Genomic DNA, 57,671 nt, shown 5'->3' on the forward strand with positions numbered 1-57,671 from the left:
AAAGAGGCACCGGCGATTGAGGGCGCAAGCGTATTCGAGAACAGGTAAGGGCGTGATTTCTGACGCAGGGTGTTGATCACTTCTTTGCGTCCCGCTGTAAAGCCACCCATCGCACCGCCCAATGCTTTGCCCAGCGTGCCAGTGATGATGTCGATGCGCCCGATCACATTGTGATGCTCATGCGTACCGCGACCGGTCTTACCCATGAAACCGGATGCATGGCACTCGTCTATCATCACCAGTGCATCATATTTATCCGCCAGTGCACAGACTTTATCGAGCTGGGCAATCGTACCGTCCATCGAAAATACACCGTCAGTGACGATGATACGATGGCGTTTATCTGCAGCAGCCTGCAGTTGCGTTTCCAGATCAGCCATGTCGTTATGTGCATAGCGATAACGTGCCGCCTTGCATAAACGGATGCCGTCGATAATCGATGCGTGATTCAGTGCGTCGGAAATGATGGCGTCATTTTCATCAAACAGGGGTTCAAACACACCGCCGTTGGCGTCGAACGCGGCAGCATACAAAATGCAATCTTCGGTGCCGAGAAATTCTGAGATCGCTTTTTCCAGTTGCTTGTGTACCGTTTGCGTGCCACAGATGAAACGTACCGATGACAAGCCATAGCCAAATTGTTCTGTCGCGGCAATGGATGCCTGCACCATCGCTTCGTCGCCAGACAGTCCCAGATAGTTATTTGCGCACAGGTTGATTAACTGGCGACCATCGTCGCAAGTGACAACCGCACCCTGACGCGAGGCAATCACGCGTTCTGATTTGTACAAACCTTGCTCGCGTAAATTGTTCAGATTTCCCGCTAAATTGCTGATGAAGTGTTGTCTGGATGTAGTCTGGCTCATGATAGTCTCGGTAATTGCTGTGGCTGACGGGTTTCTGCTGTTAGACTGGAAAAAGGAAATTTTTTAACTTGTTTAGAATAAATTAAAAAATTCAATATCTGGAACATAAATTCGATATATCGAATATTAAGCATTAATTTTTAATGATGCAAGAGCCTTTATGAAAAAAGTTTTATCAAATACGCCGCCAGAAGTTGGCGCAACCTTGCAGAAATTGCGTCTCGACCGCGGCCTGACGCTGGAAGATTTGTCGCGTACCGCGGGTGTTTCCAAATCGATGCTATCGCAAATTGAACGTGAAAAAGCGAATCCCACTATTGCTGTTGCATGGCGACTGGCAAATGCACTGGGTGTGACGATGGCTGAGCTGTTGTCGTCGGAAGTGCCGCAGCAGGATGTGATCCGTTTGCTGGAGTCACACGAAACACCGACACTCTCCGGTGAACACGCTGGCTATGTTTTACGGATTCTTGGCCCTATGGATCTGGCCGGTAAGTATGAATGGTACGAGTTAATGCTGGCACCCGGTGGTGCCTTGGTATCGAATCCGCACGATCCAGGCACGACTGAACATCTGACGGTGCTGCAGGGCAGTGTCGAAATTGAAGTGGACAACACACGCAAGAAAGTTAAAGTCGGTGCCACGGCCCGTTACGAAGCCGACAAAAGTCACGCCATCAGAAACACCGGTAAGACTGAAGCAAAAGCGTTGATGGTGGTGATACATCGTTGAGGTGACACCTTGCCTGTCAATATTGAGAGTGTTGCCAGCAAGAGCGCCGCGTTGCACTGTCGATTTACTGCTGGTTTGCGGACATTGATAACGGGCGCTTTGTAAATTGCCTGATCAGAAATTTTCCTTGTCAGAGCGGTAGCGTAGGTGGTCAAAAAATTAAATTTTAGTAACAAAATGCAATATTGATCTGGATCAAAGCGCTTACTTTGATAAGCTCAGGCCATATTATTGAAAAAGCATTTTTAAACAGGAGTGTTGTATGTCGCAAACGCAACCGGGGTGGTTTGCTAAAGAGCGCACGATCGCAGGCGAGGGTTTTAACCGCTGGTTGGTCCCGCCGGCCGCATTAGCGATACATTTGTGTATAGGCATGGCGTATGGCTTTTCGGTGTTCTGGTTGCCTTTGTCGCGTGCCATCGGGATTAAGAATCCGGTCGCCTGCCCGCAGGATATGAGTTTGCTGGCTGAGTTGTTCGCCAGCGATTGCGACTGGCGTATTTCTACTCTGGCGTGGATGTACACCTTGTTTTTTGTGTTTCTCGGCAGTTCGGCCGCTTTATTCGGTAAGTGGCTCGAGCATGCCGGGCCACGCAAGGCAGGCATTGTGTCTGCACTCTGCTGGTGTGGTGGGCTGGTCATTTCTGCTTTTGGTATTTATATCCATCAAATGTGGCTGATGTGGCTGGGTGCCGGTGTGATCGGCGGTATCGGGCTGGGTCTTGGCTACATTTCGCCGGTCTCTACTTTGATTAAATGGTTTCCTGATCGTCGCGGTATGGCAACGGGTATGGCGATTATGGGTTTTGGTGGCGGCGCGATGGTGGGGGCTCCGTTGGCCGATTGGCTGATGCGTTTCTATGCGACGCCGGTGTCCGTCGGTGTATGGGAAACCTTCCTGACGATGGCGGCGATTTACTTTGTCTTTATGCTTGCCGGTGCTTTTGCTTATCGTGTACCAGCTTCCGGTTGGGCACCGGCAGGCTGGGCGCCAGCGGCGACCCAGATCAGCAATGTCATGATTACCAGCCGCCATGTTCATCTGGAAAAAGCGTGGAAGACGCCACAGTTCTGGCTGATATGGAGTGTGCTGTGCCTCAATGTTTCTGCGGGGATTGGCATTCTGGGCATGGCATCGCCATTGCTGCAGGAGGTGTTTGGCGGTAAGTTGATTGGTGTTGACGTTGCTTTCAATGATCTGACCGCGACACAAAAAACGCAGATCGCAACCATTGCGGCAGGCTTTACCGGTTTGCTGTCCTTATTCAATATCGGTGGGCGGTTTTTCTGGGCTTCGTGTTCCGATTACCTGGGCCGTAAGGCAACCTATTTCATTTTCTTTGTTCTTGGGTTCGTTTTGTATGCGTCCATCCCCAGTGCAGGTAAGGCTGGCAGCATGGCGCTGTTCGTGCTGGCGTTCTGCATAATTTTATCGATGTACGGCGGCGGATTTGCCACGGTACCTGCATATCTTGCAGATATGTTTGGCTCGCAAATGGTGGGGGCAATTCATGGCCGCTTGCTGACGGCATGGGCGACGGCTGGCGTGCTGGGGCCTTTGCTGATTACGTATATCCGAGAATACCAGATTGCGCAGGGAGTACCAAAAGCACATGCTTACGACGTCACGATGTATATCCTCGCCGGATTGTTGGTGCTTGGTTTTGTCTGTAATTCAATGATAAACCCCGTGGAGCCGGAGAATTTCATGAGCGACGAAGAGCTGGCATTGGAACGTAAGCTCGCACATGATCGCAGCGTTACCGTTACTGATAACGGAGTTGCCCCGGTTGCCAGCGTATCCAGCCATCCTGTCTTGCTGATTGCGGGGTGGACGGCGGTCGGCATTCCTATGCTGGCAGGAATCTGGATCACCTTTCAGAAAGCCGTTGTGCTGTTTAAGTAACGGATAGTCACAGAGGTTCTGATGGATAAAAAGGTCATACAAGTCTATACCCAGCCTGCCGGTGGATGGGGCGCTCTGAAAAGCGTGGCGCAACAAATTCTTGAGCAAGGAAATCCTGCCAAGGGCGCACGCACGCTGTTGTCCGCGAATCAGCCTGATGGATTTGATTGTCCCGGCTGCGCCTGGCCGGATGCCGATCACACATCAACCTTTGAATTTTGTGAAAACGGCGCTAAGGCGGTTGCTGCGGAGTCAACCGCGCGACGAGCCACGCCAGACTTGTTTGCTGACTACACCGTGACCCAGCTTGCTGAAAAAACAGATTACTGGCTGGAAGCGCAGGGGCGTCTGACACATCCACTGGCTTATGACAGGGTTAGCGATAAGTATCTGCCGGTGTCGTGGGATACCGCGTTTGAATTAATTGCCATGCATTTGCGTGCTCTGCCGACGCCAGACGATGCGATTTTTTATACCTCTGGTCGTACCAGTAATGAGGCCGCATTTTTGTATCAGCTGTTTGTGCGTGAATTCGGTACAAATAATTTTCCTGATTGTTCAAACATGTGTCACGAACCTTCCGGATATGCGATGCGTGAGGCCATCGGAACTGGCAAGGGTACGGTGTTGTTAGCTGATTTCCAGAAAGCGGATGCCATTCTGATTTTTGGACAGAATCCAGGTACGAATCATCCGCGTATGCTTGGTGAGTTACGCGCAGCAGCAAAGCGTGGCGCCGCGATCATGTCATTCAATCCTTTGCGTGAACGTGGTCTGGAAAAATTTCAGAATCCGCAAGATATGTCTGAGATGCTGGGCGGCAAAGTGACGGCAATTTCCTCGGATTATTTTCAGCTCAACATTGGTGGTGACCTCTCCGCCGTTAAAGGCATGATTAAGTGTGTGCTGGAGGCTGATATCGTCGCGCAGGCCAATGCTCAACCGCGTGTGATCGATGTCGCGTTTATTGCTGAGCATACGGCGAATTTTGAAGTTTTTGCGGCGGATGTGCTGGCGGAATCCTGGAGCGTGATCGTCAATGAGTCCGGTCTGGATCGTGCGCAGATACAGCGTGCTGCCGATAGTTATATGGCGGCAGACAAGGTGATCGCTTGTTGGGGAATGGGAATCACGCAGCATAAGCATTCGGTGGCGACGATACAGATGATATTGAATCTGCTGCTGTTGCGCGGCAATATCGGCAGGCCGGGTGCCGGCCCATGTCCTGTACGCGGGCACAGCAATGTCCAGGGCGATCGCACAATGGGCATCAATGAAAGACCGAAGCGGGCTTTTCTTGAACGTCTTGGTAAAGCGTTTGATTTCGCTCCGCCGCTTGAAGATGGTTACGACACTGTCAGCGCAATTCAGGCGATGCTGGATAGCCCCGATAAAGTGTTCTTTGCCATGGGCGGTAACTTTGCCACGGCGACGCCGGATACGCCATTGACCCATCGCGCTTTGCAAAACTGCGCGCTGACCGTCCATGTCACAACCAAGCTCAATCGCAGTCATCTGGTTTGCGGTCGCGAGGCATTGATTTTGCCTTGTCTCGGGCGCACTGAAATCGACATTCAGGCCAGCGGGCCGCAAGCGGTGACGGTGGAAGATTCGATGAGCATGGTGCATTTATCTTCAGGCATCAACCCACCGGCATCGGCTGATTTGTTATCTGAACCCATGATCGTAGCGCGGCTGGCGATGGCAACTTTAGGTGAAAAAAGTAACACCGATTGGATGGGGCTGGTTGCTGATTACGACCGCATCCGCGACAAAATCGCGCTGGTATTTGATGAGTTTGCCGACTTTAATGCGTGCGTTAAAACGCCGGGTGGATTTCATTTGCGGAATTCTGCTGGTGAGCGGGAATGGCTGACCACATCGGGAAAAGCCAATTTCTATGCGCATCCGGTACCGACTGATCTGCCAATTCATCAGGCGCGCGAGCAGCGTGATTCGCCGGTATTTAACCTCGCAACGATGCGCTCTCACGATCAGTACAACACGACCATTTATGGTTTGAATGATCGCTATCGTGGCGTGTTCGGCGAACGTCGCGTTTTATTTATTCATGCGGAAGATATCGCTGCCATCGGCATGCAGGCGGGTGACTGGGTGGATATCGAAAGCCTGTCTGACGATGGCATCCGGCGTCAGGTAAAGCGGTTTATGCTGGTTGAATACAATATTCCACGCGGTTGTCTGGCGGCTTATTTTCCTGAAACGAATGGACTTGTCGCACTCTCCAGTTTTGCAGATTACGCCCGCACGCCGACCTCTAAATCGATTCCTGTGATCTTGCATCCACATCAGGCTGGTCATGAATAATGAAGCGGTATTGATGAATCCGGCATCGTCAACCTTGGCTGATGCTTTACTGGATGAATTGGCATTGAGCAGTGTCCCTGTTTCTGTTTTGCGTCTGACCAAGCGCTTGCGTGTGCGCCTGAGCAGTTTGCTGCGTTGCGTCGCTTATCTGGGGGAGGACATTATCGCTGGCAACCCCGGCCCCGGTTGGGTGCAGTTACATCAGGATGGCGACAGAACTTTGTTGAGCCTGACACAAAAAGGTCGTGATAAATGGCAACAGGAAAAATGTCATCAGAGAGTCTGAACCTGTCGGATCATTTTTCGCGCGGCAGTCGTGAAATGACCGTTGATCAGTATAAGTTTGCAGATGGATTTCACTTGCAAACCAGCGATAGTATTGCTGAGGAAGTGCCGGTTGCGCTGGTCTTTAATGGCATTTCACATGCGGTGATGATGGCGACGCCGCTGGACCTGGAGGATTTTGCAATCGGCTTCAGTCTGGCAGAGCGTATTGTCGATCAGGCTTCGCAGATTTACGATATTGTGGTGGTCAGCAATACCGCGATACTCGGCATTGAATTGCAGATACAGATCGCTTCTGAATGTTTTGTCAGACTCAAAAATAAACGTCGTAGCCTGTCGGGTAAAACCGGGTGCGGCCTGTGTGGTCTTGAAAGTTTGCAGTCATTGGATCTTGCCACGCCGCGTCTGAATGCTGATCATCGTGTGAGTAAAGCAGCACTGGCCAAAGCGTTCGGGCAACTCAGCAGCAAGCAGGTGCTCAATGCGGCTACAGGCTCTATGCATGCGGCCGCATGGGCTGATCTGGACGGCGACATCCTTTGCGTGCGGGAAGATGTCGGTCGCCACAATGCGCTGGATAAACTGATCGGTGGATTGCGTTGCGAGCGCGGTGAGGTTACCGATATTCGTGATTCTGTCGCGGGAAATCCATGGGCAGCCGGTTTCGCGATCATGAGCAGCCGCGCCAGTTACGAGTTGCTGCAGAAATCGGCGCGTGCAGGCATCAGCATACTGGCGACGATTTCTGCCCCGACCAGCTTAGCCATCAGCATGGCGGAATCAGCCGGCATCTGTCTGATCGGTTTTGTCCGCGAACATGGCTTTGTTGTGTACACCCATCCGCAACGCCTGCAAGCTGGAAGTACATGAGGCTGTTGCATTGTAAAACTGTGCTTAGCTGTCACAGCAGTTCATCGTCTGATTCGTGTTACTGACTGCCGCACCGTAACAACGCCAGACTTACTTTCATTCGTTTTGCCTGGGTTTTGAGGGGGTAAGGGCGATATAATAGATGGAAAATTCATCTAACCTCTTAATATACTTCAGTCATCTTATGCAATACGCTTCAACCCGCGGACATGCCGCCGCACAAAATTTCTCGGAAATTCTCTTAGGTGGTTTGGCGCCGGATGGCGGATTATATTTACCCACCAGTTACCCTCAAGTCAGCGATGCTGAACTGGATGCGTGGCGCGGTTTGTCATACGCAGGTCTGGCGTTTGAAGTGTTGAAAAAATTTGCGACCGATATTCCGGCAGACGACCTGAAAGAGATTGTTGAAAAAACTTATACCGCCAATGTCTATCGCAATGCGCGTCAGGGTGAAGACGCAGCGCAAATCACACCACTGCGCGTGCTCGAAGACAAAGACGGCCGCAAGCTGATCCTGCAAGCCTTGTCGAATGGGCCAACGCTGGCGTTCAAGGATATGGCGATGCAATTGCTCGGCAATCTGTTTGAATATGCGCTGGCGAAAAAACAGGCGGAACTGAATATTTTTGGTGCCACCTCTGGCGATACCGGCAGCGCAGCTGAATATGCGATGCGCGGCAAAAAAGGCATACGCGTTTTCATGCTGTCGCCGCATAAAAAAATGAGCGCATTCCAGACCGCACAAATGTTCAGTCTACAAGACCCGAATATTTTTAATATCGCGGTCGAAGGCGTATTTGATGATTGTCAGGATATGGTGAAGGCAGTTTCGAATGATCTGGCGTATAAAGAACGCCAGAAAATCGGCACAGTCAATTCGATTAACTGGGCGCGTGTGGTCGCACAAGTGGTGTACTACTTCCGTGGTTACCTGAGCGCGACGACCAGCAATACGCAAAAGGTGTCGTTCACCGTGCCTTCGGGTAATTTCGGCAATATCTGTGCCGGACACATCGCACGCATGATGGGTTTGCCTATTGATAAGCTGGTCGTGGCAACCAATGAAAATGATGTGCTTGATGAGTTTTTCCGCACAGGTGTGTATCGCGTACGTAAATCGGCAGAAACCTGGCATACCACCAGCCCGTCGATGGATATTTCCAAAGCCTCGAACTTTGAACGCTTTATTTTTGATCTGCTCGATGGCGATGCAGACCGGGTGAAAGCCTTGTTTGGCAAAGTAGAAACGGCAGGCGGTTTTGATTTGTCCGGTCAGCCTGGTAGCGACGGCGACGAATTCAAAAAGGTGGCTCGCTTCGGTTTTCAATCAGGCAAATCGGTACATGCAGATCGCTTGAATACCATACGTCAGGTTGAAAAAAACTATGGCATCACTATCGATACGCATACCGCCGATGGTATCAAGGTCGCGCTGGAGCATATAGAAAACGGCGTGCCTATGATCGTGCTGGAAACTGCCTTGCCAGCGAAATTCAATGAAACCATCCGTGAAGCGCTGGGGCGCGATGCGGAACGTCCAGCCGGTTTTGAAAACATTGAAGCGCTGCCGCAGCGCTTTGACGTGATGGCGGCCGACGTGGAAAAAATGAAAGCGTATATCGCGGCGAACACCGGTTTGTAATTGCTTTCTATTAGGTTTGTAACTTCTGCTGATTGCCTGTTTATTGATGCGCCTTTTCGCAGGTTTTTGCCTGCTGAGGCGCATTTTTATTGAGAGTGTATTTTTTTCGACTGCAATTTTATTTTTAGGATCGCCTTTGATGGCCTTCTCAGCGGGGATGGAAAATGTCCCGCAAGTGGTTCAGTAACCGCGACCCGAACACATTGATCAGCAAACCTCCCATCACGATCAGTGCACCGGTAATCTGCAACGCGCTGAGCGCCTCGCCGAGTAATACCCAGGCGGCAGTCAGGCCGATGACCGGCACCATCAGCGTCAGCGGCGCGACCATGTGCGTGGGCAAACTAGCCAGTAATCGTCCCCACAAAGTGTAGCCCGTCAGGGTGGCGGCGAACGCCAGATAAACGATGGTCAGCGCCGATGGCAGGCTCATATTCATCAGGCTGTGGCTGATCTGTTCACGGCCTTCAAACCAGAGCGACAGCAGGAAAAAGGGAATCACCGGCACCAGCGCGCTCCATGAGACCAGGCTCAGCACGGCTGTCGGGCCGATTTTCTTACTGATCACATTGCCGCTTGCCCACGAAATGGCGGCGCAAATGGTCAGTGCAAAACCCGCTAAGGTGACCTGACTGGCTGAGCTGGTGATGCTGGCGCTGCCGAGTAAGACCAGCCCTGTGCTGGCAATCAGCATGCCCAGCAGGTTGCTGGGGCGTAGTTTGTCACCAAAAACAAGCGCCGATAAACCCACCGTAAAAAAAGCTTGTGCCTGCAGCACCAGCGACGCCAGACCCGCCGGCATACCGATGGCCATGGCGGAAAAAAGAAAAGCGAATTGCCCGAGGCTGATCGTCATCGCATACGCCACCAACAGTTTCAGCGATACCTTTGGGCGCGGCAAAAACAGGATTGCCGGAAACGCGACCAGCATGAAACGCAGAGTTCCCATCAGAAACGGTGGAATCCCGCGCAGCCCGATTTTGATGACGACGAAATTCATCCCCCACAAAAACACCACGATCAATGCCATCAGAAGGTGGCGGGGGCTAAGGCTGTTGTGCGACATATCGTCCGTCAAAAAAGGTGGGGAAGGTGGAGGGCTGCTTTCAGATTGCTCTGATTCTGATTATTTGAAAATCAGCGTGTCAGCGTTGATCCGCAGCGCGTCCTTGCAAACGTTGCAGCAACTCCTGATGCGCAGCCAGATCAACTGGACGGTATTTTCTGCTGGTGCTGGCCGGATAATTTGTCAGATCATTGCCGCCTTTCCAGTTCTGCGCAGGACGCACCGGGCGCGGGCTGAAACCACCGCCACAATTCGGGCAAACGTTATGCAAAATCGTTTCAGCACAGTCGGCACAAAAAGTACATTCAAAACTGCAAATCCGCGCATTGCTCGCGGCAGGCGGTAAATCGGTATCGCAATGCTCACAGCCGGGACGAAGTTCTAACATGGTAATAAAATTGGTCGTGGAGAAAGTATGCCATCAGCATAACAGCCTCTGTCAGCGATCAAAACATTTTTGCTTGTCTTTTACGGTTACCTTGAGTGTATGTGTATTTTTTGTCGATGTGCCCGGGGCTTACTTGATTGGAGTTATGCCTGATCCATGATTCTTATTTTTGTATCTGGACGACCAGATCGTATGTGGCGTGCAACTTCGCTCAGGACGTAGTTAAAACAACAGATAAATAGAGATATCATCAAATTACGAAAAGCTTCGTATATAATTACGATGAATTTCGTACTTAATATTTTGGAATGTGACTATATGAATCCTCCCACCCCTGCTGAACTAGAAATTCTTGCCATTTTGTGGCGATTAGGTGAAAGTAAAATCCAGGCGGTAAATGATGAACTTTGCCAAATACGCCCTGTTGGTTACACAACTACTCTCAAGACCATGCAGATCATGGAGCAAAAAGGTTTGCTTGGGCGGAGGAGGGATGGTAGGAGTCATATTTACTACCCGCTCGAAAATCAACAATCGACCCAAGTGTCTTTGCTCGAGCGGCTATTGAATAGTGCATTTGCCGGATCGAAGACAGCGCTAGTGATGAGCCTCTTTGGAAATCAAGCTGTGAGTAAAGGTGAAGTTCTGGAGTTAAAAAACTTCCTGGATCAGCTTGAATCCTCCTCTCCAACAGATACTCAGCCTCGGAGCTCATTGAGTGCCCGTTTAATTGAAGACAAGGGAGGAAAATTATGAGTGTCGATGCCGAAACGATTTCTTCCATTGTTTTTGCATTGGGATGGACCGTCATTCATTCAATATGGCAGTGTAGTCTGATTGCTCTATTTGCGCTGGCAATTTCACAATTGACGGCGCTAAATAATTCCAGCCTGCGTTGTAATCTATACAGTCTTAGTATGGTGATTTGCGGAGCATGGAGCACACTCACTTTTTCTCAGTTGTATAAATCACGCGTTACACAAGACATAATCGCTCCAACGACAGGTCGTTTGACCGAAACAATGGCTGCATGGTCAGCAAGTGAGTTGCCAGTTGAAATGCACTTTCTGGTTTGGATAGCATTATTCTGGGTCATCGGCATTCTATTTTTTCTGGTGAAATTAGTCGCTGAAGTAATGCATAGCTGGCTATTGAAGCGACATAGTACAGAGATACGCAACGCCGAATGGCAGATTGCATTGACACGATTAAAAAAGAATGTCGGTGTAAGTAGAAATGTTGCTATTCGCTTGTCTCAGAAATTATCTATTCCATGTGTTGTCGGTTACTTTAAGCCCGTCATACTGTTGCCAAGCAGTGTATTTCTCGGTTTGAGTTCGTTGCAAATTGAGATGATCATCCTTCATGAATTGGCACATATCAGACGCAACGACGTCCTGATTAATTATGTGCAGATTGTGTTGAAAATCGTGTTCTTTTTTAATCCAGCAGTGCTTTATCTTTCACGCTGCATCGATCTGGAGCGTGAGCATGCTTGCGATGATTTGGCGGTTCAGGCTTGCGGCGATGCATTTTCATATGCGCGGACCTTGCAAGCGTGCGCGGAAATGAATTTATCGGTGTCGCATCAAATAGCTTTTGGGAATCAACTTTTTAAAAGGAACACGATGTTAAAGCAGCGCGTATTTCGTTTGTTTATGAAGGAAGCCAAATCGCAGCATGGCTTCAAAAAAACAGCCAGTGTTTTTGGTTTGCTTGTCTTATCTCTGACAATTGCTAGTTGCAGCTTGTTGAAGTTGAATGAAGCTGATCTTGATATTCGTGGTAAAGGAGTGCGTTTTGAGATATCCATCAAGAGAAATGGTGAAATTCTGGCGCAACCCGTACTGTTGTCTGAATTTGGTCAAAAAGCCAGTGTCGAAGTAGATAATCAGATAAAGGTAGTCAGCATAGCGCAAAAACCTCAAGGTCAGCGTTCATATGTGGAATCGCTTATTTATCAAAACGGAGACAAGGGTTGGATTCTCATTCAGCAACTAGATATGTCTGCTGCTATTGCACAAACCCCCTCATTTGAATACACAACCCCAGACAAGCAATATCGCATCGTTATTAAACCGAGACTTGCAGATATTCCGCGCTAAGCAATTCATTTGGTTGCATCATGCGCGAAGCATTACGACGATTTGCTGCCGACTTTGTGAGGTTGAAAATTGCTCCTTGCCTGTCGATTTTTTCGTGCCGATAAAATCAGTTCGACATGAAAAAATCTGACTCATCAATAAAGATATGCGGTTATTTAATATTGCATATTGAATTCTCAGGAAGAGTGCGCTCGTATGCGGTGGGTACGGGTGTTTGCTCAAAAACATACTCCCGGGAGTATGTTTTAAGCGCCTTATTTTATGCTGACAATAAGGCGAAAATTGCACATACTCCCTTCTTTTCTTGTTTTTTGAAGTTTCCTGAGACGAGTGCAACATGCTTTGCGCTGGTCAGATGCGAGACCACTCCAATCAATCATAGTCGTATGTAATAAGGTCAGGACTGACGCAAAGTTGCCCCAGCAAGGCATGGCGACGAAGACAGTACGAATAGTACGGCTAGGAGCCATAACGCCGCTGGGGCGGTTTTGCGCCAGTCCTAAAGGTGAATGATGATGCGTAGCTACCCCTACCGAATCCTGAATGTGTTTGCTGAATCTGACTTTGGTGGTAACCCTTTGTGCGTGTTTGAACATGCCGAAGGCTTGTCGGATGCTGAAATGCAGGCGCTGGCTTTGCAGTTTAATTTATCTGAAACCACGTTTATTCTGCCTTCCGACACGGCAACAGCCCGCATGCGGATTTTTACGCCGGGCACAGAAATGGCGTTTGCAGGTCATCCCAGCATCGGTACTGCGCATGTTGTGTCTGCGCTTCGTCATGTGGGAGATGCGGCAGGAGATGCGCTGACACTGGAATGTAAAGCGGGAATAGTGCCGCTGAACCTGCGCGATCAGGTCTGGACGTTTGCCGCACCGCAGGCGGTGCAGACGCGCGAGTGTGAGGCGAGTCCGGCAGAAATTGCTCGTCTGCTTGGTTTGCAGGAGAGCGATTTGCTGTCAGCACCGCTTTGGGTAAGTACCGGATCCGATCAATTGTTAGTCGCGCTGAAAACGCCAGAAGCAGTACGTAGTGCGCGACCGGATGCTGCCTTGCTGCATACCTGGCCTGTAAGCAGTCTGGGGCGGCGCACTGCGTATGTGTTTGCGTTTGGCGCTGCTGCCGGTGTGGATGCGGCAGGCCGCCAGCCGGTGACTGCACGCTATTTCTTTGTCCGTCCTGAAGGTGGCGTTGGCGAAGACCCCGCGACCGGCTCAGCCTGCGCCAATCTGGGCGGCTGGTGGTTGACCTCAGGTCGTGATTTGCCCGCCAGTCTCGTGGTGGAGCAGGGTGAGCAAATGCGACGCTCATGCCAGTTGTATCTGGACGTGGCGCTTGATAAAACTATCAGGGTTGGCGGCAAAGTCATTGAAATCGGTCGCGGCATGATTCAAATCAGCTAAAAAGACGCTGGAATCCGCAGAAAGCACGGGAAGTGTTTCGGGAAATCCTTTAAAATAGCGACTTCATTCAAATGCAGTCAGTGGAGCACCGCCTCAAGCGCCGGTGCTGAGCCCACTACAGGATATTCCCCTATGAGTATGTCAAATACATTAGAAATCGTCGCAGAACTGCGCGCTGGACGCATGGTGATTCTGGTTGACGAAGAAGACCGCGAAAATGAAGGCGATCTGGTGATGGCAGCGGAATTCGTTACGCCGGAAGCGATTAATTTCATGGCGAAATATGGCCGTGGTCTGATCTGCCTGACATTGACAGAAGAACGTTGCGATGAACTGAATCTGGCGATGATGACCAGCCGTAACGGCACCTCGTTTGGCACTAATTTCACAGTTTCCATTGAAGCTGCAGAAGGTGTGACTACGGGTATTTCCGCCGCAGACCGCGCCCGTACTGTGCAAGTGGCGGTGGATAAGAAGTCGACCGCACATGACATCGTGCAGCCAGGTCATGTGTTCCCGTTGAAAGCGCAAAAGGGCGGCGTGCTGATGCGTGCCGGCCATACGGAAGCGGGTTGTGATCTGACTGAAATGGCGGGGCTGACACCGGCTTCTGTCATTTGCGAGATCATGAAGGACGACGGTACGATGGCACGTCTGCCGGATCTGATCGAATTCGCTAAAGAGCATCAACTGAAAATCGGTACGATTGCTGATCTGATTCATTACCGCAGTCAGACTGAAAGCATCGTCGATCGCGTTGCCGAACGTAAGATGGATACGGTGCATGGCAGTTTTCAGGTGGTGGTGTATCGCGACAAACCAAGCGGATCAGCGCATCTGGCTTTGATCCACGGTGATATTTCGGCAGAAAAAGAAACGCTGGTGCGTGTCCATCAGCCGGTATCGATACTTGATCTGCTGGAAAGCAAGGCGACCACGCACTCATGGAATATCGCAGCGGCGATGCAGACGGTGCAAGCGGCGGATTCCGGCGTCATTGTGTTGTTAAATTGCGAAGAAACTGCCGAGCAAATGTTTGATCAGTTTAAAGCGCTGCAAACACCAGATAGCCGCCCTGCGACTGGTCGCGCTGCCCGCATGGATTTGCGTAACTATGGTATCGGCGCACAAATTTTGAAAGATGTTGGTGTACGTAAGATGAAGCTGTTGGCCAGTCCGCGTAAAATGCCTTCAATGACAGGGTTTAATCTGGAAGTAGTCGGTTACATGGATAAGCCGGAAGCAGCGCAATAATATTGTCGTCGTGCTTAGTTGTTTCTGGTTTCTAGTTTTTGTTAACCATCCCATTCAGGCGCGTAAGCGCGAGAGAGAATATTATGACAGTAGGACATTACGAATCAAATCTGGACGGCGCGGGTGTACGCGTCGGTATCGTGCAGGCACGTTTTAACGAAGTCGTCGGCAATGGCTTGCTGACAGCTTGTCTTGCTGAACTCGCACGTCTTGGTGTGATGAACGAAGATATTTTGCATGTCACTGTACCGGGCGCACTGGAAGTGCCACTGGCATTGCAAAAACTGGCTGAAACCAATCAATTCGATGCGTTGATCGCGTTAGGTGCTGTGATTCGTGGTGAGACTTACCACTTTGAGTTGGTATCGAATGAATCCGGTGCCGGGATCACCCGTGTTGGTCTGGATTCCGGCATTCCTATCGCGAATGCGATTCTGACGACGGAAAACGATGAGCAGGCAGAAGTCCGCATGTTTGAAAAAGGTACAGATGCAGCGCGGGTCGCAGTTGAAATGGCGAATCTGACCCTGGCGCTTGAAGAATTGGCAGAAGCCACAGAAGAAGTCGATTACGACGCTTAAGTTGTGTTCAGGCCGGCTTGCATCTGTATTGATGCAGGTTCGACGCTGGCATCGCAGTTGAAGAACAAGTAAGATCAAGCAAGAATTTAGCAAGAGAAAATATGAATAATAATTCCATACACGCCAATCCAAGTAAAAGCCGTTCACCACGTCACCGCGCACGCGAATTTGCGTTGCAGGGTCTGTATCAATGGTTGTTGAATAATGAAGATTCCGGCGTGATTGATGCGCATATTCGTCAGGCACATGGCTTTGATAAAGCGGATCGTGAGCATTTTGATGCCTTGTTGCATGGCGCGATCAATAATTCCATCGCCTTGCGCGAAGATTTTGCACCGTTGATCGACCGCACGATTGCTGAATTGTCACCGATAGAACATGCAGTTTTATTGATTGGTGCGTATGAACTCAAAAATCATATAGAAATTCCTTACCGTGTCGTGATTAATGAAGCGGTAGAGTTGACCAAATCTTTTGGTGGCCTCGATGGTCATAAATACGTCAATGGTGTTTTGGATAAGCTGGCCGCTAAATTGCGTCCGAACGAGGTCACTGCGAAGTAATTCTTTGTATTCCGGTAACACAGATCACACCGCCTCTTTTCTACGAAAGAAAACAGGCGGTTTTTTTTCAGGGTTTCATTTGTATGCATAATAATCTCGCCTCCCGTCTCGATCATATCGCCCCGTTTCATGTCATGGAACTGATGAAGATGGCTTCGACGCTGGAAGAGCAGGGGCGTCATCTGATTCATATGGGGATAGGCGAGCCGGATTTCACGGCGCCGCAGACGGTAATTGATGCTGCAGCTAAAGCGATGGCAGATGGACGTTTGCAATATACGTCCGCTCTCGGCCTGCCTGCTTTGCGCGAAGCCATTGCGACGTATTACTTGCAGCAATATGGTCTGACGATTCCGGCTTCGCGCATTATTGTGACTGCCGGAGCCTCGGCTGCGCTGTTGCTGGCATGTGCGGCGTTGGTTGAACCTGGCAAAGAAGTCTTGATGCCAGATCCTTGTTATCCATGTAATCGCCATTTTGTTGCCGCGTTTAATGGTCAGGCGAAACTGGTGGCGAGCGGCGCCGAGGATCGATTTCAGCTTTCCGATCAGATGGTGCGTCAGAATTGGGGTGACAATACCAGCGGCGTCTTACTGGCGTCGCCATCGAATCCAACCGGCACCTCGATCAGCACTTCCGAGTTGAAGGCGATCATTGCCAGCGTAAAGCAGCGCGGCGGCTTTACGATTGTTGATGAGATATATCAGGGCTTAACCTATGATGCCGCGCCATTTTCTGCGTTGTCACTGGATGAGGATGTGGTTGTCATTAACAGCTTCAGCAAGTATTTCAATATGACGGGCTGGCGTCTGGGCTGGATCGTTGTGCCGGAACGCATCGTCCCGCAAATCGAAAAACTGGCACAAAATCTGTTCATCTGCGCGTCGTCTGTCGCCCAGCATGCCGCACTTGCCTGTTTTACGCCTGAAACAATGGCGATTTACGAAAACCGTAAAGCAGAGTTTAAGCGCCGTCGTGATTACATCGTGCCTGCTTTGCGGGAGCTGGGTTTTGGGATTCCTGTGATGCCTGACGGCGCGTTTTATGTCTATGCCGATTGTTCGCGTTTTACCAACGATGCCGATGCTTTTGCAAAGGAAGTCCTGACGCAAGCGGGTGTCGTGATAGTTCCTGGTCTTGACTTTGGTCCGGCGACAGCCAATACCTATGTGCGTCTTTCGTATGCGAATTCATTTGAGAATCTGCAAGAAGCCGTGGCGCGGCTCAGTCAGTTTTTGCAATCAAGACCCGCATACAAATAAAAAAAGCAGCCTGATGTAACGTCAGGCTGCTTTTTTTAGCGGAACAGCTTACAGCGCAGCAACCTGTTCGGTATGCGTTGTTTTTGCTTTTGCTTCTGTTGGTTCGGTTTTTATTGCCGGTGCTGCTTCCAGTGGGCGCGGCAACGGTGCTGCGGTCGCTGGTGCGGCAAATGTTGTCGGTACTTTCTTACCGGCAGAAACGTCTTTCAGGCGTTTATATTCGGTCAGAACCCTTGAACCGTAGCCGGAATCAGAGTCAAAGGCACCGGCACCAACGTACATTTTCAGGCCAGCTTCGACAGAGCCTGTGCGGGAAACATAGTCTTTCAGAATCAAGGCGCCGACTTTGATATTGGCGACCGGATTCAATGCTGCTTTGACGCCGCCCATGTCCTCAAATTTTTCATGATGGACTTTGGACATGACCTGCATCAGGCCTTGTGCGCCGACAGGGCTTTCCGCGAACGGATTCAGGCCAGATTCAATCGCCATCACTGACAGGATCAGTAAAGGGTCAAGCTTGATTTCTTTGGCTGTCAGATACGCCGCTGACACCAGCATATTGGTTGCATCACTGGCGACGCGATAACGTTTTGATAACCAGTTGGTAACCCATTCCTGCTGGCGTTGATTGCCCAGCATTTTGGCATCTTCTTCAGAGTATCCAGCCGCATGTACGTTGGCACTGGTATTGGCCTTGCCTGGTGTTTGCATCAGCATCGCAAGACTTGGTGGGGGTACTTCTGCTTCGACAGTGGTTTCTGCCTCAGCGAAGGGAGACAGATTTTTAAATTTGTCAGCCAGTTCAGGTTTGATAAACATCATCGCCAGCATAGCGATGGAGGTGATACCGAAAGCCATGAACAGGTGGCGCATGGAAGTGATAAAACCGCTGGTCGTATCACGTGCTACTGATTGCAGCGCGGCGCGCTTCTCTTGTTTAGTTAAATTACTTTGTTGTACAGCTAAAATAAAACGTTGAAACATATTACCTCCTGAATATACGCGTCGCAAAAAAGCCGAACGACAAGCCGTTTGCAAATTTATACTTTCGCGAATCAGAAACATCGTCCTCGTCGCAAGTCGCGATCGGAAGACGCCGGAGCTGTTTATCAAATTAAGTCCGTCAGACTTGGTACTGGAGTGTCCAGTGATAAACAACTATTTTCGGGGGAAGGCAGACGCCTTTTGAAAACAATCCTTACAATGTTGTGTGGGGCCCGATCCCCGTGAATGATGTTACCGATATTGGCGAAACTTTCCTTGTATCGAAAGTGGCGGAAGTTTTGACTTCTGCATCAAGTTGGGCGAATTGTAGGGGCGGTTTTATATCGAGTCAATACTATCAAACTTGTTTTATATAACTTATAGGTATAATAAAATCTACCGCAATGCAGCAAAAATCAATAAAATCAAGCACTTGGCGAATTAAGCTTGATCATCTGATTCAGACATGTAAAAAAGCGAAAAATGATTAAATATTCTGATTTGAGAGATTTTATTTCTCAATTGCAACGAATCGACGAGTTAAAGCAGGTCGATATCGAAGTTTCACCTCATCTGGAGATGACTGAAGTCTGTGACCGCACCTTGCGTGCTGAAGGCCCTGCGCTTTTATTCAATAAACCAACCGGCCATCGCATCCCTGTGTTGGCAAATTTATTCGGCACGCCGCGTCGCGTTGCGCTTGGCATGGGTGCGGATGATGTCAGTGAATTGCGCCAGATCGGCCATGTGTTATCGGCTCTCAAAGAACCGGAGCCGCCAAAAGGTCTCAAAGATCTGATGGGTATGGGGTCTTTGGTGAAAGCAGTGTGGGATATGGCACCGAAAGAAGTTCGCGGTGCTAAATGTCAGGAGATCGTATGGGAGGGAAATGATGTTGATCTTTCCCGTCTGCCGATACAGCACTGCTGGCCGGGTGATGTCGCGCCGCTGATTACATGGGGATTGGTGATTACCAAAGGGCCGAATAAGAAGCGCCAGAATCTGGGTATCTATCGCCAGCAGGTGCTGGGGCGGAATAAGGTGATTATGCGCTGGCTTGCTCACCGCGGTGGCGCGCTGGATTTTCGTGAGCACTGTATCGTCAATAAAGGAAAGCCATATCCAATTGCCGTGGCGCTGGGCGCTGATCCGGCGACCATTTTAGGTGCTGTGACGCCTGTGCCGGATAGTCTGTCGGAATATCAGTTTGCCGGTTTGCTGCGCGGCAGCCGCACTGAGCTGGTGAAGGCGATCGGCAGTGAATTGCGCGTGCCGGCATCGGCAGAAATTGTGCTGGAAGGGCATATCTATCCTGATGAGAACCATGCATCTGGCTATGAGCACGCATTGGAAGGGCCGTATGGCGACCATACCGGCTATTACAATGAGCAGGATTGGTTTCCGGTATTTACGATAGACAGAATCACCATGCGTCGTGATCCTATATATCACTCGACTTATACCGGCAAACCACCGGATGAGCCGGCGATACTTGGCGTTGCTTTAAATGAAGTGTTTATCCCGTTGCTGCAAAAGCAGTTCAGCGAGATTACTGATTTTTATCTGCCGCCGGAAGGTTGCAGCTACCGCATGGCAGTGGTACAGATGAAAAAATCATATGCAGGCCATGCCAAGCGTGTCATGTTCGGCGTCTGGAGTTTTTTGCGTCAGTTCATGTATACCAAGTTCATCGTGGTAGTGGATGAGGACGTGAATATTCGTGATTGGAAAGAGGTGATCTGGGCCATTACCACCCGCGTTGATCCGGTGCGGGATACCACGCTGGTCGATAACACACCTATCGATTATCTGGATTTCGCCTCGCCAGTCAGCGGGCTTGGCGGGAAGATGGGGATAGATGCGACCAATAAATGGCCAGGTGAAACTGATCGCGAATGGGGAACGACAATCACGATGGCTCCCGAAGTTAAAGCCAGGGTCGATCAGATCTGGCAACAGCTCGGGCTCTGACGTATATTTAGTTTGCAGGTTCATCCTCTGCACCGTTCACATACTCGGGGGGGTATGGGTCTATATAGCTAGAAGGTCGTTTGTTATTAACGGCAAGGAGCTATATTTCCTACATACTCCCTTGATTGTGTGCTGTTACATATATATGAGCAACATTGTTTATCGGTATGTCGGTTCTTTAGTGTTGCTGGCAGCGTTATCGTTTGTCTGAGCAGAGTATTCTCTGGGGCAGGGTGTCACTCTAAGCTGAGTCAGTGCGACAAAATATTCTGTCGAGCGTTGGCATCATCCGTCCCGTTAATTTGAAGTAGCATTTCTCGCTCGGAAACTTGTGCATATCTATGCAGGATTGCGCTATAATGCGCACTGGCGGGCCCCTGCGCATTGCGGCATGGCCAATCTGGTCAGGTCGGGAACGAAGCAGCCACAGTCATTTACCGCAAGTGCCGCAGATCAGGCTCGCCAACCTTCCTCCGTTTCCCATCCGTCTGTTTTTCACTCTCCCACCTTTATTTTCGCCAGTATTGTTGCGTTCAGCATCGTTCATTTTGGAATCGTTTTGATTTTAATTGCACACCAGAATGAAAGCTGAAATCATGGCTGTTTGCATCTATTGTTTTTTCCGCAGAATTACCAATCGCTGTCTTTTCCTTCTGAAATGTATATTTGAAATGAGTCGTACTCTCTATCCGATGACGCAAAGGTTTATTGCGTGGTTTTCTCATCCCATTTTGCTGTGCGGCTTGTTGTTGTCTATCCCCGCCTTTTATTTGTTGCTGGCTGGTGAGACCGATGTGTACCGGAAAATCGGGCACGGTACATACATTTTTTCCGCGCTCATTATCGCTGTCGATGTTTATCTGCAGTGGGCAAAAAACCGTCATCGTCGTCGCCGTCGCCACGGCAAACTGATTATGGACGCTATCATTATTATTGGTTGTGTGCTGAGTGGTTGGCCGACCAGTGGTGAGTGGGGGGTGATTGAGTGGTTGCTGCGACTCTCTCTCTGTACGGTGATACTGCTGAGAATGGCAACGCTGCTCTTGCAGAAATTAAAACCCAGTCATCTGATGCAGGTGATAGGTTTGGCTTTGTTAATGCTGAGCACCGCCGGTGCTGGTTTTTACTGGCTGGAGCCGAACGTGAATAGTTACGCCAATGGTGTCTGGCTTGCGTTTACGACGGTGGCAACTGTTGGTTACGGGGATATTGTGCCATCGACCCCGGCGTCAAAAATTTTTGCGGTGTTTATTGTGCTGCTCGGTTACGCGATGTTTTCTATAGTCACTGCAAATATCGCAGCGCTTTTTGTTGGTGAAGAGGAAAAACTGTTCGAGCGGGAATTTCATGCTGATATCCGGGTGCTGACGCGCGAAGTTCAGGCCTTACGTGAAGAGTTGCGTCAGCGGGATAAGATCATGTTGCATTTGCAGGAGCAATTGGATAGGCATGAAGGGCGGGAATGATGGCGATCAGTTATTTAAATTTCCTTTGCTGCAGGCACTATGTCGCGCAACGAATAGGGTAAAATCGCAGGATGTCCTATCAAGTTCTCGCCCGAAAATATCGTCCCAAAAGCTTTGACACGCTGGTGGGGCAAGAGCACGTGGTCCGTGCTTTAACGCATGCGCTGGAGCAGCAGCGGCTGCATCACGCTTATTTGTTTACCGGAACACGCGGTGTCGGTAAGACTACCTTGTCTCGTATTCTTGCTAAATCCTTTAATTGCGAAACCGGTATTACCGCCAACCCTTGTGGTGTCTGTGATGCTTGTGTCGCCATAGATGCTGGCCGCTTTGTCGATTATATAGAGATGGATGCGGCGTCTAACCGTGGTGTCGATGAAATGGCATCATTGTTGGAACAGGCAATTTATGCGCCGTCGAATGCACGATTTAAAGTGTATATGATCGACGAGGTGCATATGCTGACCAACCACGCTTTCAATGCCATGTTGAAAACGCTGGAAGAACCGCCTGAACACGTCAAATTCATTCTGGCAACGACAGATCCGCAAAAAATTCCGGTCACAGTCTTGTCGCGTTGCCTGCAATTTAATCTCAAACAAATGCCCCCGGGCCATATTGTTGGTCACCTGGAAAATATTCTTGGGCAGGAGCACATTGAATTCGAGCAGCCAGCGCTGCGTTTGCTGGCGCAAGGCGCGCATGGTTCCATGCGCGATGCCTTATCTCTGACAGATCAGGCGATTGCTTATGCTGCCGGTAAAGTGAGTCTCGATGCGGTGCAAGGGATGCTCGGTGCGCTCGATCAGTCGTATCTGATCCGTTTGCTGGATGCGCTGGCTGAGAATGACGGCAAAGCCCTGCTGGATGTGGCAGATGAAATGGCCGCACGCAGTTTGTCGTATAAATCCGCGTTGCAGGATCTCGGTACTTTGCTGCATCAGCTGGCGATTGCGCAGATGGTGCCGGCAGCAGTTGCTGATGATTTGCCTGAGCGTGAACAGGTGTTGCGCCTGGCGAACGTATTTAACAAAGAAGAAGTGCAGTTGTTTTACCAGATCGCTGTGCATGGCCGGAATGAACTGGCGCTGGCCCCCGATGAATATGCCGGTTTCAGCATGACGCTGTTGCGTATGCTGGCTTTCCGCCCGGTGGATGGCGGCGTGCTGACGCAGTCGGGCGGCACGGGTATATCGCCAGCTCCTCGGCCGGGTAATGGGATGCCTTCTGCTCCGGTAAGGGGAACTGCTCCGTCAACACCGGCGGCACCTGCAATACCTGTTAAAACGGTGGCGGCAAATTCTGCTTCTGCTCAGACTCAGCAGAGTGTCTCTACTCAGCCAACGGCGAACGTCGCCACGGTTGCAGGTGCAGATGCGGCGACGGTTACAACTGCTGTTCCGGCGGCAAAACCGATGAGCCCTGCAATGGCCGCGCTTGCTGCTGCCCGAGCAGCCAGCGCAAAAGCTGGATCGACGACAAAGCCTGCGGCATCGAAGCAAGAAAATGATGTCGCGCCGATTGTGACGCCAGTTGTTCCTGTTTCTCCTGTCGCCTCTGCAATGCCTGCCCCGGTTGCTGTTGCTAAGATTGCGCCTGCTGTTGCTCCCTTGGTTGCTCCAGTAGTTGCTCCCGCCGCTGAACCTGCACCGGTACCTACGCCTGCGGTTGCCAGAGCACCGCAGGAAATGGAGCCCGTCGGCATGGATGACATGCCACCGCCATGGGATGATGACGTCTGGCAGGCATCAGCATTCGGATCTGCGCCCGCATCTGCGCCCGCATCTGCACCGATCGTGAGTCCTGCGGTGACACGAAATCTTCAGCAAAATACAGTCGCTGAGTCTTTGGCGCCAGTGGCTGTATCAGAAACGCCTGCTGTGGCAACTGCCACAGTTACGCCGGTGGCAAACGTCGAGCCAGTGGCTATGGATCGCACTTTGTGGTCGGGTCCGGTTCCAGCGTTGGAATGGGATGGCAACTGGCCAGTCCTGGCTGCGAGTTTGCCTGTGCGCGGTGTGGCGCAACAACTGGCGCAACAAAGCGAACTGATTCATTGCAAGCAAGATGGGAATGCTTTTGTGTTTGAATTGCGCGTTCCGCTATCGACCTTATTGTCTGCGGGGAGTATCGATAAGTTAGCTGCCGCTTTATCCGAACGTTTCGGTAAAAACATTCGGGTGGAAAGCAAAATCGGTGCGGTTGAATTGACGGCCAACGCAAAAGCAGTCGCGGACCGCGAGGTGCGGCAGCAACAGGCTGAGCTGGCAATACAAAACGACTCTTTCGTGCAAACCCTGATGCGGGAATTTGGCGCTGCGATTGTGACTGGCAGCGTGCGTCCGATCTGATCTGGTTTGTTCATTCCTTCCTAATTTATTTATTTCCTTACTTTTCAGGAGCAACTCTTATGATGAAAAATCAACTCGCTGGCTTGATGAAACAAGCGCAGGCTATGCAAGACAATATGAAAAAAGCGCAGGATCAACTCGCTCTGATCGAAGTTGAAGGGCAGGCGGGAGCAGGCATGGTGAAGGTGGTTATGACATGTAAAAACGATGTGAAGCGCGTGACCATTGACCCATCCCTGTTTGGCGATGATAAAGATATGCTGGAAGATCTGGTCGCTGCGGCGTTCAATGACGCTGTGCGTAAGGCAGAAGCAACATCGGCTGAAAAAATGTCAGGTCTGACGGCAGGCATGCCTTTGCCTCCTGGCTTCAAAATGCCATTCTGAGCGTGAAAAAAAACGGCAGCCTCGAACATCTGGCAGAAGCCCTGCGCCGCTTGCCCGGCATAGGGCCAAAGTCGGCGCAGCGCATGGCATATCATCTGCTGCAGCATGACCGTGAAGCCGCATCCGGGCTCGGCCATGCCTTGCTGAATGCGGTTGATCGTATTCATCACTGCGCTTCCTGTAACACCTTTACTGAGATCGACATTTGCGAAACATGTCAGGATGCAGAGCGTGATGACAGCATGCTGTGCGTCGTCGAGACGCCATCAGATCAGATGATGATAGAGCAGACCCTGACGTTCAAAGGTATGTACTTTGTGCTGATGGGGCGTTTGTCGCCACTGGATGGCATAGGTCCGAAAGACATCTATCTGGAAAAGTTGATTGCACGCGCGACCAATGGCATTGTGAAAGAAGTGGTCTTAGCGACGAACTTCACCAACGAAGGTGAGGCAACAGCGCACTACATCAGCGAAACTCTGAAAGCACGTGGTCTGAAAGTCAGCCGCCTGGCGCGTGGCGTTCCTGTTGGCGGCGAGCTTGAATACGTTGATGCTGGAACGATTGCGCGCGCAATGTTGGATCGGCGTACGACCTGAAGCAATCACAATGTCTGTGCTGATGCCACCGCCTTGTTCTGCTCGTGCGAGTGCACTGCATTGTTTCAGTGATTGTTTTTCTATCGATGTTGATGAATCTGTGAGGCGCAATCCGGACCCGGAAATCCATCAACTTTCTTTCTTCCCCTGACTTCCTTTTACTTTCTTCCACCTCATGACACAAAATCGCAAGGGCCCTTTGGCAGGCATCAAAGTTCTTGAACTGGGTACCCTGATTGCAGGGCCTTTTTGTGCGCGTATGCTGGCAGAATTTGGCGCAGAAGTGATTAAGGTCGAGTCGCCGGATGGCGGTGATCCTTTGCGTCAGTGGCGTGTATTAAAAGACGGGACTTCACTTTGGTGGAGTGTGCAGGCGCGCAATAAAAAAAGTATCACTCTGAATATGAAAAGCGAGGAGGGGCAGGAGATCGCCCGTCGGCTTGCGCTGGATGCCGATATCATCATCGAAAATTATCGTCCCGGTGTGCTGGAAAAATGGCAGTTGGGTTATGAACAGTTGAAGGCGCTGAATCCGGCGACGATCATGGTGCGTTTGTCTGGTTATGGCCAGACTGGGCCAATGAAAGATCAACCTGGCTTTGGTGCTATCGGTGAATCTATGGGCGGCTTGCGTTATGTCTCCGGTCACGCTGACAGGCCGCCGGTGCGGGTGGGTATTTCTATCGGCGACTCAGTTGCTGCTCTGCATGGCGTGATAGGTGCGATGATGGCGTTGCGCCATCGTGATGTCACAGGAGGTCGCTGGAATGGAAAAAGCGGTGAACACAGTGTTGGCGGGCAGGGGCAGATGGTCGATGTTGCCTTGTATGAGTCTGTCTTTAACCTGATGGAGTCGCTGGTACCTGAATTTGATGTTGCAGGTGTCGTTCGTGAACGCACTGGTGGTGCGTTGCCCGGCATTGTGCCATCGAACACCTATACCACTGGCGACGGCGAAAATATTGTGATCGCCGGCAATGGCGATGCGATTTTCCATCGACTGATGAAGGCAATACAACGCCAAGATCTTGCTGATGATCCTGCACTTGTACGTAACGATGGCCGCGTGCCGCGCACGGCGGAAATTGATGCAGCGATACAGGATTGGTGCGCGACACAGAATATCGATAGTGCCTTACAAATACTGAAAGCGGCGGATGTGCCAGTCGGCAAAATATACTCGGTGCGCGATATGATGAATGATCCGCAATTTCAGGCGCGGCAGATGTTTGAGCAGCATCATTTCGCGGATGGCGAGGGGATTAAGTTGCCTGCGATTTCGCCTAAGTTATCAGAAACACCGGGACAAACCGCCTGGCTGGGTCCTGAGCTTGGTGAGCACAACTACGAGGTATTATCTGCGCTCGGTTACTCAGAGGCAGACATCGCAGAATTACAAAATAAAAAAATTATTTAAATGGAGATCGCAATGAATCGTCAGTTCTGGAAGCAGTTCCTGATTGCCCTGGTATTATTTTTATTGGGCTACTTCACGTTTAACAGCAAGTTGTTTGCGGCAGTGTTGCCGCCAGTTGCGAATATTGCTGTTGTCGGCTGAAATCTGAGAGAGTCAGAGCAAGAATCAACCAGAAAAAATCAGCCTGAATTTTAATCAATTAAAAACTCAGGCTGATTGCGCTGTCTTCTTTCTGTCTCTGACTTAGAGGATGTTTCGTCAGCTCAGCGTTTTGATATATTCGCGGAAGCCGGCCAGCAGCATTTCTATCGACATCGCGGCAAGTATCAAGCCCATCAGGCGTTCAAATGCCGTCATCACGTGAGCACCCAGCACTCGTTGCATACGTTCGGCGCTCAGTAAGACGATCAGCCAGACCACCGCCACGGCGGTCAGCGCGCCCAGATGCACCAGCATTTCCTGATTATTGTCAGATGAAAACAGCAACACCGTCGCCAGTGCAGACGGGCCCGCCAGCGCTGGGATGGCGAGCGGCACGATGAAGGGTTCGTGATTATCCTCAGTGTCGCCAAAAATCCCGCCTTCTTGCGGAAATACCATGCGCAATGCGATCAGGAACAGAATCACGCCGCCACCGATGCGGATGGAAATTTCTGATAATTGCAAGGCTGTCAGAAAATTTTTGCCGAAAAACATAAACAGCAGCAGCAAAATAAAGGCAATGCCGCATTCGCGTACGATCACGCGCCAACGCCGTTCTGGTGAAACGTGTGAGAGTGCGCTGACGAAAATCGGCACGTTGCCGAACGGGTCGGTAACGATGACCAGAAGGATCAGGGTTTGAAAAAAATCTTGTGCCATGAATTACATTTTCTATTGAATGGTGAAACCAGAATATTCTGATGGTTGCGACCTGTGTCGCTGCGGTAGTGATGACAGGAACTGGTGCTACAGATGGTCAGTGTTGATCAGTTTGCAGTGCCTTTTATGTTGAGTCGCAAGCTGAAGAGGCTCAATTTTCCTGTGCTTTGACTGTGGCTGTCAATCAAAGCAGCGGCTAGTCGGCGGTTTTGCCGGAAATAGAACTTTCGCACCAGAGCGATACAGCATAATTAGCGTTACTATTACTCCCCGGATAGGTGCATGCCTGTCTTTTATTTTTTGAATGTGCCTGCTTCGTCTTTTACGGTAAAGACAAGCAGAGCTGCGCTGGATGGTATGAATCATGAGTGAAACAAAAGAACGTCCGGATACGCCTTGTGTGGCGGTGTGTTCCACGACCTTCGATGAAATTTGTCGCGGCTGCGGCCGCACTGTCACCGAAGTGGCGGACTGGGTGTTTATGAATGCAGAACAAAAAGAAGTCGTCTGGCAACGTATTTTGTCGCAAGGATATCCACGAAGGAATAGCTGAGACGGCAACCGAGGCAAATTTATTGATCCTTGATCACTCTTAATTTTAAAAATAAAAAATACTGAAAACGGAGACCAGGTAATGTCAGACATCAAGAAAACAGGGCGTCGCCGCTTTATTTTAGGCGCAGCCGGTGCTGCTGGTGCTTTGCTTGTTGGCTGGGGGCTGATGCCGCCGCGCCAGCGCTTGAATGCGGCGCATTCTTTGCCTGTGGTGAATGATGAAGTCGCACTCAATGGCTGGATAAAAATCGCCAAAGACGGTAGCGTCACCGTTGCCATGCATCGCAGTGAAATGGGGCAGGGCATACATACCGCACTGCAAATACTGGTGGCGGAAGAGCTCGATGTCGCGATGGCGCAAGTCAAAACCATGCCAGCGCCCATCGATAAAATCTACGGCAATCTTTCTATGCTGGCAGATGGCCTGCCTTTTCACCCCGATGATCATGGCGTGATCAAACAATTCTCGCAATGGATGACATTGAAAACCGCGCGCGAACTGGGGCTGCAGGTAACGGGTGGGTCTTCCAGCGTCAAAGATGCGTGGTTGCCTATGCGTGAGGCCGGTGCGGCAGCGCGCGCGATGCTGATTGCAGCGGCGGCGAAAGAGTGGAACGTGCCTGCAGATCAATGCATGACCGCGAATGGTATGGTGATGCACGCATCCGGCAAGCAAAAGTCTTACGGTGAGCTGGCGGCCAGCGCTGCTGAGACTAAGCCTGCCCGGATACGGCTGAAAGCGCCTGAAGAATTTAAACTGATCGGTCATCCTGAACCGCGTACCGATGCCAAAGTCAAAGTAGATGGCAGCGCGCAGTTCGGGATCGATGCGCATCCGGCTGGAATGCTGTTCGCGGCACTGAAATTAAGCCCGGTCATCGGCGGCAAGATTAAGCGCGTGGATCAGGCCCCGGTACTCGCGATGCCTGGCGTCACGCATGTCGTTGATTTTTCGGCAGCCGTTGGCGAGGCCGGTGTTGCCGGTGTTGCGGTCGTCGCGAAAAGCTACTGGACGGCGAAAACGGCCTTAGCAGCATTGCCGGTGGAGTGGGATGCCGGTGCGCACGCGCAGTTATCGACGGAGTCTGTATTCAAAGAGCTGGCAGAAAAACTCGATAGCGAATCTGGCTTCACCTACTACAAGCAAGGCGACGTTGCCGCGATGCTGGCCGCTCCTGCTGCTGCAAAAACCATCAAGGCCGAATATCGCGCCCCGTTTCTTGCACACGCCACGATGGAGCCGATGAATTGCACAGCGCAACTGAAAGACGGCAAGTTGGATTTATGGGTATCCACCCAGGTGCCAAGCATTGCCGTGGCGGTGGCCGCCAAAGCTGCGGGTATCGGTGCTGAACAGGTGCAGTTGCACATGTGCTTTCTGGGCGGTGGCTTTGGTCGCCGCTTAGAGGTTGATATGGTGGTGCAGGCGGTGGCGATTGCAAAACAGACGCAGGGCTTGCCGGTCAAGCTGATCTGGAGTCGCGAAGAAGATATGGCGCATGATATGTATCGTCCGGCAGCGCTGGCGCGGTTTACGGCGGCGCTTGACGATAAGGGTAAGGTACTGGCCTACGATAATAAATCGGCGTCTGAATCTATCATGCATCAGGTGCTGAAACGGACTTTTGGTTTGCCGGGGGCGGGGCCGGATAAGACGACGGCGGAAGGTGAATTCGATATGCCGTATCAAATTGCACATCAGAAAATCGCCCATGTGATTGTGCCCACGCCTGTGCCTGTTGGCTTCTGGCGTTCTGTCGGGCACTCGCATAATGCCTTTTTTAAAGAGAGTTTTATCGATGAGCTGGCGCATGCTGCGGGCGCTGATCCTGTCGATTTCCGGCGTGGTTTGCTGGCGAACCGGAAACGTCATCTGACGGTGCTCGATGCCGCGATGAATAAAGCGGGAAAGCCAGCCGAAGGTCGTGCGCATGGCGTCGCTTTGCATCAGTCATTCGGTACGGTCGTGGCGGAAGTGGCCGAAGTCTCGGTGCAGAACGGGCAAATCCGCGTACACCGGGTGGTCTGTGCAGTCGATTGCGGCATTGCCGTCAATCCCAATATCATTACGCAGCAGATGGAATCGGCAGTTATTTTCGGTCTGAGTGCGGCATTGTATGGCGAAGTGACGATCAAAGACGGCAAGGTCGTGCAGAGTAATTTTCATGATTACCCGGTGTTGCGTATCAACGAAGCGCCGCAGATTGAGGTCGTGATTATTCCGAGTGCAGAGCCGCCTGAGGGCATCGGTGAGCCGGGCGTGCCGCCAATCGCGCCAGCGGTGGCGAATGCGGTATTTAAGCTGACAGGCCAGCGATTACGCAGTTTGCCGCTGAAACTGGCCTGAATGGCCTAAATATACTGGGGGGAGTATTTATTCAGCCCCTTTGTTTATGCAGACATTAAGGTGGTTTTCAGAAAAACAGGGGGGAGTATAGTAAAAGTTCACTTTTTTTGTTATTTTTAAGTAACAAATAATCATGTTGTCATGTTCCCGCTTTATACTGCTTCGCTCCGGATGAGATGGGTAATCGCAACGCAGATAATCAAGCTAATTCAGGGTGCCAGAGTTTTGGTGTTCAGGATTCCTTGGTTGTGCAGAGACCCTCTCAGAGCGGATTTACAGAATTAACCGAATTAATAGATAGGCTTATGTTTACTTCTCAATCGATTTCAGTTTTGCCAGCGGCATCTCGTCAATCCCGTCGTTCGCGTGGTTTTACGCTGATCGAAATTATGGTCGTCGTTGTGATTATGGGGATATTGGCCGCACTGGTCGTGCCTAAGCTGATGGGTCGTACCGATGATGCGCGTATCTCGGCGGCGAAGCAGGATATTTCTACCCTGATGTCGGCACTCAAGTTATATCGCCTCGACAATCAGCGCTATCCCACCACTGAACAAGGTTTGCAGGCCTTAATTACCAAGCCGACTTCCGGTCCTGCAGCAAACGGCTGGAAAACTGGTGGTTACATCGATAAATTACCTAAAGACCCATGGGGTAGTCCGTATCAGTATCTGTCACCTGGCATTAAAGGTGAAGTCGATGTTTTCTCTCTCGGTGCGGATGGTCAGCCGGGTGGTGTTGAAAAAGATGCCGATATCGGCTCCTGGGATTTGTAAACTCTGCATCGTTTCCCACTCATGACACTGCGAAGCAGGCAGCACGGCTTTACACTACTCGAATTGCTGGTAGTGATGGTGATCGCCGGTCTGATGCTGGGCGCGGTCGCGTTTAACGCGATGCCGAGTCCACGTCAGCGCGTCGAACAAGACGCGAATCGGATTGCCTTGCTGTTGCAGCTGGCGCGTGACGAGGCCATTCTGCGCAATTTGCCAGTCGCATTTGAAGCGGATCAGTTTGGTTACCGTTTTCAGGTGCGCGAAGACCGGGTCTGGTTGCCGCTGCGCGATGACATGTTGCGTGATCGCGCATTTGAAATTTCTCCGGTAGAACTGAGTATGGAGCCGCCAAGCAATCAGGCGGCAGCGGTGCGGGTTGTGTTTGGCCGCGAGCCTGTCGATAAGCCTTTCATTATCACTTTACGTGTGCCGGATGGCAGTGTGCGTATCCGCGCCGATGGCGTCGGACATTTTTCCGTGGAATGAGATGCGTCTGAAACTCCCTCGTCACGCTGGATTTACCTTGCTGGAAGTGCTGGTGGCGCTGGTCATCGTCGGTACCGCGCTGGGCGCGAGCCTGCGTGCGGTCGGCAGCCTGACGCAAAACAGCAATGATCTGCGCATTTCGCTGATGGCGACATGGTCGGCGGAAAACCGCTTGTCGCAAATCCGTCTGGCGCGCGAATGGCCTTCACTGGGGGAACGTACGTTTGAATGTCCGCAGGCTGATTTAAAACTTACCTGCGAAGAGCATGTGATCGCGACACCGAATCCTTCGTTTCGGCGCGTCGAAGTCTTCGTGTATGAAACAGATAAACCCGCGCGACGCATTATCAAGCTGACTCAGGTGGTGCCGAATGCACTGTAATCACCGGTCCGCCGCAATGCGCGGTTTTACCCTGATTGAATTGCTGGTGGCGATCACGATACTCGCCATTGTCGCCGTGCTTGGTTGGCGCGGTCTGGACGGTATTGTGCGTGCGCGCGTCGCCTTGAATGCGGAAATGGCTCAGACACGTGGTATTCAACTGGCGTTTGCTCAGATAGAAAATGACTGCGCGCATCTGATGGATGCCAACTTGCTGCAAGGGCGTAGCGTATTGCGTGCGGCAGGAAGCAAGCTGATGTTGATCCGTTCGGTGTTGGAAGATAACCAGCCGCTGCGTTTTCAGGTGATCGTGTACAGCGTGGTCGATGGCAAACTGGGGCGGCGTGAGCTGATACCGACCCGCGAAATTGCGGCATTGGAAAACGATTGGCAAAGTGCCGCCGCTGATACCGATGTAACGCCGGTCATACAGTTGCAGACAGATGTGACATCGCTGGCGATGCGCACCTGGACGCAGGGCGAAACTGGCTGGCGGATCGATGGCACTGATATACAAAACGCTGCGACGGATGGTGCAGCAAAGAACCCCGCGATCAAGAGTGCGAAACTGGCCGGACTGGAAGTGTCCATGCAAGTGCACGGGCGCGAAGCACCGATGACAAAAGTATTTTTGCTGGGGGCGAGCTGATGCATACAGCATTTCATTATTCCCGGCAACGTGGCGTCGCTGTTGTGACCGCGCTGTTGCTGACGACACTGGCGATCACGATTGTTGCCAGTCTGTTCTGGCAGCAACAGGTGCAGGTGCGTTCGATAGAAAATCAACGCATGCAGTTGCAAAAGAAATGGATATTGCGTGGCGCGATCGACTGGGCAAGGCTGATCCTGCGCGAAGATAAAAAGCAGAGCAATGTCGATCATCTGGGGGAGCCATGGGCGGTCAGACTCGAAGACACGCGTCTGGATCAGTATGTTGAAAATGGTCGGGCCGACACCGATGCCAGCGATGCGAGTTTGTCCGGGCAAGTGATCGATGCGCAGTCTTTATATAACTTAAATAATCTGGCGACGGACGGCGTCGTTGATGGCCGTGAAACTGCCGTCTTTGCGCGCTTGCTGACGAATTTGCGTTTCTCCGGTGATCTGGCGCAGCGCACTGCCAGCGCGATTGCGCAAAGCCAGCCAAAAGCGGTGGTACCGAAAGGCGCACCGGACAGCGCCCCCGCCAGTGCGCCTGCGAATTCTGGTGGTAATGTAAAAACCACATCGGAAGACGCGCAAGCTGCAGTACAATTCCTGCGGTTTACACAGGTCGATGATTTGTTGTCCATCCCGGGATATACGCCAGAGATGGTGAATAAATTGCGTTCGTATGTGATCGCCTTGCCCCGCAAATCCGTTATCACAACGATTAATCTGAACACGGCTCCCGCCGAGGTGTTGGCGGCGCGGATCGAGGGCATGAGTTTATCGGATGCGGCAATGGTGGTTGCCAGCCGCGAGCGTGCTTATATCACCGGCTTCGCCGATTTTGAGACGCGTTTTCCGGATAAGGCAAAAATGACTTCTAAAAAAGAGGTCGATACCTCAACCAATTATTTTGTGGTGAACGGTAAGGTTAAAATGAACCGCTCGCTGATGGATGTCAGCGCATTGATAGAGCGGGCAGAGGACGCATCGACGACGGTGCTTTGGGTAAGAGACAACTAAATTACATGGCAAGTACACTCACTATTTCTTTACCCTCGCGGGTGGCTGCTCAGAGCAGCCCGGACTGGTCTTCGCAGACATTTCCGTTCGCCTTATTTTCGGCAGAAGGCAATATATTGCAGCAGGGTCTGCAAACGCTGACAGAGTTACGCGCCTTGTCGGTTGGTGCCCGCCAGCTCCATTTACTGCTGGCTGCCAGTGATGTCAGTTTACTCACGATTAAAGTGCCGCCCATGTCGGCAGCGAAATTTAAAACCGCGTTGCCGAATCTGCTCGAGGAACAACTGACTTCCGACCCTGCCGATGTGGCGCTGGTGGCGACACCGGTGGTGAATGGTGAGGCAACGGTTGCCGTCGCAGACAGGGCTTGGCTGGAGACTATTGCAGCAAAGGTCAAAGACTGGCCGGTAAAGAAAATCGCCGCATTTCCATCACAACTCGCACTGACGTTGCCGGGTCAGGAAAGTCACGCGGCAGCGTTGATTGAAAACCGGGATGGCTTGCTGGCGCTGACGATCAGGCAATCTGAATTGCAAGGCATGGGGCTCAATCTTGCTGAGGCAGAGCGGGATAGCGCAATCGCGATGCTGAATTTGCTGGCACCGGAAACCAATGTCGAATTGTATGTTGGTGTTAATGAAGTCGAGCAATATCAGGCACTGTTGCAGACACTTGCGTTGAACGAGCGTTTTCAGGTGCGGGCAATCAGCTGGCAAAACAGAGTTGGCGGCATCAGTCTGAAAACACTGGATCTGATGTCAGATGTCGGCGCGATTCATAAACCATCAATCGACTGGTCATTGTGGCGCTGGCCTTTGCGTTTGCTGGCAGTGATGGTGATACTGAATATCGCTGCCTTAAACATGGAATGGTTCAGTCTCAAACGCGAAGCCAGAAATTTAAGCGCCGCTTTGATGCAGACGTATAAAAACAGCTTTCCTAAAGAGACGACAATTCCCGATCCTTTAGCGCAGATGCGGCAGAAAGTGGATTTGGCAAAACGCTTGTCCGGTCAGTTTGCACCGAATGATTTTGCTGTGATGGCAGCGCAGTTTACGCAAGTATGGGAGCGCGTGATGCTTGGCAAACCAGCCGACGTGGTGTCGGTGGAATATAAAGATCGCGGCTTGAATGTCAAAGTGAAATCGCCGGGACAGATCCCGCTGGATCAGCTGCGCGGCGCACTGGCGGAACAGTCTATGCGTATGGAAGCCACACCCGATGGGATATTGCATATCACCATGGGAGGAAAAAACTGATGAAGAAGCAATTGACGCAAGAGTTTGCGCTGTTCTGGGAACAACGCGATGCGCGCGAGCGCCGTATGCTGAGCATAGCCGCGGCGGTGATTTTGCTGGCGCTGGTGTATCAGATTTTTCTTGACCCGGCGTTAACGGGGCGGACTAAATTGTTGAAACAGATTCCTGTTTTGCGCCAGCAAGTTGCCGAGATCAGCGCGCTCAGCGCGCAGCAATCCAAACTGGCGGCGGGTTTGTCGCAGATGATAGAGCCGATTACCCGTGAAAGTGTAGAGGCATCGCTGGCGACACGCGGCATTAAGGCGCAAACACTCAGCGTGACGGATGATATCGTGCGCCTACAAATTCAGACGGTCGCCTACGCGAATATCATGGAGTGGCTGATGGAAACGCAAAAATCTTCGCGTTTGACCGTTGAGGAAGCGCGTTTTACCGCCTTGCCAGAACCGGCGCAGGTGAACGTCAGCCTGACATTGAAACAGCAACGCGGTGGACTTTGAATTATGGCGGTAAAGTCAGCAGCGGGATCTTGGGTTTGGATTTTGACCGGCATCGTCAGTATCACGTTATCCGTCTTGTTTTTTTTGCCTGCCAGTTGGCTTGGTGCTTTACTGGAAAAGCAAACGCAGGGGCGACTCAGTCTCGGTGACGTGCAGGGTTCGTTCTGGCGTGGATCGGCGTTTGTCGGCGTTGCTTCCGGTGTCAGCGGCCCGGTGACGCCTTTGTTTGCAGGGCGCTTTGCGTGGAAAATTTCACCGCTGATTTTGCTGGCACAAGTCGAAGCTGAACTGGATAATCCTGAATCGCTGTCGGCCATCGTCAAGATACAGGGTAATTTTTCGGAGTTGCAGGTGAGTCCGGCAAGTTTGCTGTTGCCGACAGAGCGGTTAGAAGGGCTGGGGGCTCCGCTGAATACGATAGGGCCTACCGGGAAATTGCGGATGTCGTGGAATAATTTACGCTTTGCCCGGGATGCTGGCAGACTGAACGGATATGGGCAGTTGCAGCTGGAATTGTCGGAAATGGCATCGCGTCTGTCGCCGGTCAAACCTTTGGGCAGCTACAACATGGCGTTTGATTTACACGGCGCAAATGCTGATCTGCATCTGAATACCTTAAAAGGGCCGATGATGTTGGCCGGCAGCGGTACATTAAACGGCGGCCATTTCCAGTTTTCGGGTAAGGCCTGGGCAGAAGAAGGGCAGCAGGCAAGATTAGCAAATTTATTGAATTTGCTGGGGCAGCGCCGTAAGGACGGCGATCAGGATGTCATCGCTTTAGAGTTTAAATAGTTCAAATGAAAAAATATCCATTAAAAAACAAGGCAGCTATGATCAGCAATTCCTTACGCAAACCGATGCGTCACTTGTCCGTCATGACAGGGGCAGCAGTATTGAGTGCCGGTTGTCTCATCAGCTCTTCTGTGTTGGCACAAACACCAGCTCAAAATACGGCGGATTTAAATTTTGTCGGAGCCGATATTGAATCTGTTGTTAAAGCGATTGGTCATTACACAGGATCGACTTTCATCATCGATCCACGGGTGAAAGGTCAGGTCACGTTAGTCTCGGAAAAACCGCTGACCAAAGAACAGGCATTCAAGCTGCTGACGTCGACATTGCGTCTGCAAGGGTATGCGGTTGTGTATGCGGATGGCTATTACAAAGTGGTGCCGGAATCTGACGCTAAACTGCAACCAGGTCCGACTCAGTCTGTGCAGAATGAGAAAGGCGAATCGGTCAGAGGCGATCAGGTGGCAACGCAGATTTACCGACTGAATTATGAATCAGCGACCAATGTTGTGACGATTTTGCGGCCATTGATTTCGCCTAATAATACGATTAATGCGAATCCGGGTAATAACTCGGTGGTGATTACCGATTACGCCGATAACTTAAAACGTCTGAATAAAATTATTGCGTCTTTAGACGTTCCCGCGACGGTGGATATGGATGTGATTCCTATCAAACACGCGATGGCGAGTGATATCGCTGCATTGGTGAGCAAGCTCAGCGATAACGGTGCAGCGACGGAAGGTGGACGTGCAGTCTTGCTGGCTGATCCGCGCACCAATTCCGTTTTGTTGCGCGCGCCTTCGGCAGCGCGTGCAAATCTGGTTAAAGAGCTGATTGCCAAACTGGATCAGCCAACGGCATTGCCTGGTAATGTGCATGTGGTTTATCTCAAGAATGCGGAGGCGGTGAAGCTGGCGCAGACTTTACGCTCCATTATTTCCGGCGATACCAGCGCCTTACCCGCCAGTACCGGTTTGTCGAATACAGGCAGCTCCGCGAATGGAACGAATAGCCCGCTGACCTCCAATTCCAATACAGGTACAAGTAATACCGGTGTCACCGGCGGTTTGCCACAATCGTCCGGCAGCAGTTCTGCATCAGGCAATTCCGGTGGCGCAGCAGGCTTCATTCAGGCCGATGCGGCAACGAATACATTGATTATTACGGCGAGCGAAGCGGTGTATAAAAATCTGCGTTCCGTGATTGATCAGTTAGATGCACGACGTGCGCAGGTGTATGTCGAGGCGCTGATCGTTGAAATCAGTGCAGATAAAGCGAATGAATTCGGCGTGCAATGGCTGGGGTTGTCTGGCGATAGTAATAGCAATTATCGTGTTGGTGGTGGCACTGCATTTACGACAACTGGAAATAACATACTCAGTCTTGCCACAGCAGCGACGCCGACACCAGGCAATGGTTTGTCTATCGGTGTGTTCAAGCAGATCAACGGTAAACTGGGTCTGGGGGCTGTGGCGCATATCCTCAATAGCAGTGGCAATGCAAATATCTTGTCGATGCCGAATCTGGTTACTCTGGACAATGAAGAAGCAAAAATTGTAGTTGGAAAAAACGTGCCTTTCATTACCGGCCAGTTCACCACTTCTGCATCCACCGGCACGGCTGGTGTGAATCCTTTTCAGACCATAGAACGTAAGGAAGTTGGTCTGAAACTGACTGTCAAACCGCAAATTTCCGAAGGCGGTACGGTGAAGCTGGCGATCTATCAGGAAAGCTCAAGTATTGACGAATCTGCGACGGTGACCTCGTCAGGCCTGATTACCAAACAACGTTCCATTTCCACCAATGTGCTGGTTGAAGATGGGCAGATTCTGGCGCTGGGTGGCCTGATGGAAGACAGTACTTCTGACTCCGTTGAAAAGGTGACGGGTCTGGCGGATATTCCTGTTATCGGTAATTTGTTTAAGTATCAGACGGCCAAGCGCGGCAAAACTAATCTGATGGTATTTTTGCGCCCGACTGTGATACGTAATGCAGATCAGAGCAACAGTGTTTCTGTTGATCGCTACGACTATATGCGTACGCAAATCGCACCAAATAAGGATGGGGTACCGGCTGCGCAGTTGCCTGAGATGGAAAAAGGCAAGCTGATGTCGACGTCGACTTCGCTACCGTCAGATAAGCCGAAGTCCGGCGGTCAGGAAAGCAAGTAAGCCATGATGGAGAATCGCTTATTGCCATACGGGTTTGCGCGAGATTTTTCTGTGTTGGCCAGCCGCGACAATGCTGTCGCAGGGGCACCGGTAGAGTTGTCCGTATCGAATAAAACCAGTCCTGCTGCGATCGCCGAGGTCGGGCGTAAATTTGGCACGATCAAGCTGAATATGCTCAGCCACGATGCGCTGAGTGACCTGATTGCCAAAGCGTATGCAGGCTCCGGCGGCGATGCCGCTGATGTTGTCGGTGAGGTGGAGTCCGATCTGGATCTGGCGAAGCTGATGCTGGATATGCCAGCGATAGAAGACTTACTGGAATCGGCTGACGATGCACCTGTCATTCGTATGATTAATGCGCTGCTGACGCAGGCATTACGTGATGGCGCCTCCGATATTCACATAGAACCGTTCGAGCAGATTTCAGTCGTGCGTTTTCGTATCGATGGATCGTTACGGGACGTCGTTCGGCCGCGTAAAGCAATTCATGCTTCCCTGATCTCACGTATTAAGATCATGGCGCAACTGGATATCGCCGAAAAGCGTTTGCCTCAGGATGGGCGCATCACATTACGGATTGGCGGTAAGCCCGTTGATGTGCGTGTATCGACTTTGCCGACCGGTCATGGTGAGCGTGCTGTTTTACGTTTGCTGGATAAGGAAGCCGGGCGTCTCGATCTGAGTAATCTTGGTATGAGTCCGGATGTTCTTGAAAATTTTGATAAGCTGATCGCGCAGCCGCACGGCATCGTTCTGGTTACCGGGCCGACTGGTTCGGGTAAAACGACGACGCTGTATGCGGCGCTATCTCGCGTCAATGCCGGCACAACCAATATTCTGACAGTCGAAGATCCTATTGAATATGAATTGGCGGGGGTCGGGCAAACGCAGGTCAATGCGAAGATAGACATGACGTTTGCCAAAGCCTTGCGCGCTATTTTGCGCCAGGATCCGGATGTGATCATGATCGGTGAGATCCGTGATCTGGAAACAGCGCAGATTGCCGTGCAAGCTTCACTGACCGGCCACCTGGTTCTGGCGACTTTACATACGAATGATTCATCTGCTGCAGTGACCCGTTTGCTGGATATGGGGATAGAACCTTTCTTGTTGTCTTCTTCACTGTTGGGTGTTGTGGCGCAGCGTCTGGTACGCAAACTTTGTACGCATTGCCGTCGTGAAGAAGGTGGGCAATGGCATGCGACTGGCTGTGAACACTGCGGCCATACTGGTTATCAGGGACGTGTTGGCGTGTATGAATTGTTGCAGACGACGGAAGATATCCGTGCGCAGATTCACCATCAGGCATCGGAGGCAGAAATCCGGCTCGCCGCCCAGCATAATGGTATGAAAACCATGCGCGAAGATGGCGATCGTTGGGTGAAGAGTGGCGTGACTACGCCTGAAGAATTATTGCGCGTCACTAAGGAATAATTACCGTGCCGGCATTTCGATATGAAGCGATAGATAGTCATGGCAGTAGCAGTACCGGTGTGTTAAACGCCGATAGTGCGAGAGCGGCGCGCGGTGATTTACGAGCACAGGGTCTTGTTCCTGTGTCGGTTGAGGCTATCAATAACAATGCTGACGGCGGTGCCCGTCAGCGACGCTCTTTTTTCTCCGAGCGCTTATCCAGCGTGGAGCTGGCTTTATTTACCCGCCAGCTTGCAAGTTTGCTGGAAGCGGGATTGCCGCTGGAGCAGTCATTAACAGCGTTGCTGGAACAATCTGAGCGTACCTTTATCCGCGACATCATTGCGTCTGTGCGATCCGAGGTGATGGCTGGAGCCGCCTTATCTGATGCGCTGAAACAGCATCCGGATGATTTTGCCGACATCTATTGCGCTCTGGTGGCGTCAGGCGAACAAATTGGTCATCTGGCACGTGTTTTGTCGCGTCTGGCCGATTACATAGAACGTCGTAACGCGCTGGTGCAGAAGGTGAAGCTGGCTTTTACTTATCCGGCGATTGTGACGGTCGTGGCATTTGCGATTGTGATTTTCTTGCTGACGTATGTGGTGCCGCAAATTGTTTCTGTGTTTGCGAACACCAAACAAAAACTGCCGCTGCTGACCGTGTTGATGTTGGCCGTCTCAGATTTTGTGCGGGTGTATGGTTGGCTGGTTGCTTTGCTTGGTGTTGTGGCTTTTTCAGTCTGGCGTCTTGCCTTGAAAAATCCCGAAATAAAAATGCGCTGGCATCAGTGGTTGTTGACAGCCCCTGTTTATGGCAAGTTTGAGCGCAGTTTAAACACGTCCAGGTTTGCCAGCACGCTGGCGATTACGACAGGTTCGGGAGTGCCGATTTTACGTGCCCTGCAAACGAGCCGGGAGACCTTATCGAATGTCGCAATGCGCGCTCAGGTCGAGGATGCGACGGCAAGTGTCCGTGAGGGCGTCAGTCTGGCACGGGCATTGTCTGCGCATAAATATTTCCCACCTATGCTGATTCATATGATACGCGCAGGCGAAGTCACGGGTGAGCTGCCTGCTATGCTGGAACGTGCATCGAGTGCGCAGGAGCAGGATCTGGAACGCAGGGCGCTGACGATCGCCGGTTTGCTGGAGCCTGTACTCATACTCGCAATGGGCGCGGTGGTTTTGCTGATCGTGTTGGCAGTCCTGATGCCTATTATTGAAATTAATCAGCTGGTACGCTGACAAGGATAGAAATGAAGCGTTTACCTCTTTTGTGTAGTGTGATTGCATTTGCATTATTGTGCGTGACTGTCAGTTTCTGGGGCTTGCGTATTTTTAATCCACAGAACCGTAGCGTTGCGGCGCCAACTCAGCAAAATAGCATCGAGCCCGGTTCTGGGCAGTGGGGCAGCTTGTTCGGTGCTGCGCCTGCAAGTCAGATGGCAGCCAGCAATTATCAATTGAAAGGTGTGATCATCGCAAAGCGATCGGCAGAAAGTCTGGCGATTGTCAGTGCTAATGGCAAACCTGCGCAGTCAGTCGCGATTGAGATGCAGATTGCGCCCGGTGTTGTATTGAAGGAAGTGTACGAGCAGTATGTGCTGATTTCAGATAACGGCGTGATTCGTCGAGTCGATCTGCCACAAAATGCGGTCGTGAATATCGCAGCAAATCCGGTTCGTCCTCCGCCAACCGAAATTATCGGCATCAATCCTGTGGCACCGGTGGCATTTCCTGCGCATCAGGCGCAGCCTGTTCCGCCAGGCGGTCCTGCACCTGTTCCGAGTCCGGTTGTCACTCCGGGGCTTTCTACCGCATCATTACCTGCAGTGATGCCTGGCACACCGGGTGCTGCACAATGACTGTGCGCAGTCTCGACAATTTGCCAGCGCAGATTACTGATTGCATACAACTCGCCCATCCATCCTGGCATCCTGCGATACTGAACGGTTTACATGCGATGCATGCTGCAGATGCCACTTATTTTTCGCGCTTATGCTCGACTGAATTTTTACCGACGGAAGGGCGTTTGTTTGCTGCGTTTCAACAACCGTTAAATGAAGTTCGCTATGTGTTGATCGGTGAGGGACCTTATCCGCGCGCTGATAGTGCGACTGGTGTTTGTTTTATGGATGGTGCTGTTGACAGTCTGTGGGCTGAGGATGGTTCCGGCTTATCTAAAAAAGTCAATCGTGCGACGTCGCTACGAAACTTTATGAAAATGCTGCTGGTCGCTTCCGGCGATCTCAATCAGGAGCATACGAGTGGCGATGTGATGACAGCTGTTGCCACCTCTGCTTTGAATGACGAGACAAGGTTTATCCGGAAACTCTCTGATTTGCAACAAAATATGCACAAGCATGGTTTTCTGCTACTGAATGCGACGCTGGTTTTTCGTGATAACGTGGCACCGGTCAAGGATGGCAAATCCTGGCAGCCGTTTTTACAAGCCATTTTTGCCAGTTTACTGGGGCAGAAGTCTTCGGCATCTCTGCCATCCCTTGTTTTGTGGGGGAAAATTGCGGAACAGTTGAAGCGGATTCCGGAAACGGCGCACTTTCCGCAAATTCTTGCAGAACACCCGTATAACCTGAGTTTTATCAAAAACCAGGAGATGCAGGATTTTTTTCGTCCTATGCAATTACTACATAATTGCTCAAAGGAAAATTTTTGTTAGAAGCATGCGCTTATTGTGGCGTAGTTCCTGCCTTTGTAGAATAATCTAAGCTTGGGTTTGTACAGGCTTCACGTCGTCAGTTATCGCTTCCACTCGCTTCTTTATGCTAAAAAAAATTAAAACATCCGAATTGAGAGTGGGTATGTTTGTCACTGAGTTATGCGGCTCATGGATAGATACACCATTCTGGAAAAAATCGTTTCTTCTCTCGGATTCCGCTGAATTGCTGGAGATCCAGAAATCAAAGATACAGGAAGCGTGGATAGACACAAGCAAAGGCCTTGATGTTCTTCAAGCCGAGCCTGAAGCAAAGCAAGAACCGGAACCCGTCGTCCAAACCGTTGTCGTAAAACAGCCAGTTCCAAGGCAGACAGCACCGGTTTCTATGGCAGAGGAGATCGACAGAGCATCCTTGATTGTGAATAAATCGCGTGCGGCAGTTTTTTCTATGTTCAGTGAAGCGCGGATGGGAAAAGCCGTTGATGTCGGTAATGCGCAGGAAATGGTAGAGGAAATTGCAGACTCGGTGATGCGTAATCCGGGTGCTCTGATTGGTCTTGCGAGACTGAAAACCAAGGATGATTACACTTACATGCATTCGGTTGCGGTCTGTGCGTTGATGGTCGCGTTGGGCAAGCAATTAGGCTTAAGTGATGCGGACACCCGTGAGGCAGGGCTGGCAGGTTTGCTGCATGACATTGGTAAGATGGGCATTGACCCTGACATCCTGAATAAGCCAGGTAAGTTGACTGATGCGGAATTTGTCTCCGTCAAAGAGCATCCGGCGGCTGGATACAAAATGCTGCTGGAGGCAAATGGCGTCAGTCAGGTCGCGCTCGATGTGTGTTTGCATCATCACGAAAAAATGGATGGCAGCGGTTACCCGGATCGTCTGAAAGGTGAAGAAATCAGCCTGTTTGCGCGGATGGGAGCGGTGTGTGATGTGTATGATGCGATCACCTCAGACCGTCCATATAAACAAGGTTGGTGTCCTGCAGAATCTTTACGGAAAATGGCCGAGTGGAGTAAGGGCCATTTCGATGAAAAAGTATTCCAGGCATTTGTAAAGAGTATAGGCATCTATCCTGTTGGTACTCTGGTGCGGATGGAGTCTGGGCGACTCGGCGTTGTTGTTGAGCAACAGGTTGGCAAGTCTTTGTTATCGCCCAAAGTCAGGGTGTTTTTTTCTGTCAAATCTATGGGTTATATCGTTCCTGAGTTGCTTGATCTGGCTGGTCCGGGCTTGCAAGATAAAATTGTCGCAAGAGAAGATGCATCAAAGTGGGGGTTAAAGGACATCAATCGCTATTGGCTTGGTGATGCTGCTCCACATTGACTTGTACTGTTTCATTTGATTCAATATAAAAAAACTCCACGGCATAGCGTGGAGTTTTTTTCAATAACGCTTGATGCATTATCTTTCAGGTTGTATCACTACTTTACCGGTCACTTTGCGGGCTGCGATATCGTTCAATGCGTTGGCCGTTTCGTTCAATGCATATCGGGCAGAAATATGGGGCTTGATTTTTCCCTCCCTCAGCCAGCCTATCATTTCGCTCATTGCCGCCATATTGGCTTTGGGTTCGCGCTTGGCAAATTCCCCCCAAAACACACCGACCAGAGATGCACCTTTTAACAGTGCGAGATTCAGTGGTAATTTCGGAATCTCACCATTTGCAAAACCGACGACCAGATAACGTCCACGCCAAGCGATAGAGCGGAATGCAGGTTCAGCGTAGATGCCGCCAACCGGATCGTATATGACGTCCGGCCCTTTGCCTCCGGTCGCGCTTTTGATTGCTTCACGTAAATCAGTGTTGCTGTAATTAATCGTCATATCGGCGCCATGTTGGCGGCAGATGTCGAGTTTCTCATCTGTTGACGCTGCCGCAATGACTTTGGCACCGATCGCTTTTCCGATCTCAATCGCAGCCAGCCCGACACCACCTGCAGCACCCAGTACCAACATGGTTTCACCCGCTTTCAGTTGCGCTCTGTCAACAACCGCATGATGTGATGTGCCATAAGTCAGCGTGATTGCAGCAGCTGTATCAAAATCCATTCCTTCCGGCATAGGAATAACGGCGTTGGCGGGCGCTAAAACTTGTTGGGCAAACGCCCCTTGACCGATAAAGGCAATTACCTTGTCACCAGTTTTGATATGTTTTACACCCTCACCGACAGCGTAAACAATTCCGGACAACTCGCTGCCCGGCGTAAACGGTAGTTCAGGTTTGAACTGATATTTGTTTTGTATGATGAGGAAGTCGGGGAAGTTAACACCAGCGGCCTTGACGGCAATCGCCACCTCTCCGGCTCCGGGTGTCAGGTCCGGTAGTTCGATTACTTCCAAGGTGTCCGGGGTGCCCCAGGTTTTACATACAACGGCTTTCATATGAAGTCTCCAGTTTTAAAATAGTACGACCGTTTAATTTTTTTTGATTATGCCGTAAAAATTGATGACAGGAGGAATTTGTTTTTCCGCATCAGGTAGAATGTGGCTTATGAAAATCTTAATTAGTAATGATGATGGTTATCTTGCCCCTGGCATCGTTGCTCTGGCGGAAGCGCTGATGCCTTTTGCCGAGATTACGGTTGTTGCGCCAGACAGCAACCGCTCCGGTACTTCGAATGCCTTAACGCTGGACAGACCGTTGTCGGTACAACGGGCAGCAAACGGCTTTTATTTTGTGAACGGCACTCCCTCCGACTGCGTGCATATCGCATTAACGGCGATTATGACTGAACGACCTGATTTGATTGTTTCAGGCGTCAATCAGGGACAAAACATGGGCGACGATACTTTGTATTCCGGTACAGTGGCCGCGGCTACTGAGGGATACTTATTTGGAATTCCCGCAATCGCCTTTTCTCAGGTGCATAAGGGGTGGCAGCATCTGGATGCGGCGGCGGCAGTGGCTGCTGAATTGGTTCTGCGCGGGTTTCCTGAGTTGCCTTCACCTTATTTGCTGAACGTGAATATTCCTAATCTACCCAGGAGTGACATAAAAGGAATACGCCGGGCGCGCCTTGGGAAGCGACACAGTTCTGAGCCCGTTATTCCGATGAGAGATCCGCACGGACGTGATATTTACTGGATAGGACCACCGGGAGGTGTTCTTGACGGCGGTGAAGGGACTGATTTTGACGTGACATCGAAAAATTACGTGTCCGTCACACCTTTACAAGTTGATTTGACCAATACACGACAATTGGACATGCTGGCCATGAACATTCAATGACAACGAAAGAAAAGCGTTTCCCTCTCTCCTTATCGTCGGTTGTTGATCAACGCGAGGCAGGGCGTGGCGATCGTTCAGGTCGCAGTGCATCGACGCAGACGGCAACGCAAAATGCAAGGCAGGGTGCCAATCTGGCTGCTCGCATAAGCGCTGCGGAAAACGGTGGAAAAAAACCACCTGAACAAGCTGTGCCATTCGCCAGTCCTTTGGTTTCTGATGGCGTCCGACGTGCAATGGTTGCAAGGGTAGCGCAGCAGGGAGTCAGTGATACTCTGGTTTTAGCAGCATTACAAGCGATTCCCCGGCACATGTTTCTGGACTCCGGTCTCGCCAGTCAGGCGTATGTTGATGCTTCGCTTCCTATTGGTCATCATCAGACTATATCGCAGCCATACATTGTTGGCCGGATGTTGGAGATTTTGCGGAACGGAGCAGCTCTTGATAAAGTGCTGGAAATAGGAACCGGATGTGGTTATCAGGCCGCAGTGTTGTCGCTAATAGCGAAAGATGTTTATTCTGTTGAGCGTATCAAGGCCTTGCACGAATTGGCGAAAAATAATCTGCGGCCAATGCGCATTGCGAATATCCGTTTGCATTATGGTGATGGCATGTTAGGTATGCCTCAGGTTGCCCCGTTTGACGGTATCATATTGGCTGCTGCCGGCTTGGAAGTGCCTCACGCCTTACTGACGCAACTGAAAATCGGTGGGCGCTTGATTGCGCCAGTCGGTGATCGGCATCAGGTTTTACAGCTAATCGAGCGTATTTCAGTAAATGACTGGAACAGTACTATGGTAGAAAATTGTCACTTCGTTCCTTTGCGCTCCGGAGTCATTTGAGGTCGTGGCACAAGATCGTAATTCACCTGTAAATTTGTAATGAGAATGAACAAAATAAAAAGCCTGAAAAATTTAATGGCGTTGGGATGCGTCGCTTCGCTTCTGGCAGCGTGTAGCTCGACGCCGAATAAAGCGCCGGTGGTTGAGCGCGGTATGTCCTCGTCCAACGAGGTTTATGTGCCTCCACCAGCGCCTAAACAGGTGGTTAAACCAGTTGAATCCGCGCGGGGGAATTATGTGGTCAAACGCGGTGATACTTTGTACCGAATCGCTTTAGATCATGGACAGAGTTACAGTGATCTGGTCGTCTGGAATAATCTGAAAAATCCAAATGACATCAAGGTGGATCAGGTGTTGCGGGTTGCGCCTCCTGAAATCAATGGGGCGCAGCCGGTGGCAATCGCATCCTCGTCCTCAATTGAAGTGAAGCCGCTGTCTTCAGGTTCGAGTGGAACCAAGGTGACACCTAAGGGAGATAAGCGTCCATATTCAGAAAGCAATCTTGCGGAGCTTCAGAAGCCGGAAGGTAGTGGGGGCGCACCCGTCAAAACTGAAGTTGCAGTAGTAAAGCCGCAAGAAAGATCTGCAGAGAGTGCTGCAGATGTTGATGCGGTTGACTGGATGTGGCCAGTTGATGGCAAGCTATTAGCCGGGTTTGACGATAAGAATAAAGGCTTCGATATTGCTGGACGTATGGGGCAGGATATTTTCGCAGCTGGCGCTGGTAAAGTGATGTATGCCGGTAGCGGTATCCGTGGCTATGGAAATTTAGTGATTGTGAAGCATAACAACAGCCTGTTATCAGCGTATGCACATAACAAGACAATCCTCGTCAAAGAGGGACAGTCGATTACTAAAGGGCAAAAAATAGCTGAGATGGGGAACTCGGATAGCGATGGCGTTAAGTTGCACTTTGAAATACGCTTGCAGGGAAAGCCGGTTGATCCATCGCGTTATTTGCCTGCGCGCTAGATTTATTTTGTCTGGTTTTATTGGTGATTTGTTTAAAGAGTGTTGTTGGTAATGTTTTTTTGTTGAGGTTGGTCATTTCTTAAAGTTGTCTGTTTCGTATACATATTTTATTCAGATGGAAATCTATGCAAAAAAATACGATCGACCGCAAGTTAAATGTCGCCGCACACGAAGACGCTGAAATCACTCCTGAAGATTATCTGGATAATGCTGAGACAGGTATTGTTTTGGATGTCGAAGTAAGTGACGATGTTGATGAGCCCAATGGGCGCGAAGTCGATCCCATTTCTTTAATTGTCGCGCCTATCGATGAGCTCAAGACTGTATTAGCGAGTGAATTATCTACTGACACTACCCAGTATTACCTGAATCAAATCGGCACTCGCCCCTTATTTAACTCCACGGAGGAGTTGCATTTTGCGACGCTGGCAAAACAAGGAGATTTCGACGCCAGACAGAAAATGATAGAGCACAATCTCAGGCTGGTTGTCTCGATTGCCAAGCATTATATTAATCGCGGTGTTGCTCTGCTCGATATGATAGAGGAGGGAAATCTCGGTTTAATGCATGCAATTGACAAATTCGAACCTGAGCGTGGTTTTCGTTTCTCTACCTATGCAACCTGGTGGATACGTCAAAGTATAGAGCGGGCAATTATGAATCAGGCGCGGACCATCCGCTTACCAGTTCATGTTGTTCGTGAGCTGAATCAGATTCTCCGGGCAAAGTATCACCTCGAGTCACGTCAGAGTGATGGCCGCGAGGCAAAAGCTGAGGATATCGGATTACTGGTTGATCGGCCAGCGGATGAGGTGCAGGATATTCTTGCGTTGTCCGAACATGCAACTTCTCTTGACATGCCTTTGGATAATGACCCGCAATCTAGCTTGATGGATTTGTTGCCAGGCGATAGTGATACGGCGCCTGATGCTCTGGCTGAGCATCATGAAATGACCATCCTTGTCAGAGACTGGCTTTCGCGGTTGTCCGATAAGCAGCGTATAGTCGTTATCCGGCGTTTTGGGCTGGATAATGATGATCCGGCTACTCTGGAAGCTCTGGCTGATGAAATGGGTATCACAAGAGAACGTGTTCGTCAGATTCAGCAGGAAGCATTGATTAAGTTGAAGCGCTCATTTGCATCGCGCGGACTGGGTCGGGATTCTTTGCTGTGACGGGTATTCGTTCTGGATATTCTGCACTTTAGTTGTTTATTGCTAGGGTAGAGTCTCTCACTTCTTTTATAATTCCGCTTTTGAAATCGATCATTGATATGGCGCTGCTGTTTTTCGCGCCGACATTCCCATGAATAAAATTGAAATACGTGCTTTTGATATGGACGCGCGTGGCGTCGGGCATTTGCAAAACGAAGATGGTACGCAAGGTAAAGTAATTTTTGTCGAGGGTGCGTTGCCAGGTGAGACGGTTACTTTTAGTAGCTATAAAAAGAAACCAAGCTGGGAGGTGGCGACGCTGACGGATGTCGTTCACGCGTCTTCTCAACGTATTCAGCCTAAGTGCGAATTTTTTGGCACTTGCGGCGGATGCTCGATGCAGCATCTGGAGCCGGATGCGCAGGTAGCGATGAAACAACGCATTCTGGAAGATAATCTCTGGCATATCGGAAAAGTAGAAGCTGAGACAATGCTGCGCCCGATTTATGGACCCACCTGGGGATATAGGTACCGTGCCAGATTATCGGTTCGTCATGTCATCAAAAAAAATAAGGTGTTGGTTGGTTTTCACGAAAAAAAATCCCGCTATGTGGCGGATATGGAAACCTGTCAGATATTGCCACCACATGTTTCTGCAATGTTGGTGCCGTTGCGCTCACTGATTGCCTCGTTGTCTATTATTGAATCCTTGCCGCAAATTGAATTGGCGATAGGCGAGGGTGTGACCGCAATGGTGCTGCGCATCATGGAATCGCTGACTCCGGACGACGAAGTGAAGTTAAAAGCGTTTGCAGATGAGCATAGTGTTCAATGGTGGTTGCAGACGAAAGGGCCCGATACTGCTGTGCCTTACTACCCGGCGGAAAGTGATTTGCATTATTTGCTGCCAGAATTCGGCGTTAAGATGCCATTCAAGCCGACTGATTTTACGCAGGTGAATCATCATATTAATCGCGTATTGGTGGCGCGCGCCTTGCGTTTATTGGATGTGCAGAAGGACGAGCGTATTGCGGATCTTTTTTGTGGATTAGGTAATTTCACGCTGCCGATAGCAACGATGGCAAGAGAGGTGGTTGGCATTGAAGGTAGTACTGCTCTGACAGAACGAGCAATGGAAAATGCTGTGCATAATGATCTGGCGGCTAAAACCTCCTTCAGCACGCGGAATTTGTTTGAGGTGACTGCGGACGATTTGATTGCCTTGGGCAAGTTTGATCGCTTCCTGATTGATCCGCCGCGTGATGGTGCCATGGCTCTTTGTCAGGCCTTGATTGATTTGACTGAGAAAAAACCTGAATTAAAACCGAAACGACTTGTCTACGTCTCATGTAGTCCATCCACGCTGGCCCGGGATGCAGGTATGCTGGTAGGGAATGCAGGGTACAAGCTGAGTTATGCTGGTGTGGTGAACATGTTTCCGCATACTTCGCATGTCGAATCAATGGCAGTATTTGATCTGATTAACTAAGTCAGATTGCGCTGATGTGAAGCATTTGGCTTTGGCTTACTCTAAAGACATGTTCTGCCAAGTGTTTCATGCTAAAATCGAAGGTTAGATGAATTCTTGAGTTTTTGTCTTAACCCTTTCTTTTTATTGGAGTTTTTGATGGCTATCGAACGTACATTGTCTATTATTAAACCTGACGCAGTTGCGAAAAACGTAATTGGTCAAATTGTCAGCCGTTTTGAAAATGCAGGTCTGAAAGTTGTTGCTGCTCGCCTGACTCAATTGTCCCGCGCTGAAGCAGAAGGCTTTTACGCTGTTCATGCAGCACGTCCATTCTTCAAAGATCTGGTTGACTTCATGATCTCCGGCCCTGTATTCGTGCAAGTTTTGGAAGGCGAAGGCGCGATTCTGAAAAACCGTGATCTGATGGGTGCAACTGATCCTAAGAAAGCAGAAAAAGGTACTATTCGTGCTGATTTCGCTGAGTCTATCGATGCAAATGCAGTGCACGGTTCTGATGCTGCTGAAACAGCTGCAGTTGAAATCGCTTACTTCTTCCCAGCATTAAACGTGTATTCGCGTTAATTTGAAGTAGATTGATTAGTAATTAGAAATTATCTCCCTGCGCCACAAAATATTGTGGTGCGGGGTGTAAGAAAGAAAAACGCATGACGGCACTCATTAATTTATTGGATTTAGATCCTGCGCAGCTCACTGCATATTGCGGCGAGTTGGGTGAGAAGCCATTCCGTGCAAAGCAGTTGCAACGCTGGATTCATCAGTTTGGCGCGAGTACGTTTGATGAGATGACTGATCTTGCGAAGTCTTTGCGAGAAAAGTTGGCAACCAGAGCGGTTATTGCTGCTCCCTCAGTAATTAGTGATCACACTTCTTCTGATGGTACCCGTAAGTGGTTGGTTGATGTAGGGCAGGGTAATGCTGTTGAAACAGTGTTTATTCCTGAAGAGAATCGTGGGACCTTGTGTATCTCGACGCAAGCGGGATGTGCGGTGAATTGCCGCTTTTGTTCCACTGGTAAGCAAGGATTTAATCGTAATCTGACCGTTGGAGAAATCATCGGTCAGTTATGGATGGCAGAGTTTGAGTTAAGAAAAACTAAAGGTGTAATTCCTGGTCCAAAAGGTGAGCGTCAGATCACGAATGTGGTGATGATGGGGATGGGGGAGCCGCTGTTAAACTTTGAACCCACGGTCGCCGCGTTGCGTTTGATGCTGGATGATAATGCATATGGCTTGTCCCGTCGGCGTGTTACGGTGTCGACCAGTGGTGTTGTTCCTATGATGGATAAGTTGTCGCAGGAGTGCCCGGTTGCGCTGGCAGTTTCTTTGCATGCGTCGAACGATGTGCTGCGTGACAGTTTGATACCGTTAAATAAAAAATACCCGTTAAGCGAGTTGATGGCGGCGTGTAAGCGTTATCTGGAATTTGCGCCGAGAGATTTCATCACCTTTGAATATTGCATGTTGGATGGCGTCAATGATACGGATCAGCATGCACGGGAGCTCATTCAATTGGTTAAGAATGTGCCTTGTAAGTTTAATCTGATTCCGTTTAATCCATTTCCGGAGTCGGGGCTGAAGCGTTCTGCCAATCCACGGATTAAAGCATTTGCGCAGGTGTTGATGGATGCTGGTATCGTCACAACGACACGTAAAACGCGGGGTGATGATATTGATGCAGCATGTGGTCAGTTGGCGGGTGATGTAAAGGATAGGACGCGTGTGCAGGAGCGCATGCAAAAAATGGCGGAATATCAAAAGAAGTTTGGCGAAAATTTTGGCAAGATCGTGGAGATCACACAGTGAAAATTTTTGAATTTGGCTCTCGTGCAAAACAGGTATTGCTCCTTTCTCTGGTTTTGTCTATTTCTGCTTGTGCGTCCAGGCATTTGGATGCGCGTGTCGACGAGTCCGCTGTCTCAGCGGAAAAGCTTGAACTGCAGAAGCGTGCATCCATCAGGATGCAATTGGCTGTTGGCTATTATCAGCAAGGACAGCACAAAGTTGCACTGGAAGAGATCAGACAGGCGTTATTGATTTATCCGGATATGGTTGATGCCTACGCTGTTCGTGCCGTTATTTTTATGGATACGGGTGAAAAACAACTGGCTGAAGATAATTTTTTGCAGGCACTGAAGCTATCTCCTGGTAATGTCGATGTGGAGAATAATTATGGCTGGTTTCTTTGTCAGAATGGTCGCGAAAAGCAGGGCTTGGCTTATCTTGATCGCGTTATAAATAATCCTGCATATGCCAATTTAGGCAAAACTTATAACAATGCGGGTCTTTGTAGTCTGAGGATGAAGGATTCGCCTCGCGCTGAGAAATATTTCATCGAGGGGTTTAAGCAGGATCCCTCAAATCCGGGTATTAATGCAAATCTCGCCAAAATTCTGTATGACCGTGGTGAATATGGTCAGGCTCGTTTTTACATCAACAGAGTAATTAAGTTTGATGTATTAACTGCAGATGTTTTGTGGCTTGCAATTAAAATTGAAAAGCGACTCGGAGATGAGGCTGCAATGACTGGCTATGCGACGCAATTGCGCCGACGTCATCCGAGTTCGCGTGAATTTGGCCTTTTGCAGCGGGGATCTTTTGATGAGTGATGTGGGATTGAGTCCAGCGTCAGAGGTGCTGCCTTCTGGAGGTGAGTCTAAGCCTGTGCTAAGTGTTGTTCAGACTGCCGGTGGTCTGTTATCTGCAGCCCGCACTTTGGCCGGTCTGAGCGTTGAGCAGGTAGCTGGACAGCTTAAATTGTCTCCTCGTCAGATTATTGCGTTAGAAAATAATGCTTTTGAACAGTTGCCGAAGTTAGTGATTGTGCGGGGATTTGTACGTTCCTACGCTAAGCTGCTTAAACTGGATCCTGCCGAGCTTATTGCTTGTTTGCCTGATGAGCAAACCGGGCAAGCGCTGGATGCTGGTCTGCAACCTACGCTGGCAACCCCTTTTCAGGAATCGCGCTCGCCATTTTTGGGAAGAAGTGAAAATAATAATCGCAAATATTTGATAGCTGCCGCCTTTTTTGCGGTGGCTGCATTGTTATTTGTGTCGTATCAATATGTCGAACAGTCCTCTTATGTGAAGGCCTTTTTCGCGAGACCATCTGTTCAGGTTGATGCTCTGTCTGTTTCGGCAAGTTCTGCGGATGCAGTTTCTGCATCCGTGCCCGTTGTTGAAAAAGTCAGTTCTGTTTCGGTGCCGTCTTCTGTGGTTGCCGAGATTACCAATAGTGCGGATGCTGAACGCAGTGAGCTGGCTAAAACCTTAGTCGAAGCGACATCTGCCAGTCATCCCGCTGCTGCAGTAGCTACATCCAATGCAACTGAGAATACGCCTTTGGTTCAACCTGTTGCTGCAGGTAATGATAAGTTGCGGCTGAAGTTTCGCCAGGATTCATGGGTGCAGGTTAAAAAAGAAAATGGCACAGTTCTCACTTCACATTTGGCAAAAGCGGGGACTGAAGAAGTGTTTGAGGTGAAAGAAACCTTGCAACTGAGACTGGGCAACGCCGCGGGTGTTGATGCGTCGCTTCGTGGTAATGCAATGGATATCACAACAGGCAAAGACTCGAATGTCGTTAATTTGATTGTCAAGTAAGTATGGAGTCTCTTTTGTCCGAAATTTTGTCTGGTCCGCGCCAGAGGCGTCTCAGCCGTGCGGCAAGCATCGTCTACGGAAAGCGCAAAGTTGTAATCGGCGGTGATGCGCCAGTTGTTGTGCAATCAATGACAAATACAGATACTGCCGATGTAATTGCGACCGCAATTCAGATCAAGGATCTGGCGCGGGCAGGTTCTGAGTTAGTGCGTATCACGGTCAATAATTCTGAGGCGGCTGCGGCGGTTCCGGCTATTCGCGAACAACTCGACAAAATGGAGGTTGACGTTCCGCTGGTCGGTGATTTTCATTATAACGGCCATACCTTGCTACAGAATTTTCCTGAGTGCGCGCAAGCCTTGTCGAAGTATCGGATTAATCCGGGTAATGTAGGTCAGGGGGCAAAGCGGGAATCTCAGTTTGCTCAGATGATAGAGTTGGCCTGCCGCTATGATAAACCGGTTCGTATCGGTGTTAACTGGGGTAGTCTGGATCAAACCCTGTTGGCAAGAATTATGGATGAGAATGCTCGCCGTTCCGTACCTTGGACTGCGCAATCTGTCATGTATGAAGCGTTGATTACGTCTGCGATAGAAAATGCGCAGCGCGCAGAGGAACTGGGGCTGGCTGGGGATAAAATTATCTTATCGTGCAAGGTTTCTGGTGTGCAGGATCTGATTGCGGTGTACCGTGAACTTTCGACACGCTGTGAATATCCTTTGCACTTGGGTTTAACCGAGGCAGGAATGGGGAGTAAAGGGATCGTTGCTTCCACCGCTGCGCTCTCGGTATTGTTGCAAGAGGGGATTGGCGACACCATACGTATATCGTTGACTCCTGAGCCTGGCGGTGACCGTTGTCGTGAGGTGATTGTAGGTCAGGAAATTTTGCAGACCATGGGGTTGCGGAAATTTACGCCAATGGTTATTGCTTGTCCTGGTTGTGGTCGCACGACTTCCACAGTATTTCAGGAATTGGCAGACGATATTCAGACTTTCTTGCGTGAGCAGATGCCTGCCTGGAAGAAGCAGTACCCTGGCGTTGAGAGTATGAATGTTGCTGTCATGGGATGTATCGTGAATGGTCCTGGTGAGTCAAAACACGCAAATATCGGCATCAGTCTTCCGGGTACAGGTGAGTCGCCAGCTGCACCAGTGTTTATTGATGGTGTAAAAGCGATGACATTGCGTGGAGACAGAATTGCTGAAGAATTTCAGGCAATTGTGCTGAACTATGTCGCAAAGCGTTATGCACCAACAGTAGTTGAATAATTGAACTGAGTTTCTTATGTCAGAAAATAAAAAAATAGAAAAAATAGTCGGTGTTAAGGGAATGAATGATTTGCTCCCTGATGATTCCGCACTCTGGGAACTATTCGAAAATACGGTTCACTCAGTATTAAAGAGCTATGGATTTCAACAGGTTCGTACACCGATAGTTGAGCCAACTCCGCTGTTTGCCCGCGGACTTGGTGAGGTGACAGATATCGTCGAAAAAGAAATGTATTCATTTGAAGACTCGATGAATGGCGATAAGCTGACGTTGCGCCCAGAAGGAACTGCGGGGGTGGTGCGTGCAGCAATTGAGCACAATCTTGTTTATGATGGGCCGAAGCGCCTTTGGTATGCGGGTCCTATGTTCCGCCATGAAAAGCCTCAGCGTGGACGCTATCGTCAGTTTCATCAGGTAGGTGCTGAGGCCTTGGGTTTTAGTGGGCCGGATATTGATGCTGAATTGATTATGTTGTGTCAGCGGCTCTGGGATGATCTCGGTTTGCAGAATGTGCGCCTTGAGTTAAATTCGATCGGCGATGCAAACGAGCGAAATTTGCACCGTGCAGCGTTAATCAGTTATTTTGAGAATCACTCTGATATTCTCGATGCAGAAGCGAAGCGTCGCTTGTATAGCAATCCATTGCGGATACTTGATACAAAAAATCCTGCGATGCAAGAAATGGTCAATGCTGCGCCAAAACTGTTGGATTATCTCGGTGCTGAGTCGCTGGCTCACTTTGATGGAGTACAAAAAATATTGCGTCACAATAGTATTCCGTTCACGATTAATCCGCGTCTTGTGAGAGGTATGGATTATTACAATCGCACTGTTTTTGAGTGGGTGACCGACGAGTTGGGGTCACAGGGAACGGTGTGTGCTGGTGGGCGCTATGATACTTTATTCTCAACTTTTGGTGGAAAGCCAACTCCCGCGTGTGGTTTTGCAATGGGGATTGAGCGACTGATTGAATTGATGAAGGTTGCTGGTGATGTTCATCAGCCCTCCTTGTGTGATGTTTATCTGGTACACCAGACTGACGACGGGCAAATGCAGTCTTTGGTTCTTGGTGAGCGATTACGCGATGCCGGGCTTGATGTTGTGCTACATTGCGCAACCGCGACCGGGGTTGGTAGTTTTAAATCGCAAATGAAGAAGGCAGACGCCAGTGGTTGCGCATACGCGGTGATTATTGGTGAAGACGAGGTTGCCAATAACAATGTCAGTATAAAATCCATGCGATCCGATATTGCTGAAAATAATCAAATCAGTGTTCCGTTTGATGCTGCGGTAGATTATCTGGTTGATCAGATTGCAGGCACTGGTGATGACAGCTCTTGCTGCGATGACCCGAATCATATTCATATTAACCATTAATCTTATAAAAACATGGCATACGATCTCGAAGAACAAGAGCAACTCGCAACACTGAAAGCAACATGGAAGCAATATGGTAATTTGATTACCTGGGTTTTGATCATCGCGCTTGCTGCCTATGCAGGATGGGTGCAATGGAATAACTATCAAACGAATCAGGCGGGACAAGCCTCACAGTTATATGAAGAGTTGCAGAAGTCTGTAACAGCAAAAGATGCGGCAAAGATTCAGCGCGCTGTGGGTGACTTAAAAGAGAAGTTTCCTGCGACGTCATATGCTTCGATGGCCGCATTGGTGTCAGCTAAAACATCGTTTGATGCAAATGATTTGAAGTCTGCTAAAAGTCAGCTCCAGTGGGTAATTGACTCTGGTAAAGGCGACGAGTACAAGGCTTTAGCGAAGATACGTCTGGCTGGTATTTTGTTGGATGAAAAATTATTTGATGAAGCGTTGAAACAGTTGTCAGGTGAATTTCCAGCTGAGCTGCAAGCAGATGTTGCTGACAGAAAAGGCGATATTTTCGTTGCGCAGGCTAAATTGGACGACGCTAGAAAGTCCTACCAGGTTGCATTGGACAAGGCGACAGAAAAAAATTCAGTAAAACAATTAATTCAAATTAAATTGGATGCGATTGGTGGATCTGTTGAGTCAGTAAGCAAATAACAGGAGTGTTTATGCATTTTTCTGCCAAAATAATTTCGGCGGCTGCATTGTGTGTTTTGGCAGGATGTTCTTCATGGAACCCATTCGCCTCAAAATCTGAAAAAAATGTACCGGCAGCATTGTTAGAGATAAAACCGACTCTTTCTGTTAAGCAGTTATGGTCCGTTCAGGCCGGTTCGTCTCAAAATTACGTGTTCTCTCCGGCAATTGTTGGGCAGCAGCTCTATGTTGCTGCCGCTGACGGAACTTTGCTGAAGATTGATGCGGCCAGTGGTCGCGCAGACTGGCGTATTAACGCTGGCGTGCGTTTGACGGGCGGTGTCGGAGCAAATGCCAGAACGGTCGTCGTTGCAGGTGATAAGGGGGGGGTGTTTGCATTCGATAATGAAGGCAAGCTGCGCTGGAAAAATCAGGATTCCACAGAAATTTTATCAGCCCCAGCGTTGTCTGATAGTTTAGTTGTTGTTCGTAGCATTGATAATAAAATTAGCGCATATGACGTTGAAACCGGTGCCCGTAAATGGGTGGTTGAGCGTACTTTGCCTGCTTTAACATTACGTGCGTTCCCAGGTTTGGTCGTTGCCGGTGATCAGGTGATCATCGCTTTGCCAGGTGGGCGTATGGCAGCTTTATCTCTCGCCAATGGCAGCTTGCGCTGGGAGGCCGTGGTTGGTGAGCCAAAAGGTGCGACTGAACTAGAGCGTGTTGCGGACGTTTCGGGATTTCCTGCG

General features: G+C 50.2%; 55 protein-coding genes and 1 other RNA gene (2 of these 56 running past the window's edge). 50 read left to right on the forward strand and 6 right to left on the reverse strand.

What is annotated here, in order from left to right; genetic code table 11:
• Window positions 1-866, reverse strand: the 5' portion of a protein-coding gene (gene kbl, locus Undi14_RS16045) for a glycine C-acetyltransferase (RefSeq protein WP_200181491.1). The gene continues 340 nt to the left of window position 1, outside the view; only the first 866 of its 1,206 coding nucleotides appear in the window; it begins with the start codon at window positions 864-866; the stop codon falls past the left edge of the window.
• A gap of 160 nt (window positions 867-1,026) precedes the next feature.
• On the opposite strand from kbl, the gene Undi14_RS16050 reads away from it, so the two are divergent.
• The 6 genes from Undi14_RS16050 to thrC all read left to right on the forward strand — a co-directional run bounded on the left by Undi14_RS16050 (window position 1,027) and on the right by thrC (window position 8,633).
• A complete protein-coding gene (locus tag Undi14_RS16050; protein WP_186883585.1) occupies window positions 1,027-1,599 on the forward strand; it encodes a helix-turn-helix domain-containing protein in 573 nt (190 codons plus the stop codon).
• Between the two features lie 262 nt (window positions 1,600-1,861).
• Complete coding sequence (locus Undi14_RS16055; protein WP_200181493.1) at window positions 1,862-3,505, forward strand: OFA family MFS transporter; 1,644 nt, start codon at window positions 1,862-1,864, stop codon at window positions 3,503-3,505.
• Window positions 3,506-3,526: 21 nt separating this feature from the next.
• Entirely contained in the window at window positions 3,527-5,833 is a 2,307-nt protein-coding gene (locus tag Undi14_RS16060; RefSeq protein ID WP_200181495.1) for an FdhF/YdeP family oxidoreductase, read from the forward strand.
• Window positions 5,826-6,119 (forward strand): hypothetical protein, encoded by a 294-nt coding sequence (locus Undi14_RS16065; protein WP_234030638.1) that lies wholly within the window; start codon window positions 5,826-5,828, stop codon window positions 6,117-6,119. Before Undi14_RS16060 ends, Undi14_RS16065 begins: the two co-directional genes overlap by 8 nt.
• Window positions 6,086-6,988 (forward strand): formate dehydrogenase accessory sulfurtransferase FdhD, encoded by a 903-nt coding sequence (fdhD, locus tag Undi14_RS16070; protein ID WP_200181497.1) that lies wholly within the window; start codon window positions 6,086-6,088, stop codon window positions 6,986-6,988. Before Undi14_RS16065 ends, fdhD begins: the two co-directional genes overlap by 34 nt.
• A 184-nt stretch (window positions 6,989-7,172) precedes the next feature.
• Window positions 7,173-8,633, forward strand: coding sequence for a threonine synthase (gene thrC, locus Undi14_RS16075; RefSeq protein ID WP_200181499.1), 1,461 nt, complete (start codon window positions 7,173-7,175; stop codon window positions 8,631-8,633).
• 148 nt (window positions 8,634-8,781) lie between these two features.
• Here thrC and Undi14_RS16080 read toward each other — a convergent pair whose 3' ends face one another.
• Window positions 8,782-9,699, reverse strand: a complete 918-nt coding sequence (locus tag Undi14_RS16080) for an EamA family transporter (protein WP_200181501.1) — start codon at window positions 9,697-9,699, stop codon at window positions 8,782-8,784.
• A 79-nt stretch (window positions 9,700-9,778) separates the two neighbouring features.
• On the reverse strand, window positions 9,779-10,087 hold the full coding sequence (locus Undi14_RS16085) for a DUF1272 domain-containing protein (RefSeq protein ID WP_200181503.1): 309 nt from the start codon (window positions 10,085-10,087) through the stop codon (window positions 9,779-9,781).
• Between the two features lie 318 nt (window positions 10,088-10,405).
• Between Undi14_RS16085 and Undi14_RS16090 the strand changes: the two genes are divergently transcribed.
• From Undi14_RS16090 to Undi14_RS16120, 7 genes are all read left to right on the forward strand, one after another.
• Window positions 10,406-10,843, forward strand: coding sequence for a BlaI/MecI/CopY family transcriptional regulator (locus tag Undi14_RS16090; RefSeq protein ID WP_190478422.1), 438 nt, complete (start codon window positions 10,406-10,408; stop codon window positions 10,841-10,843).
• Window positions 10,840-12,192, forward strand: a complete 1,353-nt coding sequence (locus Undi14_RS16095) for a M56 family metallopeptidase (protein WP_200181505.1) — start codon at window positions 10,840-10,842, stop codon at window positions 12,190-12,192. Before Undi14_RS16090 ends, Undi14_RS16095 begins: the two co-directional genes overlap by 4 nt.
• Before the next feature lie 515 nt (window positions 12,193-12,707).
• The gene (locus Undi14_RS16100; protein ID WP_200181600.1) at window positions 12,708-13,595 is read left to right on the forward strand and encodes a PhzF family phenazine biosynthesis protein; all 888 of its coding nucleotides are present in this window, start codon (window positions 12,708-12,710) and stop codon (window positions 13,593-13,595) included.
• Between the two features lie 132 nt (window positions 13,596-13,727).
• Window positions 13,728-14,849, forward strand: coding sequence for a bifunctional 3,4-dihydroxy-2-butanone-4-phosphate synthase/GTP cyclohydrolase II (gene ribBA / locus Undi14_RS16105; RefSeq protein WP_200181506.1), 1,122 nt, complete (start codon window positions 13,728-13,730; stop codon window positions 14,847-14,849).
• 83 nt (window positions 14,850-14,932) lie between these two features.
• A complete protein-coding gene (gene ribH, locus Undi14_RS16110; RefSeq protein WP_186883573.1) occupies window positions 14,933-15,430 on the forward strand; it encodes a 6,7-dimethyl-8-ribityllumazine synthase in 498 nt (165 codons plus the stop codon).
• A 101-nt stretch (window positions 15,431-15,531) separates the two neighbouring features.
• Complete coding sequence (gene nusB, locus Undi14_RS16115; protein WP_200181507.1) at window positions 15,532-15,993, forward strand: transcription antitermination factor NusB; 462 nt, start codon at window positions 15,532-15,534, stop codon at window positions 15,991-15,993.
• A gap of 83 nt (window positions 15,994-16,076) precedes the next feature.
• On the forward strand, window positions 16,077-17,255 hold the full coding sequence (locus tag Undi14_RS16120) for a pyridoxal phosphate-dependent aminotransferase (protein WP_200181508.1): 1,179 nt from the start codon (window positions 16,077-16,079) through the stop codon (window positions 17,253-17,255).
• Between the two features lie 48 nt (window positions 17,256-17,303).
• On the opposite strand, the gene Undi14_RS16125 is transcribed toward Undi14_RS16120, so the two are convergent.
• Window positions 17,304-18,242 (reverse strand): transglycosylase SLT domain-containing protein, encoded by a 939-nt coding sequence (locus tag Undi14_RS16125; RefSeq protein WP_200181509.1) that lies wholly within the window; start codon window positions 18,240-18,242, stop codon window positions 17,304-17,306.
• A gap of 486 nt (window positions 18,243-18,728) precedes the next feature.
• Here Undi14_RS16125 and ubiD point away from each other — a divergent pair, with 486 nt between their 5' ends.
• The 8 genes from ubiD (at window position 18,729) to Undi14_RS18420 (ending at window position 26,573) form a co-directional block, all read left to right on the forward strand.
• Entirely contained in the window at window positions 18,729-20,213 is a 1,485-nt protein-coding gene (gene ubiD / locus Undi14_RS16130) for a 4-hydroxy-3-polyprenylbenzoate decarboxylase (protein WP_200181603.1), read from the forward strand.
• Window positions 20,214-20,581: 368 nt separating this feature from the next.
• Window positions 20,582-20,680, forward strand: an RNA gene (ffs, locus tag Undi14_RS16135) — signal recognition particle sRNA small type.
• A gap of 204 nt (window positions 20,681-20,884) precedes the next feature.
• A complete protein-coding gene (locus Undi14_RS16140) occupies window positions 20,885-21,679 on the forward strand; it encodes an ion channel (RefSeq protein WP_200181512.1) in 795 nt (264 codons plus the stop codon).
• A gap of 71 nt (window positions 21,680-21,750) precedes the next feature.
• A complete protein-coding gene (locus Undi14_RS16145; RefSeq protein ID WP_200181514.1) occupies window positions 21,751-24,030 on the forward strand; it encodes a DNA polymerase III subunit gamma/tau in 2,280 nt (759 codons plus the stop codon).
• A 59-nt stretch (window positions 24,031-24,089) separates the two neighbouring features.
• Window positions 24,090-24,416: a YbaB/EbfC family nucleoid-associated protein gene (locus tag Undi14_RS16150; protein ID WP_186883567.1), complete on the forward strand. Its 327-nt coding sequence runs from the start codon at window positions 24,090-24,092 to the stop codon at window positions 24,414-24,416.
• Between the two features lie 2 nt (window positions 24,417-24,418).
• Window positions 24,419-25,015 carry a recombination mediator RecR gene (gene recR / locus Undi14_RS16155; protein WP_186883566.1) on the forward strand — a complete coding sequence of 199 codons (597 nt, stop codon included), beginning with the start codon at window positions 24,419-24,421 and terminating at the stop codon, window positions 25,013-25,015.
• Between the two features lie 175 nt (window positions 25,016-25,190).
• Window positions 25,191-26,432 (forward strand): CaiB/BaiF CoA-transferase family protein, encoded by a 1,242-nt coding sequence (locus tag Undi14_RS16160; RefSeq protein ID WP_200181517.1) that lies wholly within the window; start codon window positions 25,191-25,193, stop codon window positions 26,430-26,432.
• Window positions 26,433-26,444: 12 nt separating this feature from the next.
• Window positions 26,445-26,573, forward strand: coding sequence for a hypothetical protein (locus Undi14_RS18420; RefSeq protein ID WP_255520395.1), 129 nt, complete (start codon window positions 26,445-26,447; stop codon window positions 26,571-26,573).
• Window positions 26,574-26,690: 117 nt separating this feature from the next.
• On the opposite strand, the gene Undi14_RS16165 is transcribed toward Undi14_RS18420, so the two are convergent.
• On the reverse strand, window positions 26,691-27,293 hold the full coding sequence (locus Undi14_RS16165; RefSeq protein WP_186883564.1) for a MarC family protein: 603 nt from the start codon (window positions 27,291-27,293) through the stop codon (window positions 26,691-26,693).
• A 364-nt stretch (window positions 27,294-27,657) separates the two neighbouring features.
• On the opposite strand from Undi14_RS16165, the gene Undi14_RS16170 reads away from it, so the two are divergent.
• The 16 genes from Undi14_RS16170 (at window position 27,658) to Undi14_RS16245 (ending at window position 43,666) form a co-directional block, all read left to right on the forward strand.
• Window positions 27,658-27,846 carry a DUF1289 domain-containing protein gene (locus Undi14_RS16170; RefSeq protein ID WP_186883563.1) on the forward strand — a complete coding sequence of 63 codons (189 nt, stop codon included), beginning with the start codon at window positions 27,658-27,660 and terminating at the stop codon, window positions 27,844-27,846.
• A gap of 81 nt (window positions 27,847-27,927) precedes the next feature.
• Window positions 27,928-30,195 (forward strand): xanthine dehydrogenase family protein molybdopterin-binding subunit, encoded by a 2,268-nt coding sequence (locus Undi14_RS16175; protein ID WP_200181519.1) that lies wholly within the window; start codon window positions 27,928-27,930, stop codon window positions 30,193-30,195.
• A gap of 305 nt (window positions 30,196-30,500) precedes the next feature.
• Window positions 30,501-30,971, forward strand: a complete 471-nt coding sequence (gene gspG, locus Undi14_RS16180; RefSeq protein WP_186883561.1) for a type II secretion system major pseudopilin GspG — start codon at window positions 30,501-30,503, stop codon at window positions 30,969-30,971.
• Window positions 30,972-30,992: 21 nt separating this feature from the next.
• Window positions 30,993-31,457: a GspH/FimT family pseudopilin gene (locus Undi14_RS16185; protein WP_200181521.1), complete on the forward strand. Its 465-nt coding sequence runs from the start codon at window positions 30,993-30,995 to the stop codon at window positions 31,455-31,457.
• A 1-nt stretch (window position 31,458) separates the two neighbouring features.
• A complete protein-coding gene (gene gspI / locus Undi14_RS16190) occupies window positions 31,459-31,839 on the forward strand; it encodes a type II secretion system minor pseudopilin GspI (RefSeq protein WP_186883559.1) in 381 nt (126 codons plus the stop codon).
• On the forward strand, window positions 31,829-32,488 hold the full coding sequence (locus Undi14_RS16195) for a type II secretion system protein J (protein ID WP_234030640.1): 660 nt from the start codon (window positions 31,829-31,831) through the stop codon (window positions 32,486-32,488). Before gspI ends, Undi14_RS16195 begins: the two co-directional genes overlap by 11 nt.
• Window positions 32,488-33,510 carry a type II secretion system minor pseudopilin GspK gene (gene gspK, locus Undi14_RS16200; RefSeq protein ID WP_200181523.1) on the forward strand — a complete coding sequence of 341 codons (1,023 nt, stop codon included), beginning with the start codon at window positions 32,488-32,490 and terminating at the stop codon, window positions 33,508-33,510. Before Undi14_RS16195 ends, gspK begins: the two co-directional genes overlap by 1 nt.
• A gap of 5 nt (window positions 33,511-33,515) precedes the next feature.
• Window positions 33,516-34,769, forward strand: coding sequence for a type II secretion system protein GspL (gene gspL, locus Undi14_RS16205; RefSeq protein WP_200181526.1), 1,254 nt, complete (start codon window positions 33,516-33,518; stop codon window positions 34,767-34,769).
• On the forward strand, window positions 34,769-35,269 hold the full coding sequence (gspM, locus tag Undi14_RS16210) for a type II secretion system protein GspM (RefSeq protein ID WP_200181528.1): 501 nt from the start codon (window positions 34,769-34,771) through the stop codon (window positions 35,267-35,269). Before gspL ends, gspM begins: the two co-directional genes overlap by 1 nt.
• 42 nt (window positions 35,270-35,311) lie before the next feature.
• The gene (gspN, locus tag Undi14_RS16215) at window positions 35,312-36,061 is read left to right on the forward strand and encodes a type II secretion system protein N (RefSeq protein ID WP_223826882.1); all 750 of its coding nucleotides are present in this window, start codon (window positions 35,312-35,314) and stop codon (window positions 36,059-36,061) included.
• Window positions 36,062-36,099: 38 nt separating this feature from the next.
• Window positions 36,100-38,235, forward strand: coding sequence for a type II secretion system secretin GspD (gene gspD, locus Undi14_RS16220; protein WP_200181530.1), 2,136 nt, complete (start codon window positions 36,100-36,102; stop codon window positions 38,233-38,235).
• A 3-nt stretch (window positions 38,236-38,238) separates the two neighbouring features.
• Window positions 38,239-39,669, forward strand: coding sequence for a type II secretion system ATPase GspE (gene gspE / locus Undi14_RS16225; protein WP_370589966.1), 1,431 nt, complete (start codon window positions 38,239-38,241; stop codon window positions 39,667-39,669).
• 5 nt (window positions 39,670-39,674) lie between these two features.
• Entirely contained in the window at window positions 39,675-40,895 is a 1,221-nt protein-coding gene (gene gspF / locus Undi14_RS16230; RefSeq protein WP_200181531.1) for a type II secretion system inner membrane protein GspF, read from the forward strand.
• 11 nt (window positions 40,896-40,906) lie between these two features.
• A complete protein-coding gene (locus Undi14_RS16235; protein WP_200181532.1) occupies window positions 40,907-41,515 on the forward strand; it encodes a type II secretion system protein N in 609 nt (202 codons plus the stop codon).
• Window positions 41,512-42,330 (forward strand): uracil-DNA glycosylase, encoded by an 819-nt coding sequence (locus tag Undi14_RS16240; protein WP_200181533.1) that lies wholly within the window; start codon window positions 41,512-41,514, stop codon window positions 42,328-42,330. Before Undi14_RS16235 ends, Undi14_RS16240 begins: the two co-directional genes overlap by 4 nt.
• Window positions 42,331-42,433: 103 nt before the next feature.
• Window positions 42,434-43,666: an HD-GYP domain-containing protein gene (locus tag Undi14_RS16245; protein ID WP_200181534.1), complete on the forward strand. Its 1,233-nt coding sequence runs from the start codon at window positions 42,434-42,436 to the stop codon at window positions 43,664-43,666.
• A 78-nt stretch (window positions 43,667-43,744) separates the two neighbouring features.
• On the opposite strand, the gene Undi14_RS16250 is transcribed toward Undi14_RS16245, so the two are convergent.
• Complete coding sequence (locus Undi14_RS16250) at window positions 43,745-44,725, reverse strand: NADPH:quinone oxidoreductase family protein (protein ID WP_200181535.1); 981 nt, start codon at window positions 44,723-44,725, stop codon at window positions 43,745-43,747.
• A gap of 109 nt (window positions 44,726-44,834) precedes the next feature.
• On the opposite strand from Undi14_RS16250, the gene surE reads away from it, so the two are divergent.
• From surE to bamB, 13 genes are all read left to right on the forward strand, one after another.
• A complete protein-coding gene (gene surE, locus Undi14_RS16255; RefSeq protein ID WP_200181536.1) occupies window positions 44,835-45,572 on the forward strand; it encodes a 5'/3'-nucleotidase SurE in 738 nt (245 codons plus the stop codon).
• Window positions 45,569-46,411 carry a protein-L-isoaspartate(D-aspartate) O-methyltransferase gene (locus Undi14_RS16260; RefSeq protein WP_200181538.1) on the forward strand — a complete coding sequence of 281 codons (843 nt, stop codon included), beginning with the start codon at window positions 45,569-45,571 and terminating at the stop codon, window positions 46,409-46,411. The genes surE and Undi14_RS16260 overlap by 4 nt, the downstream gene beginning before the upstream one ends.
• 45 nt (window positions 46,412-46,456) lie before the next feature.
• Window positions 46,457-47,383 carry a peptidoglycan DD-metalloendopeptidase family protein gene (locus Undi14_RS16265; RefSeq protein ID WP_200181540.1) on the forward strand — a complete coding sequence of 309 codons (927 nt, stop codon included), beginning with the start codon at window positions 46,457-46,459 and terminating at the stop codon, window positions 47,381-47,383.
• 125 nt (window positions 47,384-47,508) lie between these two features.
• A complete protein-coding gene (rpoS, locus tag Undi14_RS16270) occupies window positions 47,509-48,558 on the forward strand; it encodes an RNA polymerase sigma factor RpoS (protein ID WP_200181543.1) in 1,050 nt (349 codons plus the stop codon).
• Window positions 48,559-48,688: 130 nt separating this feature from the next.
• A complete protein-coding gene (gene rlmD, locus Undi14_RS16275; protein WP_200181545.1) occupies window positions 48,689-50,026 on the forward strand; it encodes a 23S rRNA (uracil(1939)-C(5))-methyltransferase RlmD in 1,338 nt (445 codons plus the stop codon).
• Window positions 50,027-50,164: 138 nt separating this feature from the next.
• On the forward strand, window positions 50,165-50,590 hold the full coding sequence (gene ndk / locus Undi14_RS16280; RefSeq protein WP_176803749.1) for a nucleoside-diphosphate kinase: 426 nt from the start codon (window positions 50,165-50,167) through the stop codon (window positions 50,588-50,590).
• Between the two features lie 83 nt (window positions 50,591-50,673).
• Window positions 50,674-51,831 carry a 23S rRNA (adenine(2503)-C(2))-methyltransferase RlmN gene (rlmN, locus tag Undi14_RS16285; protein WP_200181547.1) on the forward strand — a complete coding sequence of 386 codons (1,158 nt, stop codon included), beginning with the start codon at window positions 50,674-50,676 and terminating at the stop codon, window positions 51,829-51,831.
• A complete protein-coding gene (gene pilW / locus Undi14_RS16290) occupies window positions 51,828-52,634 on the forward strand; it encodes a type IV pilus biogenesis/stability protein PilW (RefSeq protein ID WP_370589967.1) in 807 nt (268 codons plus the stop codon). Before rlmN ends, pilW begins: the two co-directional genes overlap by 4 nt.
• Window positions 52,627-53,628: a helix-turn-helix domain-containing protein gene (locus Undi14_RS16295; RefSeq protein ID WP_200181549.1), complete on the forward strand. Its 1,002-nt coding sequence runs from the start codon at window positions 52,627-52,629 to the stop codon at window positions 53,626-53,628. Before pilW ends, Undi14_RS16295 begins: the two co-directional genes overlap by 8 nt.
• A gap of 2 nt (window positions 53,629-53,630) precedes the next feature.
• The gene (ispG, locus tag Undi14_RS16300) at window positions 53,631-54,899 is read left to right on the forward strand and encodes a flavodoxin-dependent (E)-4-hydroxy-3-methylbut-2-enyl-diphosphate synthase (protein ID WP_200181552.1); all 1,269 of its coding nucleotides are present in this window, start codon (window positions 53,631-53,633) and stop codon (window positions 54,897-54,899) included.
• 16 nt (window positions 54,900-54,915) lie between these two features.
• Window positions 54,916-56,277, forward strand: a complete 1,362-nt coding sequence (hisS, locus tag Undi14_RS16305; RefSeq protein WP_200181554.1) for a histidine--tRNA ligase — start codon at window positions 54,916-54,918, stop codon at window positions 56,275-56,277.
• 12 nt (window positions 56,278-56,289) lie between these two features.
• Window positions 56,290-56,940, forward strand: a complete 651-nt coding sequence (locus tag Undi14_RS16310) for a tetratricopeptide repeat protein (protein ID WP_186898372.1) — start codon at window positions 56,290-56,292, stop codon at window positions 56,938-56,940.
• 11 nt (window positions 56,941-56,951) lie between these two features.
• Window positions 56,952-57,671 carry the 5' portion of an outer membrane protein assembly factor BamB gene (gene bamB / locus Undi14_RS16315; RefSeq protein ID WP_200181556.1) on the forward strand. 426 nt of this gene lie beyond the right edge of the window, so 720 of the gene's 1,146 nt are visible here — the first part of the coding sequence; it begins with the start codon at window positions 56,952-56,954; the stop codon falls past the right edge of the window.

Source organism: Undibacterium sp. 14-3-2, assembly GCF_016595265.1.
Classification (GTDB): domain Bacteria; phylum Pseudomonadota; class Gammaproteobacteria; order Burkholderiales; family Burkholderiaceae_D; genus Undibacterium; species Undibacterium aquatile.

Coding starts and splice junctions, on each gene's coding strand:
- Undi14_RS16050 (WP_186883585.1), top strand. CDS start 1,027: ATGAAAAAAGTTTTATCAAATACGCCGCCAGAAGTTGGCGCAACCTTG.
- Undi14_RS16055 (WP_200181493.1), top strand. CDS start 1,862: ATGTCGCAAACGCAACCGGGGTGGTTTGCTAAAGAGCGCACGATCGCA.
- Undi14_RS16060 (WP_200181495.1), top strand. CDS start 3,527: ATGGATAAAAAGGTCATACAAGTCTATACCCAGCCTGCCGGTGGATGG.
- Undi14_RS16065 (WP_234030638.1), top strand. CDS start 5,826: ATGAATAATGAAGCGGTATTGATGAATCCGGCATCGTCAACCTTGGCT.
- fdhD (WP_200181497.1), top strand. CDS start 6,086: ATGGCAACAGGAAAAATGTCATCAGAGAGTCTGAACCTGTCGGATCAT.
- thrC (WP_200181499.1), top strand. CDS start 7,173: ATGCAATACGCTTCAACCCGCGGACATGCCGCCGCACAAAATTTCTCG.
- Undi14_RS16080 (WP_200181501.1), bottom strand. CDS start 9,699: ATGTCGCACAACAGCCTTAGCCCCCGCCACCTTCTGATGGCATTGATC.
- Undi14_RS16085 (WP_200181503.1), bottom strand. CDS start 10,087: ATGTTAGAACTTCGTCCCGGCTGTGAGCATTGCGATACCGATTTACCG.
- Undi14_RS16090 (WP_190478422.1), top strand. CDS start 10,406: ATGAATCCTCCCACCCCTGCTGAACTAGAAATTCTTGCCATTTTGTGG.
- Undi14_RS16095 (WP_200181505.1), top strand. CDS start 10,840: ATGAGTGTCGATGCCGAAACGATTTCTTCCATTGTTTTTGCATTGGGA.
- Undi14_RS16100 (WP_200181600.1), top strand. CDS start 12,708: ATGCGTAGCTACCCCTACCGAATCCTGAATGTGTTTGCTGAATCTGAC.
- ribBA (WP_200181506.1), top strand. CDS start 13,728: ATGAGTATGTCAAATACATTAGAAATCGTCGCAGAACTGCGCGCTGGA.
- ribH (WP_186883573.1), top strand. CDS start 14,933: ATGACAGTAGGACATTACGAATCAAATCTGGACGGCGCGGGTGTACGC.
- nusB (WP_200181507.1), top strand. CDS start 15,532: ATGAATAATAATTCCATACACGCCAATCCAAGTAAAAGCCGTTCACCA.
- Undi14_RS16120 (WP_200181508.1), top strand. CDS start 16,077: ATGCATAATAATCTCGCCTCCCGTCTCGATCATATCGCCCCGTTTCAT.
- Undi14_RS16125 (WP_200181509.1), bottom strand. CDS start 18,242: ATGTTTCAACGTTTTATTTTAGCTGTACAACAAAGTAATTTAACTAAA.
- Undi14_RS16140 (WP_200181512.1), top strand. CDS start 20,885: ATGAGTCGTACTCTCTATCCGATGACGCAAAGGTTTATTGCGTGGTTT.
- Undi14_RS16145 (WP_200181514.1), top strand. CDS start 21,751: ATGTCCTATCAAGTTCTCGCCCGAAAATATCGTCCCAAAAGCTTTGAC.
- Undi14_RS16150 (WP_186883567.1), top strand. CDS start 24,090: ATGATGAAAAATCAACTCGCTGGCTTGATGAAACAAGCGCAGGCTATG.
- Undi14_RS16160 (WP_200181517.1), top strand. CDS start 25,191: ATGACACAAAATCGCAAGGGCCCTTTGGCAGGCATCAAAGTTCTTGAA.
- Undi14_RS18420 (WP_255520395.1), top strand. CDS start 26,445: ATGAATCGTCAGTTCTGGAAGCAGTTCCTGATTGCCCTGGTATTATTT.
- Undi14_RS16165 (WP_186883564.1), bottom strand. CDS start 27,293: ATGGCACAAGATTTTTTTCAAACCCTGATCCTTCTGGTCATCGTTACC.
- Undi14_RS16170 (WP_186883563.1), top strand. CDS start 27,658: ATGAGTGAAACAAAAGAACGTCCGGATACGCCTTGTGTGGCGGTGTGT.
- Undi14_RS16175 (WP_200181519.1), top strand. CDS start 27,928: ATGTCAGACATCAAGAAAACAGGGCGTCGCCGCTTTATTTTAGGCGCA.
- gspG (WP_186883561.1), top strand. CDS start 30,501: ATGTTTACTTCTCAATCGATTTCAGTTTTGCCAGCGGCATCTCGTCAA.
- Undi14_RS16185 (WP_200181521.1), top strand. CDS start 30,993: ATGACACTGCGAAGCAGGCAGCACGGCTTTACACTACTCGAATTGCTG.
- gspI (WP_186883559.1), top strand. CDS start 31,459: ATGCGTCTGAAACTCCCTCGTCACGCTGGATTTACCTTGCTGGAAGTG.
- Undi14_RS16195 (WP_234030640.1), top strand. CDS start 31,829: ATGCACTGTAATCACCGGTCCGCCGCAATGCGCGGTTTTACCCTGATT.
- gspK (WP_200181523.1), top strand. CDS start 32,488: ATGCATACAGCATTTCATTATTCCCGGCAACGTGGCGTCGCTGTTGTG.
- gspL (WP_200181526.1), top strand. CDS start 33,516: ATGGCAAGTACACTCACTATTTCTTTACCCTCGCGGGTGGCTGCTCAG.
- gspM (WP_200181528.1), top strand. CDS start 34,769: ATGAAGAAGCAATTGACGCAAGAGTTTGCGCTGTTCTGGGAACAACGC.
- gspD (WP_200181530.1), top strand. CDS start 36,100: ATGATCAGCAATTCCTTACGCAAACCGATGCGTCACTTGTCCGTCATG.
- gspE (WP_370589966.1), top strand. CDS start 38,239: ATGATGGAGAATCGCTTATTGCCATACGGGTTTGCGCGAGATTTTTCT.
- Undi14_RS16235 (WP_200181532.1), top strand. CDS start 40,907: ATGAAGCGTTTACCTCTTTTGTGTAGTGTGATTGCATTTGCATTATTG.
- Undi14_RS16240 (WP_200181533.1), top strand. CDS start 41,512: ATGACTGTGCGCAGTCTCGACAATTTGCCAGCGCAGATTACTGATTGC.
- Undi14_RS16245 (WP_200181534.1), top strand. CDS start 42,434: ATGCTAAAAAAAATTAAAACATCCGAATTGAGAGTGGGTATGTTTGTC.
- Undi14_RS16250 (WP_200181535.1), bottom strand. CDS start 44,725: ATGAAAGCCGTTGTATGTAAAACCTGGGGCACCCCGGACACCTTGGAA.
- surE (WP_200181536.1), top strand. CDS start 44,835: ATGAAAATCTTAATTAGTAATGATGATGGTTATCTTGCCCCTGGCATC.
- Undi14_RS16260 (WP_200181538.1), top strand. CDS start 45,569: ATGACAACGAAAGAAAAGCGTTTCCCTCTCTCCTTATCGTCGGTTGTT.
- Undi14_RS16265 (WP_200181540.1), top strand. CDS start 46,457: ATGAACAAAATAAAAAGCCTGAAAAATTTAATGGCGTTGGGATGCGTC.
- rpoS (WP_200181543.1), top strand. CDS start 47,509: ATGCAAAAAAATACGATCGACCGCAAGTTAAATGTCGCCGCACACGAA.
- rlmD (WP_200181545.1), top strand. CDS start 48,689: ATGAATAAAATTGAAATACGTGCTTTTGATATGGACGCGCGTGGCGTC.
- ndk (WP_176803749.1), top strand. CDS start 50,165: ATGGCTATCGAACGTACATTGTCTATTATTAAACCTGACGCAGTTGCG.
- rlmN (WP_200181547.1), top strand. CDS start 50,674: ATGACGGCACTCATTAATTTATTGGATTTAGATCCTGCGCAGCTCACT.
- Undi14_RS16295 (WP_200181549.1), top strand. CDS start 52,627: ATGAGTGATGTGGGATTGAGTCCAGCGTCAGAGGTGCTGCCTTCTGGA.
- ispG (WP_200181552.1), top strand. CDS start 53,631: ATGGAGTCTCTTTTGTCCGAAATTTTGTCTGGTCCGCGCCAGAGGCGT.
- hisS (WP_200181554.1), top strand. CDS start 54,916: ATGTCAGAAAATAAAAAAATAGAAAAAATAGTCGGTGTTAAGGGAATG.
- Undi14_RS16310 (WP_186898372.1), top strand. CDS start 56,290: ATGGCATACGATCTCGAAGAACAAGAGCAACTCGCAACACTGAAAGCA.